This window comes from Haloferax sulfurifontis ATCC BAA-897 (genome assembly GCF_000337835.1).
GTDB lineage: Archaea > Halobacteriota > Halobacteria > Halobacteriales > Haloferacaceae > Haloferax > Haloferax denitrificans.
Map to the genome: position 1 here is coordinate 162688 of NZ_AOLM01000003.1, position 55542 is coordinate 218229.

54 protein-coding genes and 2 pseudogenes (2 of these 56 cut by a window edge) are annotated in these 55542 nt (G+C 67.4%); 28 read left to right on the forward strand and 28 right to left on the reverse strand.

Annotation, left to right across the window (positions count from 1 at the left end; translation table 11 throughout):
• The 5 genes in view from C441_RS01715 to C441_RS01735 are tightly spaced (at most 52 nt apart) and all read left to right on the forward strand, a layout consistent with a single transcriptional unit that may run on beyond the window.
• A protein-coding gene (locus C441_RS01715) for an ABC transporter substrate-binding protein (protein WP_007273499.1) crosses the window boundary here: on the forward strand, window positions 1-874 show its 3' portion. The gene continues 437 nt to the left of window position 1, outside the view; 874 of the gene's 1311 nt are visible here — the last part of the coding sequence; its start codon lies off the left edge, out of view; the stop codon is at window positions 872-874.
• A 52-nt stretch (window positions 875-926) separates the two neighbouring features.
• Complete coding sequence (locus C441_RS01720) at window positions 927-1868, forward strand: branched-chain amino acid ABC transporter permease (RefSeq protein WP_004970821.1); 942 nt, start codon at window positions 927-929, stop codon at window positions 1866-1868.
• On the forward strand, window positions 1865-2989 hold the full coding sequence (locus C441_RS01725) for a branched-chain amino acid ABC transporter permease (protein ID WP_049920362.1): 1125 nt from the start codon (window positions 1865-1867) through the stop codon (window positions 2987-2989). The genes C441_RS01720 and C441_RS01725 overlap by 4 nt, the downstream gene beginning before the upstream one ends.
• Entirely contained in the window at window positions 2986-3792 is an 807-nt protein-coding gene (locus tag C441_RS01730) for an ABC transporter ATP-binding protein (protein WP_007273501.1), read from the forward strand. The genes C441_RS01725 and C441_RS01730 overlap by 4 nt, the downstream gene beginning before the upstream one ends.
• Window positions 3789-4526: an ABC transporter ATP-binding protein gene (locus tag C441_RS01735; protein ID WP_007273502.1), complete on the forward strand. Its 738-nt coding sequence runs from the start codon at window positions 3789-3791 to the stop codon at window positions 4524-4526. The genes C441_RS01730 and C441_RS01735 overlap by 4 nt, the downstream gene beginning before the upstream one ends.
• A gap of 57 nt (window positions 4527-4583) precedes the next feature.
• On the opposite strand, the gene C441_RS01740 is transcribed toward C441_RS01735, so the two are convergent.
• Together C441_RS01740 and C441_RS01745 are read right to left on the reverse strand one after the other, a co-directional pair.
• Window positions 4584-5381: an RIO1 family regulatory kinase/ATPase domain-containing protein gene (locus C441_RS01740; protein ID WP_007273503.1), complete on the reverse strand. Its 798-nt coding sequence runs from the start codon at window positions 5379-5381 to the stop codon at window positions 4584-4586.
• A 39-nt stretch (window positions 5382-5420) separates the two neighbouring features.
• Window positions 5421-5858 (reverse strand): universal stress protein, encoded by a 438-nt coding sequence (locus C441_RS01745; RefSeq protein WP_007273504.1) that lies wholly within the window; start codon window positions 5856-5858, stop codon window positions 5421-5423.
• Between the two features lie 153 nt (window positions 5859-6011).
• Here C441_RS01745 and C441_RS01750 point away from each other — a divergent pair, with 153 nt between their 5' ends.
• Entirely contained in the window at window positions 6012-7154 is a 1143-nt protein-coding gene (locus C441_RS01750) for an acyl-CoA dehydrogenase family protein (RefSeq protein ID WP_007273505.1), read from the forward strand.
• Between the two features lie 24 nt (window positions 7155-7178).
• Here the strand turns inward: C441_RS01750 and C441_RS01755 are convergent, their stop codons facing one another.
• Window positions 7179-7634 (reverse strand): FlaD/FlaE family flagellar protein, encoded by a 456-nt coding sequence (locus C441_RS01755; RefSeq protein ID WP_004970812.1) that lies wholly within the window; start codon window positions 7632-7634, stop codon window positions 7179-7181.
• Between the two features lie 321 nt (window positions 7635-7955).
• Between C441_RS01755 and C441_RS01760 the strand changes: the two genes are divergently transcribed.
• A complete protein-coding gene (locus C441_RS01760) occupies window positions 7956-10082 on the forward strand; it encodes a histidine kinase N-terminal 7TM domain-containing protein (protein WP_007273506.1) in 2127 nt (708 codons plus the stop codon).
• Window positions 10083-10179: 97 nt separating this feature from the next.
• Here the strand turns inward: C441_RS01760 and C441_RS01765 are convergent, their stop codons facing one another.
• The 6 genes from C441_RS01765 to C441_RS01790 form a co-directional block, all read right to left on the reverse strand.
• Entirely contained in the window at window positions 10180-11268 is a 1089-nt protein-coding gene (locus C441_RS01765) for a hypothetical protein (protein WP_007273507.1), read from the reverse strand.
• A gap of 102 nt (window positions 11269-11370) precedes the next feature.
• Window positions 11371-11913: a FlaD/FlaE family flagellar protein gene (locus tag C441_RS01770; RefSeq protein WP_007273508.1), complete on the reverse strand. Its 543-nt coding sequence runs from the start codon at window positions 11911-11913 to the stop codon at window positions 11371-11373.
• A gap of 304 nt (window positions 11914-12217) precedes the next feature.
• Complete coding sequence (locus tag C441_RS01775) at window positions 12218-12727, reverse strand: chemotaxis protein CheD (protein WP_007273509.1); 510 nt, start codon at window positions 12725-12727, stop codon at window positions 12218-12220.
• A 21-nt stretch (window positions 12728-12748) separates the two neighbouring features.
• Window positions 12749-13936, reverse strand: coding sequence for a chemotaxis protein CheC (locus tag C441_RS01780; protein WP_007273510.1), 1188 nt, complete (start codon window positions 13934-13936; stop codon window positions 12749-12751).
• Entirely contained in the window at window positions 13933-14301 is a 369-nt protein-coding gene (gene cheY, locus C441_RS01785) for a chemotaxis protein CheY (RefSeq protein WP_004043735.1), read from the reverse strand. Before cheY ends, C441_RS01780 begins: the two co-directional genes overlap by 4 nt.
• Window positions 14302-14442: 141 nt before the next feature.
• Window positions 14443-15120, reverse strand: a complete 678-nt coding sequence (locus C441_RS01790) for a DUF7500 family protein (RefSeq protein ID WP_007273511.1) — start codon at window positions 15118-15120, stop codon at window positions 14443-14445.
• Window positions 15121-15252: 132 nt separating this feature from the next.
• On the opposite strand from C441_RS01790, the gene C441_RS01795 reads away from it, so the two are divergent.
• From C441_RS01795 to C441_RS01805, 3 genes are all read left to right on the forward strand, one after another.
• Window positions 15253-15591 carry an ArsR/SmtB family transcription factor gene (locus C441_RS01795; protein ID WP_004043733.1) on the forward strand — a complete coding sequence of 113 codons (339 nt, stop codon included), beginning with the start codon at window positions 15253-15255 and terminating at the stop codon, window positions 15589-15591.
• Window positions 15592-15806: 215 nt separating this feature from the next.
• Complete coding sequence (gene flgA1 / locus C441_RS01800) at window positions 15807-16448, forward strand: flagellin A1 (protein WP_007273512.1); 642 nt, start codon at window positions 15807-15809, stop codon at window positions 16446-16448.
• 9 nt (window positions 16449-16457) lie between these two features.
• Complete coding sequence (locus C441_RS01805; protein ID WP_049920363.1) at window positions 16458-17054, forward strand: archaellin/type IV pilin N-terminal domain-containing protein; 597 nt, start codon at window positions 16458-16460, stop codon at window positions 17052-17054.
• Window positions 17055-17379: 325 nt separating this feature from the next.
• Here C441_RS01805 and C441_RS01810 read toward each other — a convergent pair whose 3' ends face one another.
• Complete coding sequence (locus C441_RS01810) at window positions 17380-18120, reverse strand: RAD55 family ATPase (RefSeq protein WP_004063737.1); 741 nt, start codon at window positions 18118-18120, stop codon at window positions 17380-17382.
• A gap of 295 nt (window positions 18121-18415) precedes the next feature.
• Here C441_RS01810 and C441_RS01815 point away from each other — a divergent pair, with 295 nt between their 5' ends.
• From C441_RS01815 to C441_RS01850, 8 genes are all read left to right on the forward strand, one after another.
• Window positions 18416-19879, forward strand: coding sequence for a flagella accessory protein C (locus tag C441_RS01815; RefSeq protein ID WP_007273514.1), 1464 nt, complete (start codon window positions 18416-18418; stop codon window positions 19877-19879).
• Window positions 19863-20300, forward strand: coding sequence for a fla cluster protein FlaF (locus C441_RS01820; RefSeq protein ID WP_007273515.1), 438 nt, complete (start codon window positions 19863-19865; stop codon window positions 20298-20300). Before C441_RS01815 ends, C441_RS01820 begins: the two co-directional genes overlap by 17 nt.
• Entirely contained in the window at window positions 20301-20750 is a 450-nt protein-coding gene (locus C441_RS01825; RefSeq protein ID WP_007273516.1) for a CARDB domain-containing protein, read from the forward strand.
• On the forward strand, window positions 20747-21496 hold the full coding sequence (locus C441_RS01830; protein ID WP_004970800.1) for an ATPase domain-containing protein: 750 nt from the start codon (window positions 20747-20749) through the stop codon (window positions 21494-21496). The genes C441_RS01825 and C441_RS01830 overlap by 4 nt, the downstream gene beginning before the upstream one ends.
• Window positions 21497-23161: a type II/IV secretion system ATPase subunit gene (locus C441_RS01835; RefSeq protein WP_007273517.1), complete on the forward strand. Its 1665-nt coding sequence runs from the start codon at window positions 21497-21499 to the stop codon at window positions 23159-23161. It begins immediately after the preceding gene.
• A 4-nt stretch (window positions 23162-23165) separates the two neighbouring features.
• Complete coding sequence (gene flaJ / locus C441_RS01840; protein WP_007273518.1) at window positions 23166-24908, forward strand: archaellar assembly protein FlaJ; 1743 nt, start codon at window positions 23166-23168, stop codon at window positions 24906-24908.
• A 101-nt stretch (window positions 24909-25009) separates the two neighbouring features.
• Complete coding sequence (locus tag C441_RS01845; RefSeq protein WP_007273519.1) at window positions 25010-26023, forward strand: CheF family chemotaxis protein; 1014 nt, start codon at window positions 25010-25012, stop codon at window positions 26021-26023.
• Window positions 26024-26097: 74 nt separating this feature from the next.
• Complete coding sequence (locus C441_RS01850) at window positions 26098-26460, forward strand: hypothetical protein (RefSeq protein ID WP_007273520.1); 363 nt, start codon at window positions 26098-26100, stop codon at window positions 26458-26460.
• 57 nt (window positions 26461-26517) lie between these two features.
• On the opposite strand, the gene C441_RS01855 is transcribed toward C441_RS01850, so the two are convergent.
• From C441_RS01855 to cheB, 4 genes are read right to left on the reverse strand one after another with little or no spacing between them, the layout of a single operon-like run.
• Window positions 26518-27384, reverse strand: coding sequence for a CheF family chemotaxis protein (locus C441_RS01855; protein ID WP_007273521.1), 867 nt, complete (start codon window positions 27382-27384; stop codon window positions 26518-26520).
• Between the two features lie 3 nt (window positions 27385-27387).
• Window positions 27388-28230 carry a CheR family methyltransferase gene (locus C441_RS01860; RefSeq protein ID WP_007273522.1) on the reverse strand — a complete coding sequence of 281 codons (843 nt, stop codon included), beginning with the start codon at window positions 28228-28230 and terminating at the stop codon, window positions 27388-27390.
• Window positions 28230-30440: a chemotaxis protein CheA gene (locus C441_RS01865; RefSeq protein ID WP_007273523.1), complete on the reverse strand. Its 2211-nt coding sequence runs from the start codon at window positions 30438-30440 to the stop codon at window positions 28230-28232. The genes C441_RS01860 and C441_RS01865 overlap by 1 nt, the downstream gene beginning before the upstream one ends.
• 2 nt (window positions 30441-30442) lie before the next feature.
• On the reverse strand, window positions 30443-31543 hold the full coding sequence (gene cheB, locus C441_RS01870; protein WP_188423858.1) for a chemotaxis-specific protein-glutamate methyltransferase CheB: 1101 nt from the start codon (window positions 31541-31543) through the stop codon (window positions 30443-30445).
• Between the two features lie 248 nt (window positions 31544-31791).
• Between cheB and C441_RS01875 the strand changes: the two genes are divergently transcribed.
• Complete coding sequence (locus C441_RS01875; protein ID WP_007273525.1) at window positions 31792-32265, forward strand: chemotaxis protein CheW; 474 nt, start codon at window positions 31792-31794, stop codon at window positions 32263-32265.
• A gap of 39 nt (window positions 32266-32304) precedes the next feature.
• Here the strand turns inward: C441_RS01875 and C441_RS01880 are convergent, their stop codons facing one another.
• Window positions 32305-33654 carry an MFS transporter gene (locus C441_RS01880; RefSeq protein ID WP_007273526.1) on the reverse strand — a complete coding sequence of 450 codons (1350 nt, stop codon included), beginning with the start codon at window positions 33652-33654 and terminating at the stop codon, window positions 32305-32307.
• Between the two features lie 133 nt (window positions 33655-33787).
• Between C441_RS01880 and C441_RS01885 the strand changes: the two genes are divergently transcribed.
• Together C441_RS01885 and C441_RS01890 are read left to right on the forward strand one after the other, a co-directional pair.
• Entirely contained in the window at window positions 33788-35374 is a 1587-nt protein-coding gene (locus tag C441_RS01885) for a uracil-xanthine permease family protein (RefSeq protein ID WP_007273527.1), read from the forward strand.
• A 75-nt stretch (window positions 35375-35449) separates the two neighbouring features.
• The gene (locus tag C441_RS01890; protein WP_049920365.1) at window positions 35450-37915 is read left to right on the forward strand and encodes a DUF5059 domain-containing protein; all 2466 of its coding nucleotides are present in this window, start codon (window positions 35450-35452) and stop codon (window positions 37913-37915) included.
• Window positions 37916-37933: 18 nt separating this feature from the next.
• Here C441_RS01890 and C441_RS19775 read toward each other — a convergent pair whose 3' ends face one another.
• Both C441_RS19775 and C441_RS01895 read right to left on the reverse strand, forming a co-directional pair.
• Window positions 37934-38071, reverse strand: coding sequence for a hypothetical protein (locus C441_RS19775; protein WP_007273529.1), 138 nt, complete (start codon window positions 38069-38071; stop codon window positions 37934-37936).
• 102 nt (window positions 38072-38173) lie between these two features.
• Entirely contained in the window at window positions 38174-39382 is a 1209-nt protein-coding gene (locus C441_RS01895) for a mechanosensitive ion channel family protein (protein ID WP_007273530.1), read from the reverse strand.
• 96 nt (window positions 39383-39478) lie between these two features.
• Between C441_RS01895 and C441_RS01900 the strand changes: the two genes are divergently transcribed.
• The 3 genes from C441_RS01900 (at window position 39479) to C441_RS01910 (ending at window position 40909) form a co-directional block, all read left to right on the forward strand.
• Window positions 39479-39973, forward strand: a complete 495-nt coding sequence (locus C441_RS01900) for a metal-dependent hydrolase (protein ID WP_007273531.1) — start codon at window positions 39479-39481, stop codon at window positions 39971-39973.
• Between the two features lie 75 nt (window positions 39974-40048).
• Complete coding sequence (locus C441_RS01905) at window positions 40049-40630, forward strand: peroxidase-related enzyme (protein WP_007273532.1); 582 nt, start codon at window positions 40049-40051, stop codon at window positions 40628-40630.
• An 84-nt stretch (window positions 40631-40714) separates the two neighbouring features.
• A complete protein-coding gene (locus tag C441_RS01910; protein WP_004043709.1) occupies window positions 40715-40909 on the forward strand; it encodes a cold-shock protein in 195 nt (64 codons plus the stop codon).
• A gap of 122 nt (window positions 40910-41031) precedes the next feature.
• Here C441_RS01910 and C441_RS01915 read toward each other — a convergent pair whose 3' ends face one another.
• The 4 genes from C441_RS01915 to C441_RS01930 all read right to left on the reverse strand — a co-directional run bounded on the left by C441_RS01915 (window position 41032) and on the right by C441_RS01930 (window position 46243).
• Window positions 41032-42528: a cryptochrome/photolyase family protein gene (locus tag C441_RS01915; protein ID WP_007273533.1), complete on the reverse strand. Its 1497-nt coding sequence runs from the start codon at window positions 42526-42528 to the stop codon at window positions 41032-41034.
• Window positions 42529-42577: 49 nt separating this feature from the next.
• On the reverse strand, window positions 42578-43372 hold the full coding sequence (locus C441_RS01920; protein ID WP_007273534.1) for a creatininase family protein: 795 nt from the start codon (window positions 43370-43372) through the stop codon (window positions 42578-42580).
• 69 nt (window positions 43373-43441) lie between these two features.
• Window positions 43442-45058 (reverse strand): acyl-CoA synthetase, encoded by a 1617-nt coding sequence (locus C441_RS01925; RefSeq protein WP_007273535.1) that lies wholly within the window; start codon window positions 45056-45058, stop codon window positions 43442-43444.
• 63 nt (window positions 45059-45121) lie between these two features.
• Window positions 45122-46243, reverse strand: a complete 1122-nt coding sequence (locus C441_RS01930; protein ID WP_007273536.1) for a bactofilin family protein — start codon at window positions 46241-46243, stop codon at window positions 45122-45124.
• A 211-nt stretch (window positions 46244-46454) separates the two neighbouring features.
• Between C441_RS01930 and C441_RS01935 the strand changes: the two genes are divergently transcribed.
• Entirely contained in the window at window positions 46455-47429 is a 975-nt protein-coding gene (locus tag C441_RS01935; protein ID WP_007273537.1) for an aldo/keto reductase, read from the forward strand.
• 43 nt (window positions 47430-47472) lie between these two features.
• Window positions 47473-47967 (forward strand): hypothetical protein, encoded by a 495-nt coding sequence (locus C441_RS01940; RefSeq protein WP_007273538.1) that lies wholly within the window; start codon window positions 47473-47475, stop codon window positions 47965-47967.
• Here the strand turns inward: C441_RS01940 and C441_RS01945 are convergent.
• The 3 genes and pseudogenes from C441_RS01945 to C441_RS01955 form a co-directional block, all read right to left on the reverse strand.
• Window positions 47943-49160: an MFS transporter gene (locus C441_RS01945; RefSeq protein ID WP_007273539.1), complete on the reverse strand. Its 1218-nt coding sequence runs from the start codon at window positions 49158-49160 to the stop codon at window positions 47943-47945. The two genes, C441_RS01940 and C441_RS01945, sit on opposite strands and share 25 nt — an antisense overlap.
• Window positions 49161-49216: 56 nt before the next feature.
• A pseudogene (locus C441_RS01950) lies at window positions 49217-50279 on the reverse strand (iron transporter).
• Window positions 50276-50947: an SCO family protein gene (locus C441_RS01955; RefSeq protein WP_007273540.1), complete on the reverse strand. Its 672-nt coding sequence runs from the start codon at window positions 50945-50947 to the stop codon at window positions 50276-50278. Before C441_RS01955 ends, C441_RS01950 begins: the two are co-directional and overlap by 4 nt.
• 147 nt (window positions 50948-51094) lie before the next feature.
• Between C441_RS01955 and C441_RS01960 the strand changes: the two genes are divergently transcribed.
• Entirely contained in the window at window positions 51095-52393 is a 1299-nt protein-coding gene (locus C441_RS01960; protein WP_007273541.1) for a DUF7405 family protein, read from the forward strand.
• 39 nt (window positions 52394-52432) lie between these two features.
• Here C441_RS01960 and C441_RS01965 read toward each other — a convergent pair.
• The 3 genes and pseudogenes from C441_RS01965 to C441_RS01975 all read right to left on the reverse strand — a co-directional run bounded on the left by C441_RS01965 (window position 52433) and on the right by C441_RS01975 (window position 54542).
• Window positions 52433-53124 (reverse strand): annotated as a pseudogene (locus tag C441_RS01965) (cytochrome c biogenesis CcdA family protein).
• The gene (locus C441_RS01970; RefSeq protein WP_007273543.1) at window positions 53124-53711 is read right to left on the reverse strand and encodes a TlpA family protein disulfide reductase; all 588 of its coding nucleotides are present in this window, start codon (window positions 53709-53711) and stop codon (window positions 53124-53126) included. The pseudogene C441_RS01965 and the gene C441_RS01970 overlap by 1 nt, the downstream one beginning before the upstream one ends.
• Before the next feature lie 147 nt (window positions 53712-53858).
• Window positions 53859-54542, reverse strand: a complete 684-nt coding sequence (locus C441_RS01975) for a DsbA family protein (RefSeq protein WP_007273544.1) — start codon at window positions 54540-54542, stop codon at window positions 53859-53861.
• 179 nt (window positions 54543-54721) lie between these two features.
• On the opposite strand from C441_RS01975, the gene C441_RS01980 reads away from it, so the two are divergent.
• The gene (locus C441_RS01980) at window positions 54722-55108 is read left to right on the forward strand and encodes a 2Fe-2S iron-sulfur cluster-binding protein (protein ID WP_007273545.1); all 387 of its coding nucleotides are present in this window, start codon (window positions 54722-54724) and stop codon (window positions 55106-55108) included.
• 13 nt (window positions 55109-55121) lie between these two features.
• On the opposite strand, the gene C441_RS01985 is transcribed toward C441_RS01980, so the two are convergent.
• Window positions 55122-55542, reverse strand: partial view of an NUDIX hydrolase gene (locus tag C441_RS01985; protein WP_007273546.1) — the 3' portion only. It continues 158 nt past the right edge of the window; only the last 421 of its 579 coding nucleotides appear in the window; its start codon lies beyond the right edge, outside the window; its stop codon occupies window positions 55122-55124.

Below are 55542 nucleotides of genomic sequence, written 5' to 3' on the forward strand. Positions count from 1 at the left end.
CAGCGTCACCAACGACGCCGGCGTCGTCCAAATCAGCCAGAACAGCACGAGTCCAGAACTCACGACGCGGCCGGAACTGCTCCGCATGAGCCCCTCGGGGGCCGCGAAGGGGCAGGCGCTCGCCAGCCTCGTCAGCGACGACGGCCACGACACCGTCGCCGTCACGTGGATCAACAACGACTACGGGACGGGGCTGTCCGACGTGTTCGCCGAGACGTTCGAGTCCGAGACCGGCGGCACGGTCGCCTACAACGAGCCCCACGACCAGGGCCAGTCGTCGTATAGCGGCATCCTCACCGAGATGGCCTCGACCGACGCCTCGGCGTGGATCTTCCTCACGTACGCGAACGAGTACACCGTCATGGTCAACGAGGGCTTCGACCAGGGTTACAACACGTCCGTGGACTACTACGGCGCGGAGTCCACCGTCGCCGACTCCATCATCGAGAACACGCCCGCGGGCAGTATGGACGGGATGAAAGGCATCACCGAGAGCGCCCCGCAGGACCAGGAGAACTACCAGAACTTCGTCTCCGCGTTCGAGGAGAACTACGACGCGACGCCGACGGTCTGGTCGGCGTACGCCTACGACGCCGTGACCGTCGCGGCGCTCGCGATCGAGGCGGCCGACGAGTTCACCGGCGAGGCGCTGTCGTCCGTCGTCCGCGACGTGACTCGCCCCGAGGGCGAGGAGGTCTTCAACTTCGAGGAGGCCGCGGCCGTCCTCCGCGACGGTGGCTCACCCAGTGACATCAACTATCAGGGCGTCAGCGGTCCGGTCGACCTCGACGAGAACGGCGACCCGCCGGGCTACTACCAGATATACAGCGTCGAGGACCACGAGTACGTGTTCGGCGACTACATCACGAGCTAACCATGCACGCACGGAACGGACGACGAACGACCCTCGGGAGGGTTCCGGAGCCGTGATACCGCTCCAGATCAGCCCCTTCCAGTACGTCGCAAACGGCGTGGTGTTTTCGAGCATCATCGTCCTCGCGGCCATCGGACTGTCGCTCGTCTACAGCATCGCGGACTTCGCGAACTTCGCCCACGGCGACCTCATGACCGTCGGGGCGTTCTCCGCGCTGTTCTCGGTCGGCTTCTTCCGACCGATGCTGGGCGACGCGGGCGTGTTCGGCCTGCCGCTTTGGTTCTTCCTCGCCCTCGCGTTCGGCATGGGAACGGCGGCGGTCATCTCCGTCATCACCGACCGCGTCATCTACCAACCGGTGAAGGGGTCCGACTCCATCGGCCTGCTCATCTCCAGTATCGGGGTCGCACTCGTCTATCGCGCGCTCGTCTTCCTGTCGTTCGGCACCGAGGCCGAGCGCTACGGCGTCCCCAGACAGGGACCGATTCCGTGGGTCCGCGAGTCGCTCGGCATCGCCGTCACGCCGCGCAACCTCGTCGTCGTGACGCTCACCGTCGTGCTCGTGGCGGCGCTCCACCTGACGCTGACGCGGACGACCCTCGGCCGGAAGATGCGCGCGACCGCCGACAACGCGGACCTCGCGCGTATCAGCGGGATTCGGACCAGCGAGGTCATCATCGCGATGTGGCTCATCGGCGGCGCGCTCGCCGCGGCCGGCGGCGTCTTCCTCGGACTGGAAGAACTCGTCCGCCCGCGGATGGGCTTCGACATCCTACTCATCGTCTTCGCCGCGGTCATCCTCGGCGGCATCGGCTCCGTCTACGGCGCGATGCTCGGCGGTCTCGTCATCGGGATGGTCCACGAGCTGGTCCCGCTTTTCAACCAGTGGGGCGTCATCCCGGTCGGCTCGCGGTACGCCGCGGCCGTCGCGTTCGTCATCATGGTCGCCATCCTGCTCGTTCGCCCGAGCGGAATCGCGGGTGATAGCGGATGAGCGCCGTCTCCTCTTGGGTGAGCGAGACGCTCGTCCGCGACGCGACCGAGCGGCGCATCTTCGCGGTGCTCGGACTCATCACCGTGTTGCTCGTCGCCGGCGTCTTCGCCGGCGTCATCGGGCCGCGGTTCCTCCTGTTCCAAATCGCGCTCGTCGGGATGTACGCCCTGCTGTCGCTCGGACTCAACGTCCAGTGGGGCTACGCCGGCCTCATCAACTTCTCCGTGGCCGCGTTCTGGGGTATCGGGGCGTACTGCGCCGCGCTGTTGACCGCGCCGAACTCCCCGCTCGGACTCGGACTCCACCCGGTGTTCGGGTTCCTCGCGGCAATCGTCGTGAGCGCGTTCATCGCGGTGCTCATCGGCATCCCGACGCTCCGCCTGCGCGAGGACTACCTCGCCATCGCCAGCCTCGGGCTGGCCGAGGTCATCCGCGCCATCATCCTCAACGAGCGCCAGTGGACCGCCGGGTCGAGCGGTATCAGCGGCATCCCGAACCTCATGTCGTGGTTGCCGCTGACCGACGCCGCGACGACGGCCGCAATCGTGGTCGTCCTCATCGCTGTCGTCTACCTGTTCCTCCGGCGCGTCCACCGGTCGCCGTGGGGGCGCGTCCTCCGGACCATCCGGTCCGACGAGGACCTCGCGAAGGCGCTCGGGAAGGACACCTACCGGTTCAAGATGCAGGCGTTCGTCATCGGCTCGGTCATCATGGCCGTCGCCGGGGCGTTCTACGCCCACTTGAACCTCTACATCGACCCCTCGGACCTCGTCCCCCTGACGACGTTCTACATCTGGATCGCCGTCATCCTCGGTGGGACCGGGTCGAACCGCGGGGCGGTCGTCGGCGCGGCCGTCGTCATCGCCATCCGCGAGGGGACCCGATTCCTCAACGACATCGGGTTCATCCAGACGCTCGGAATCGACTTGGCCCCGCTTCGACTGCTGTTCGTCGGCGGGCTCATCATCCTCATCATGCGCTTCCGGCAGGACGGACTCCTTCCCCCGAAGGACGAACTCATCTGGCCGGCGGCGCGCGACGGCAGTCGTTCCGGCGGCGCGTCACCGTCGGGTGCCGCCCCGGACGGCGGCACCGCCTCGAACGGGGGTGACGACCGATGAACGACGACGCGTACGAGGGCGCGCGCCTCGACAAGGACGACGTCGTCCTGAAGACGACTGGCTTGGAGAAGGCGTTCGGCGGCCTCGTCGCCACCGACGGCGTCTCCATCGAGGTCGACCGCGGGACCATCACCGGAATGATAGGGCCGAACGGCGCGGGGAAGTCCACGCTGTTCAACCTCATCTCCGGCTTCTACGACAACGACGCCGGCCACGTCACCGTCAACGGCGAGGAGGTGACCGACCTCGAACCGCACGAGCGCGCCCGAAAGGGACTCGTTCGGACCTTCCAGACGCCCCGGCGGCTGGAGGGGATGTCCGTCCGCGAGGCGATGCTCGTCGGGCCCGGGCCGCAGAAAGGCGAGTCCATCTTCTCGCTTTTCTTCTCCGGCTCAGACGTGACCGAAGAGGAGCGGGCGAACATCGAACAGACGCGCGAGTTGCTCGAACGGTTCGAAATCGGGCACCTCATCGACCAGCCGTCGACCGACCTCTCCGGCGGGCAGATGAAGCTCGTCGAGCTGGCGCGGGCGTTCACGACGGACCCCGACATCCTGCTCCTGGACGAGCCGGTCGCCGGCGTCAATCCGACGCTCGCAAACGACATCAAGCGGTTCATCCGCGAACTCAACGAGGAGGGCCAGACCTTCCTTATCATCGAACACGACATGCCGTTTATCATGGACCTCGCAGACCCCATCATCGTTCTCGACCAAGGGAAGGTGCTCATGGAGGGCTCGCCGGACGAAGTCCGCTCTGACGACCGCGTCATCGAGGCGTATCTCGGGGGGGCCGGCCCGTGACCAACCGCGCACTCGACGTCGCCGGCGTCGACAGCGGCTACGGCGAGGTGCAGGTCCTCCGCGACCTGACGCTCCACCTCGAATCTGACGAAATCGTCTGCATCATCGGGCCGAACGGCGCGGGGAAGTCGACCGTCCTCAAGACGGTGTTCGGCCTCCTCAAGCCGTGGACCGGCTCGGTCGAACTGAGTGGGCAGGACATCACCGGCGAGGAGCCAGAGGACCTCGTCCGCGTCGGGATGGGCTACGTCCCGCAGGTGGACAACGTCTTTTCGTCGCTTACCATCGACGAGAACCTCAAGATGGGCGGGGTCGCCCGCTCCGAGGGCCTGCAGGCCCGAATCGACGAGCTGTACGACCAGTTCACGATTCTCGACGAGAAGCGCTCGGCGAAGGCGCGGACGCTCTCTGGCGGCCAGCGGCAGGTGCTCGCGTTCGCCCGCGCGCTCGTGATGGAGCCCGAGGTGCTCCTCATCGACGAGCCCTCTGCGGGCCTCGCGCCCAACATCGTCCAGTCGGTGTTCGAGGACGTGAAGAAGGTGAACGAACTCGGGACGGCGGTCCTGATGGTCGAGCAGAACGCCCGCGAGGGGCTCGGAATCTCCGACCGCGGCTACGTCCTCGACCAGGGGACCGTCGCCTACGAGGGCGACGCGGCCGGCCTCCTCGACGACCCCGAAGTCTCGCGGCTCTACATGGGCGGCGCGGACTACGAGGGCGTCGAGGGCGAGTAGCGCGGTTCGCGCCCCGCATCCCGGCGTTTTTCGTTCTGTTTTCGCGGGCCCCGACGACTACGCCGCGTGCTTTTCTATCTCGCCTTTGAGCGACGCGGCGTCGAAGTCGTGGTCGGGCCGGATGTTGACGAAGTCGAGGAAGTCGACGGCGTCCAACAGCGCGTCCGCGTCGTAGGCGTCGAGCGCCGCGGCGACCGCGCGCTTGGGACCGACGAGCGGTTCGAGCGCGGCCAGCCCGCAGGCGAGGTCGTACGCGCGGGCGTCGCGCATCCCCTCGTCGTTGACGTTCGTCGCGTCGATGAAGTAGATGCCGTCCTCGCGGACGAGGACGTTCTCGGCTCTGAGGTCGCCGTGAGCGAGGTGGTTGTCGTGCATCTCCGCGAGCGCCGCGAACAGCTCGGGCGCGAGCCGCGAAACCTCCTCCCGCGGGGCGGTGTCGAGGGTGTGGAAGTTCGGCAGGTATTCGAGGACGAGGACGCCGAGGCCGTCCACCTCGAACGCCTCGACCGGCGCGGGCGCTTGCAGGCCGATGTCGCGGAGTCGCTTCGTCGCGTCGAGTTCGTGTTCGGCCATCTCCAGCGGCGTTCCGAAATGTCCGAAAAAGCCCTCCGTCCCGCTGGAGAACGCGCCGAGGTTCCGCCCGGTCGTGAACACGGCGTGGACGAGCGAGTTCTGTTTGGAGATGACTTTCACGAACCACTCGTCGTCGACGACCATCGGGGTCGAAAGCCAGTTGTCCGCCTCGAGAAATCGGATGTGGAGGGTGTCGCGGTCGTATCGCCGGGCGAGTTCGCGGGCGACCGTCTCCAGACGCGGCCACCCGAGGCGGCCGCGGACGAGCCGACGGAGGTCCATGCACCCCCGTAAGACGAGGGGCGGCTTAACCTCGTGGGCCTACGACGACTCCTGTCGGACGGTCAACACGGGCGCGTCGGAGCCGCGGACGACCCGCTCGGCGACGCTCCCGATGAGGTAGCGGTCGATGCCGCTCCGGCCGTGTGTCCCCATCACCACGAGGTCGGCCTCCTGCTCGTCGGCGTGGCGGATAATCTCGCTCGCGGGCGTGCCCTCGGTGACGACTGTCTCGACCTCGACGTCGGCCTCGCGGGCCCGCTCGGCGACGCGGCCTAACACCTGTTCGCCGCTTTCGAGGAGCGCCTCGCGGACCCGTTCGAGCGAGAGCGCGGGCGCGGCGTAGCCGACCTCGCGCACGTCCGCGACGTAGAGCGCCACGAGCGTCGCGTCGTAGGTTCGGGCGTGTTCGAGCGCGTGGTCCAAGGCGGCGTCCGCGCAGTCGCTTCCGTCGGTCGGAAAGAGGATGTGAGAGTACATACGAGCGTCTCGGAGCGCGGCGCAAAAAGACCCGGCCGGCCATTCCCACGCGGTGGGAGCGTCCCGGAGCGGGCCGCCGCTTTCGCCCCCCGCGACGCACATCCTTCATGGTCGTTCGATTGGTTTATGTTCGGCACGGCGATAGTTTGCCGCATGGACTTCGACATCCCGGCCGAACACCGGATGATTCGGGACACCGTCCGCGAGTTCTGCGAGGAGGAAATCGCGCCCATCGCGCAGGACATCGAGGACGAACACCGGTTCCCCGCGGAGATATTCGACCAGTTGGCCGAGTTGGACGTCATGGGCGTCCCCATCGACGAGGCGTACGGCGGCCTCGGCGGCGACCAGTTGATGTACGCCCTCGTCGTGGAGGAACTCGGCCGCGTCTCGGGCGGTATCGGCCTGTCGTACGCCGCCCACGTCAGCCTCGGGTCGAAGCCGATCGAGCTGTTCGGCACCGACGAGCAGAAGGAACGCTGGCTCACGCCGCTGGCGACCGGCGAGCACCTCGGCGGGTGGGCGCTCACCGAACCCGGCTCGGGAAGCGACGCCAGCGACATGGACACGGTCGCGAGAAAGGACGGCGACGGCTACGTCATCGACGGCACGAAGCAGTTCATCACGAACGCGAGCGTCGCCGGCTCGATTCTCGTGAAGGCCGTGACGGACCCCGGCGCGGGCTACGACGGTATCTCGACGTTCATCGTCGACCCCGAGAACGACGACGGCTTCGAGGTGACGACCGAGTGGGACAAGATGGGACTCAACTCCTCGCCGACCTGCGAGCTCTCCTTCGACGACTGCTGGGTGCCGGAAGACCGCCTGCTCGGCGAGGAAGGCGAGGGCTGGACGCAGACGATGAAGACGCTCGACGGCGGCCGCATCTCCATCGCGGCGCTCTCGGTCGGCCTCGCCGAGGGCGCGTACGGCCACGCCAAATCGTACGCCCGAGAGCGCGAGCAGTTCGACCGGCCGATTGCGAAGTTCGACGCCATCCGCGACAAGCTCGTCTCGATGCACCGCAAGACCGAGCGGGCGCGACTGCTCACCCACAAGGCCGCGACGCGGTACGACGCCGGCGAGCGGGTCAGTCGGGAGTCCGCGCTGGCGAAACTCGACGCCTCGGAGGCCGCCCGCGAGGTCGCCGAAGACGCGGTGCAGGTGCTCGGCGGCTACGGTTACACGACCGACTTCGCCCCACAGCGGTTCTACCGCGACGCGAAACTCATGGAAATCGGCGAGGGGACGAGCGAGATTCAACACCTCATCATCGGCCGCGAACTCGGCCTCTGAGGGGCGCTCGGAGTGGGCTGAGGCTCAGTCCGACTCGGCCATCGCCGACAGCCGGGCGACGTACGAGAAACTGCGGACGTGGTCTTCTTCGGTCGGCGCGTCTTCGAAGTCCGCGGGAACCGTAAACGAGACGACGCGCTCGCGAATCGCGTCGTGGGCCCCGTCGCCGATCCAGCCGATGTCGCGGTAGTACGACACCATCTCCAGCGCGCCGCGCCCGCCGAGTCGCTCGACGAGGTGGACACACCAGTCGAGGAGCACGCGCTCGGCCCGCGGCGTCCGCGGAACGTCGTCGAGGAACGGTTCGCCGTCCGAGGTGACCGCCGCGGTCGTCGCGAGGAGGCGCTCGTGGGCCACGTCGCGCCACGTCCGGTTCGTCGGCGGGTCCGCCCAGTCGAACGTTCGGTCGCCGGTCCCGCGGCGGGGCCTCGACCCGGTCGGGTCGTCGGCGTCGGCGGGGTGACGTGACTCGCGCGGCATCTATCCCTGCGTGTGCGTCCAGCCGAATTAAGCGTTCGGGCGTACGTCCGACGCGTGACAGGTCCGTGGTCAGGCGAGCCGATGGAGTCGTCCGAACTGGTCGATTGATAACCGGCTGACGGGGCGAGTAGACGATGGAAATACAGCACGCGACTGGGGCGTGTAGGGCCGCATCGACGGGAATCGTGCCGGTATCATCGTTGATAGACAGAGCGAACTGCTTAAGTTCCGAACCAGCTACACGTTTGATATCGATCCGATGTGACACTCATCGGAAAGAACAGTTCCAAGAGAGTCACAGATGCGAGCCACGACCTACTCATGACCAGCGTCGGGCAGTCCCCGCACGCGTACGCGCTGTTCGCCGCGGGCATCCTCGCGGGTGCCGTGACGCTCGTCGTTCTCGGTCGGTTCCGGCTCTACTCCCGGCGCGTCCGTCTCCCCTTCGCGCTCTTGACGCTCTCCGGGAGCATCTGGGCGACCGCGTACGGCTTCGTCTTCCTCGCGGTGACGCCGGCCAGCGAGCTGTTCTACGCGCAGTTGGCGTGGGTCGGCGCGGCCGTGCTCCCCACGATATGGCTCGTCTTCACGCTCGTCTATGCCGGCGAGGACCAACTGCTCTCCTCGCAGATGCTCGGCTTTCTGGCCGTCGAACCCGCCGTCGCTATCGCCCTCAAGTTGACGAACGCTTCCCACGGACTGCTCGGGTCGCCGCTCGACCTCTGGCGGGCCGCGAAACCGAACCGATTCGCCGTCTCCGGCGCGGACTTCCTCGGTCCGTTCGGTCCGGACCTCGTTCTCGCCGCACACGCCGTGTACGGGTTCGGTGTCGCCATCACCGGCGTGAGTGTCATCGCGCGGACCTACCTGAAGAGTTCGAACATCCACCGGCGACAGGCCGGGTTTCTCTTCGTCGCCGGCGCGATTCCGCTCGCCGCGCTCGGCGGCGAGTTCTTCTTCCCGTTCCGAATCAACCCCGTCCCCGTCTCGATCGGCGTCAGCTCGGTCGTCGTGCTCTGGGCGCTCTTCAGACACCAGCTGTTCGACATCACGCCCATCGCCCGCGACGCGATTCTCTCGGAGATGCGCGACGCCGTCGTCGTCCTCGACGAACAGGACCGAATCGTCGAATCGAACGGTGCCGCCTCGGAACTGCTGGCTCGACCGGTCGCCGACTGCATCGGCGAGTCCGTCCTCGAAAGCGTCCGCGTCCCGGCCGAGGTTCGGACGGTGTTGGAGGGCGACGACAGAGCCGAGGCGGTCGTCGAGGACGGCGACAGCTGTCGGTATTTCGAGGTCCGCGCCGAATCGCTCGGCGACCGGACGCGCGACCGGGCGCGCTTGCTCCTCTTCTACGACGTGACGGAGCGCCGCCGCACCGAAGAGGAGTTCCGCGCGCTCATCGAGAACTCGCGGGACGTCATCACCGTCCTCGACGCGGACGGCGAGCGGACCTACACGAGTCCCTCGATGACGGAGGTGCTCGGCTATCGGACCGAGGCGCTCGTCGGCGAGTCGGTGCTCGACCTCGTCCACCCCAAGGACAGAGACCGGGTCGCCGACTCTCTCGACGAAGTCGTCACCGGCGACTCGCCCATGCTCGCGGAGTTCAGAATCCGCCACAAGAACGGCACGTGGCGGCGGTTCGAGACGGTGGGCGTGAACCTCCTCGACGACCCCGCCGTCGGCGGCGTCGTGTTGAACTCGCGGGACGTGACGAGTCGGCACCGCTACGAACAGCGCCTCCGGGTGTTGAACCGCGTCCTTCGGCACGACCTCAGAAACGATATGAACGTCATCCTCGGCCACGCCGACCTCCTCCTCGACGAACGCATCCCCGCCGAGTCGAAAGACCACGCCCGGACGATAAAGCGGAAGGCGTCGTCGCTGGTCGAACTCGGCGAGCAGACCCGGCACATCGACACGACGCTCACCCGCGAGTCGTCCGGCCTCGAACCCGTCGAGGTGGTCGAGCGCATCGAGACGCAGTTGGACGACGTCGAGTCCGACTACCCCGAGGCCATCGTCCATCGGAACCTCCCCGACGAGATGTGGGTCTCCGCGGACGACCTCATCGAGTCGGCGCTCAAGCACCTCATCGACAACGCACTCGAACACAACGACCGCGTCATCCCGGAGGTCGCGGTCACCGTCGAGCGGAGTCAGACCTCGACCGACTACGTCGAGATTCGAATCTCCGACAACGGACCGGGCGTCCCCGACGCCGAACTGTCCGTCCTCGAATCGGGGACCGAGACGCCGCTCCAGCACATAAGCGGGCTCGGCCTCTGGCTGGTCCAGTGGATAATCGACCGCTCGAACGGCCGGCTCCGGTTCGCTGAAAACGAGCCACGGGGGACCGTCGCAGTCGTCGGCCTCCGGAGCGCCGACCGAGCGGTCTCCGTCAGCGACGGCGGCACGGTGACGAGCGGGTCAGAGACGGATTGATTGGCAGGCGAAGTCACTCAGTAACGCGGAGCCGGCGTACGAACGGGGAAAACGGGAACCGAGGCCGAGAGAACGAGACGCCCAGAGCACCGAGCGTTCAGGCCGCGTCCCGGAGTCGCACCGCGAGTCTGTGTGCGCCCTCGGCCGCGGCGGTCGTCGGGTCGTCGGGAGCGACCACGTCGACGGGGCGGTCGAGTTCCGCGGCGAGACGAGATTCGAGCTCTCCGACCAGCCCGGGGATGCACGCCATCCCGCCGGAGACGACGAGCGGGCGGGCGCGAGCGAGCTGATAGGTCTTCATGTGCGAGTTCGCCAACCGCGAGAAGAAGTCGCCGAGCTCGGCGACCGCGTCGTCGAGGTAGTCGTCCAGCGGTTCCATCACACCCCGTTCGACGGTGAACTCGTGGACGCCTTCGCTCCCCTGTTCGACCGCGTCGGTGAAGGGTTCGAACCCGCCGAAGTCGGCGTGAATTTCCTTGTACTCGCGGGCGGTTGCGGGGTCGATAGTCACTCGCCCGTCGGTCTCGGCTTCGACCGCCTCGGCGATGCGCCGGTCGACGCGGTCGCCGGACACCTCTGCGGAGACGAACGGGAGTAGCCGCGTTCCGTGTCGGTACGCGCACGCTTCGAGGTTCCTCGCACCGAGGTTGACGGCGACGAAGACCTCGTCGACCGCCTCGATACCGTCGCCGAGCGGCGGAATCGACGCGCACAGCGATTCGGGGACCCCGCGCGTGAGCGCCGCACCGAGACCGCACTCGCCGACCGCGGTCCCGAAGTTCGCGAGGCCGACTCGGTCGTCGACAGTCGGCATCGCGTACACGACGGCGCTCTCCGCGGGGAGGTCGTGTCGCTCGCAGAGTTCGCGGACGAACCGCTCGAACCGCTCGGCGTCGCGGGCGGTCGCGGGCACGCCCGACCGGAGCATGAACTCGCCTCGTTCGGGAGACCGCCCGGCCGCTCTTTCGCCGTTGGGGCCGCTCCCGTCGCCGACGAGCGCGCCGTCGCCGTCGTCGTCATCGGCCAGACACGAGGGGAGGCAAACCGTCGTCTCCGCGTCGCAGTCGTCGAAGACGAGCGCCGTCCGGCAACTCCCGAACTTGACGCCGATGGCCCTCGGCACGTCGCGCTCGGCGGACTCGCGCGTCGCGCCGGCGCGGTTGGCCGCGGCCGCGTCGTTCGTCATACGGTATCAACTCGATTCGGACTCGGCGGGGTGGTTCGCGCAGTCATGGAATTCACTCGGTTGTCGCAAGGAGAGACCGTGTTCGAGACCCGGCGGTCGGCGTCACACCATCGAGGAGAGACGGGCGACGTAGACCAGGCTCAGCAGGTGGTCGTCGACGTCGAGGTCGGTCGGTTCGTCGACGTCGGCGGAGAAGCCGAGGAGGTAGTCACGGAGCGTCTCCTCGACGCCTGGCGTGACCCAGTCGACCGTCTGGTAGTACCGGAGGGCGTCCATCGCCCGCTTGAACCCGCCTTTGAGGACGAGGAACTCCAGCCAGTCGAAGACGACGCGCTCCGCGCCGTACTTGTCCGGTAGCGAGCGGAGATACGGCTTTTCGACGCCGTCTTCCTCCCCGCGGGACTGGTGGACCAGCAGGTGTTCGAGCTGGCTCGACCGGAGCGCCTCGGACGCCTCCTGTCGGCTCCGGTCGAAAAGCGGGTTGTCGAACCGGAACGGTCCCCGGTCGTCGAACCGACCGTCGTCGTACCGGCTATCGTCGAATCTATCGTCGAATCGGCCGTCGCCGTTCCGTCTGGGCCGTGGAGCGTCACGCGCGATACGTCGGAGTTCGTCTGGGTCGTATTCGTCCGGGTCCAAGTACATAGGTCACCTCGTTCAAGACGGCACGACCCCCGAGTCCCCCTGACTCCGGGCGGCGGAGAGCGCAGGGCGCTGTCCGGTGTGTCACACGCGTTGTCGTACCGTTTCGGTGAAAGCATTCGAAGGAGGCGACATAAATCTATTCGAGCCATTATCAACAGTGATACCGCACTGTCTCGGAGGTCGAAACCCGTCGTCCTCGCCCACCTCAATATCTCCGGTCACCTACGCGGATGCGAGGCGCGGTTTCGACGCGACCTGCGGGGTACGGTTTCGACACAACCGCGTCGAGAAGAGAGAAACCCGCTCAGAGCACGTGGGTGCCGCTTTTCGCGCTCCGCACGCGGAGGTCGCCGGTCTCGCTTTCGAGCTCCAACGAGCGGCCGTGGGAGCCGCCGACGTCCTCGGCGACGACGTCGATACCGAACCCGGCGAGCGCCGTTCGCGTCGCCGCGACGTTTCGGTCGCCGATACTGCCGTCGCCGTCGGCCGAGGTGAAGTCGAACATGGTGCTTCCCCCGGCGATTTTGGCGACGATTCGGTCGGTGTCCGCGCCGACCGCCCGCATCTCTTCTAGCAGGAGTTCGACGCTGGTGTCGACGAACTTCGCCGGCTCGCTGTCGTCGTCCCCGTTCGGGAGCATAGCGTGTGCGAGACCCGAGATGCCCGTCTCGGGGTCGTACAGCGCGACGCCGATACAGGAGCCGAGACCGCTCGTCGTCAGCGTGCTCTCGTCGCTGGAGACGGCGAAATCGGCGATTCCGACCTTGATCCGACCGGAGCGGGCCGCGGGCGTGTCCGTTGTGTAAACTTGCATTGAGATACCTCTACGGGGGGTTCACGCGGCGGGTGAGAGTTGCTTGAGCGCCTTGCGCAGTTCCGTCTCGTCGGGGAGCGCGTAGATGTCGCAGGTGAACTCGTCGTCGTCCGTTCGGATGGTCGAGTCGATGAGGAACGCGTACTCTTGAGACTGCGCGAGGTCCGTCGCGAGCGGGTCGATGATGGCCGACCCGATGTCGTGGACGTGCTTTGGCGGCGAGATGTCGATAGTCGTTTCGAGCGCGTTGGCCCAACCGTCGAGGAAGCCGGAAGTCGTGATGTTTCCGATCTCCTGAATCGCGCTCTGGCGCATCGCCTCGTCGCCCTCCATGCCCGGCAGGAGACTGCTGGCGATGTTCTCGGCCGACGGCTCGTCGAAGAGGATGGCGATGTAGCCGCTCGGCGTTCCGCTGAACTCCAAGACGACGCCGCGACGGACCGCATCTGTCAACGACATCGGCACTCCCTCGATGGGGACGAAGCTCAGCCGACTCACCTCGACGGTCGTGTCGATGCCCGTCATCGCCGTGATGTCCTCCGAGGCCTGATTCGCGCCGTCGTTTATCATCTCGGAGAAGGCGGCGAACGACTCGACCGGGAGCGCGCCGTCGTCGCCGCTCGCCTCGACGATGGTCCCGATAGACGAGGCGGTCGGCACCATGTACAGGTCGAACTCGATGGCGTTGTCCGCGGCCTCCAGCTGGTTGCGGAAGACGAGGACGTGCTCGTCGTCGCCGCCGTTTTCGAACCCCTCGGCCTCGATGTGGTCGAGCGGCCCGTCGTTCTCGTCGTCGACGTAGGTCGGCGTCGTGATGTCGACGGTGGTGTCGAGGTAGTCGGCCCAGCCGTCGATGAAACCGCCGAGCATGATGTTCGCGACCTCCTTGAGGCTACTCTCGGCGAGTTCGCCCTCGGCGTCGGTGGCGTCGATGCCCGGCATCAACGCGTCGACCAACCGCTCTGCGGACTCGGGCGAGAACGCCAACACGGTGTGGCCGTCCAAGCCACCCGAAAAGCCGATGTGGACGCTCACGAGGTCGCGTTCGGCGAACTCGTTTTCCACGTCCGACTTCGTCCCGAGCTCGACCTTGGTGACGTTGACGTACGTGTCGATGCCCGCGAGCGTGGTCAGCGAACCCGCGGCTTTCTCCGCGCCCGAGTGAGCGAGCCGACTGAACGTGCGTAGCGACCGGACGTCGAGATTCATGCCTCTGCCTGAATCACGTCGGCGATGGCCTGGAGCACGTTCGGCTTCTGGAACGGTTTCGTGATGTAGCCGTCGGCCCCCGCCTCGACCGCTTCGCGCATCTTCTCTTCCTGTCCGACCGACGTGCACATGATGACCGATGCGCCGGCGTCGAGCGACTTGATCTCGGACGTCGCTTCGATGCCGTTGCGAATCGGCATCACGACGTCCATCGTGACGACATCGGGTTCGAGTTCGCGGTAGAGTTCCACCGCTTCGACCCCGTTTTCGGCTTCGCCGACGACTTCGTGTTCACCCTCGAGGAGCTGTTTGAGGAGATTCCGCATGAACGCGGAGTCGTCTACGACCAGTACCTTGCTTGCCATACCTCCAGATTTCCGAAAATCACACCATAAACCCTTCCTCCCCATTATCAAGGCTGATACGGGATATGAAGCGTCAATCGCCCACGTCACGCCGTGTCGACGCCGATTCTCGGAGAGCGCTCGCAGAGCGTGTCACCCTCGTCAGCGTTGACGTGGTGGGAACGAAGCCCCCGTCTCTTCGACGGCGTCGAGAAGGTCGCCGATGCTGTCGTCGCGGCCGAGTCCGTTCGCGGCCGCGAGCGCCTCGACGGCCCGACTGGGGTAGGTGACCTGAACCTCCGAGGCTAAAAGCAGGATACCGAGCACCTCGTCGGGCGGCGTGTCGGCGCTACCGACGGCCTCGGCGTACCACGTGAGAAACGAGTGGACGACGTCGGTCACGTCGTCGGAGACGGTCTCGTGTCGGGCGACCTCGCCGTCGACGAGCGCGGTCGTGACGAGCGCGTGGTCCGCGCGGACCGCCCCGACGCGCTCCGCGAGCAGGCGGCGGGCGAGCACGGCCCGTTTTTTCGGGTCTTTCGGGAGGACGAGCTCGGGTGCGCTGGTGCTCGTGTCTCTCTCGTCGTCTTCACCGGCCGCCTCCGTACCGGGGCGGGTGGCCCCGTCGGAATCGGAGTCGGAGTTGGAGTCGGAGGGTCCACTCTCGCCACCGGCCTCGTCGTCGACCGGTGTTGGCGGCCTGTTTTCCCCCGTCGAGATGACGTACCGACCCGTGTCGAGCGCCGCGACGTGCTCGTCGCGGCTGATATCGAGTTCGTCCGTCCCGACGACCCCCTGCTCCTCTGGGTGAGCGGGGGGACGTTCGTCCTCGTCGTCCATCGGCGGATGCTCGGTGCCGTGGCATATAATCCCATCGTCACCGCGCGTGGCGACCTCACTACTACGACTGAGAACGTGGCAGATAGACAACCAACACATTGACAAGCGGCGCGTCCTGATGAATCTCTATCTATGGAGTCTGACAGGACCCTCTCAGCGCTGGGGAACGAATACAACCCGGATATCCTCCGTGCCGCGGACGAGCCTCACTCGGCACAGGAGTTCAGCGAGATGTTGGATATCCCCATCGCCACCTGTTATCGCCGGATCGAGGAACTGACGGCCGCGGGCCTCCTCGAACTACACGACCGGGTTCTCTCCGACGAACACCGACGGACGAACGTCTATCGCCGCGAAGTCGACGAGATCGTCGTCCGCTTCGAGGGCGACGATTACACCGTCAGTGTGACTGAGCGCCCGGAGGTGAAGAACAAACTCGACGACGTGTGGCGGAAGATTACGCAGGACTGAACCTGCTCCGGCTCCGGTCTTTTCCCCTACGTTTTCTGAGACGAGCGCCGATTCAGCTTCCCGCGTGAGCGTGCGAAGAACCTTATTTATCGACGCACCCACCCACCGATATCAGTCTTGATATTGAGGGCCGTAGCGTTATGTAGGACCTCTCCAAGTTGACGAGTGACGGTTCCCCGCTCTCCACAGAGTGTGGGACCAAACCCACGAAACCTATGTTCGAAAACATCAACGAAGACCGGGGTCAGGTCGGTATCGGGACCCTCATCGTCTTCATCGCGATGGTTCTGGTCGCCGCAATCGCGGCGGGCGTCCTCGTGAACACGGCTGGCTTCCTGCAAGCCACCGCCGAGGACGCCGGACAGCAATCTGTGAACAAGGTCACCAACCGCGTCGACGTCGTCAACGCCCACGGCTTGGTCAATCAGACCGGTGAGGAACGCACCGTCGACCAGGTTTTCCTGACGGTTCGCCTCGCGGCCGGCTCCGGGAGTGTCTCTCTCGAAGACACGACGGTCAAGTACCTGAGTGAGACGACCGCACGGACCCTCACGTACAACGACACTAATGACGCTAACGACCAAGCGGACCCGGTCAACCTGACGACTGGGAATAACTTCACCGCGGGCGTTCTCGAAGACGGCGACGGCTCCTTCGAAGTCCTGAACGAACAGTCCGACCGCGCGGAGATCGTCATCAACACCTCCACGGTCGAAGGCTCCACAGCCAACGGGACGGCCACGGGTCAGACCGTCAAGCTCGACATCACTAGCCGCAACGGTGGCACGACGCAGGTCATCCTGACGATGCCCCAGCAGCTCGCCGGCAAGGACAACAACGACCCCATCGCACTCTAGGTGACTCACATGTTCGACAACATTACTGACGACGACCGCGGTCAGGTCGGTATTGGCACGCTCATCGTCTTCATCGCGATGGTTCTGGTCGCCGCAATCGCGGCGGGCGTCCTCGTGAACACGGCCGGCTTCCTGCAGGCGACCGCCGAAGACGCCGGAGAGCAGTCCGTGAACAAGGTCACCAACCGCGTCGAAGTCCTCAACACGCACGGCACGGTCGGCGATGGAGACCACATCGACAACATGACACTTACTGTCCGTCTCGCAGCTGGTTCGGACGCGGTGGACATGAACGAAACGTCGATTAAATACCTCAGTGGCGATAACGTGGTCACCCTTACGAACAGTACGTCTGCAACGGCGACTGCTACGGAGTTCAACCTCTCGAGGGTGACTGATAATGATGATTCCTTCGGCGTGCTTAACAGCATGAACGACCGCTACGAGGTCGAAATCAACACGGATGCAATCGAGGGAACTGGCCTCGAAACGGGTGAGCAGGTCACCCTCGAAATCACCTCCCGCACGGGTGGTACGACGCAGGTCATCCTGACGATGCCCCAGCAGCTCGCCGGCAAGACGCAGGGCGAACCCGTCGAACTGTAACCCGGTTCCGCGGCTTTCCTTCTATTTTACCGACGCCGACTCCCGAGCGGCGGCGCTGTCGTTTGTTCGGAGTACACGGCTTACGGCGCAACTCGGTCGGAGTGACGCTATCGGAGGCCGCGCTCACTCGACAGGTAACCGCCGTAGGTGAGTTGCGGGGATGAGAAGAGACGAACTGAAAGGAGACGGTAACCGGCGAGACGAACACGAACGATGTCGACGAGTGCGGCGCGTTCCCGTGTGCGGGGGAGCCGGAACGGTCTGACGGCGAAGACAGAAAAAGAGCCGCCGGGATGGAGCCACGCCGGTCTTCGAGGCCGACCCGTTACTCGGTCTCTTCGCCGAACCACGGCGGGGATTCGCCGACCATCGAGAACCCGGCCGCCTGCTCGTATATCTTGATGCCGCCCTGTGCGATTTCTAGCGGGAACATCGAGTTCTTGATGCTCTGCTTGCGCATCTTCGCCACCCAGATGTAGCGGTTGCTCGTCGCGCCCGCGGGACTCTGGATGAGGTAGATGTTCCCGTCGGTCAGGAAGTTTTCGAGGCCGATGTCGGTCTCGGGGAAGATGGCCGACTGCTCGGTGGTCAGAAGCGAGGTGAGACCGCTGTCCTTCAGGATGTCGATGAACTTCAGGAGGTACTGGCGCTGTTCTTTCTCGTCGTCGAAAAACAGCTGGAACATCGTCAGCGAGTCGAGGACGAGCCGGTCGTAGTTGGTGTCCTGAAGATCGCCGAGGATGCGGTCGAGCGTCGTCGAAAAGTCACCGTCGCGGAGGAGCGTTCGCTTGTCGTAGACCTTGATCTCGCCGGACTCGACGTACTCGTGCCAGCGGTCGAACCCGATGGACTCGGCCGCCTCGCGGATGTCGTCTTCCGTCTCTTCGAAGGTGAGATACAGGCCGCCTTCGTCGAACTGGTCGACGCCGTTGTAGAGATACTGGAGTCCGAGGATACTCTTCCCCGTCCCGGGATTGCCGCTTATGAGTACCGCGGCGTTCTTGACGATACCGCCGTTCAGGATGGAATCGAGCCCTTCGACACCGGTCTTGACTAGTTCTGTCATGATTGTGTTAAACCGTGTGTTGACTGTCGGACGAACGTCCGTGCCGACGCCGGATAATTCTTCTTACCGCCGCTACGGCGTCGTCTGACTTTTATTACACGTTCGTGGGAGAGAAACCCAGAGCCGTTCGAATATCGGGACTGATAACGGGACGGGAACTTTCTTGTACCGACTTACGTACCTTTGCATCAATGTTACCTGCTCCCCCGAGTCCGTCGGACCGCCCCGGCCGGTCCGCCGCTCGGCCGGGTGACAGGCCGTCGCTCCAACGAGCACCCCCGCAGACGGTGGGGAGGTGCTCGCTGCGAGCATGATGGAGTGGCAGAACGACGAAGACGCGGCCGACGCCGGGGACGAAACGACGGAAGGACAACACATGTCATCAGACGATGGACTTGGATTCGAGGAGGGGATCGACGACCTCTCGGACGAGTTTGGTGACTTCGGCGACGACCTCGACGACGGATTCGACGACGACGATTTCGGCGGATTCGGCGACGACAACAGCGAGGAACTCGCAGAGCTCGAAGATCGCATCGGCGAACTCGAGAACGAAGTAAGCGCCATCTCGTCGGGGATGAACACCGTCCGCGAAGAGAACAAACAGATCGGAGAGACCGTCGAAGAGCTCGACGACACGATTCGCAAACTACTCGACATCTACGAGATGGTCACCCGCGGCATCAACCCGTTCGTCGACGACGCCCGCGAGATGGGCGGCCTCGACGGCGGCGGCGCGTTCGGGCTCTTCGAGGCGGAAGCCGAGGACGAAGAGCATCTCGACCCCGAGGTGGCGAACGCCGACGCCGAGTCGTTCTTCGACGACGACTTCGGCGAGCTCGACGCCGAGGAGGGCGCGAAAGAAGCGGAGCTCGCCGCCGAGGACGAACTCGTGGAAGCGGAGCGCGAAAGCCCCGCTGACGCCCTCGACGACGGCGACGACGAGGCCGACGAGACCGACGAGGCTGACGACTCGGGCGGCGCGGGCGGCGCGAGCTTCGACGACCTCAAAGAACAGTACGAGGAGGGCGGCGGCTGGGACGACGAGGACGACGCGGAGGCGGATGACGCGGGGACCGACCTCGACGACGACCTCGACGCTGAGACGGACCTCGACGACGAATCGGCCGACCTCGAAGACGAGAGCGAAGACGAGGCGCTCGACGACGTCGACCCGGTCGAGGCCGAGACCGACGACGACGAGGAAGCGGACGTCGAAGCGGTCGACGACCTCGATGACGCCTTCGACGACGAACCGCTCGACCCCGAAGCCGAGGTCGAAGACGCCGACGGCGACGTCCGCAAGACGCTCGACGAACTGGAGGCCGAGTACGCCACCGCGGCGGCCAACGACGAGCCCTCGGGCGACGACGAGGCGGCCGCCGAACCCGAGCCGTCCGCGTCGGTCGAAGCGTCGGACGCCTACCTGACGGGACTCCCGTCGAACTACGTCTCCGAGGTGCTCGTGCTCGAATGGGCCGAACACCTCGTCTCCGTCGGCGGCGCGCTCGGCGCGTCGCGCGCGCTCCGCCAGTATCGGGAGCAGGACTGGATATCGCGCGCCGTCGAGAGCGAGCTGAACGCCCACATCGGGCAGATAGCGCCGTCGGTCGAGGACGCCGACGACCACGAACTCCGCATCGACGACCACCAGACGAGCCTCGCGTACGTCTGCCGACTCGCGGAGGACGTTCCGCGGGGACAGCTGTACGAGGAGCTGGTCGCCTACGGGGGGAGATTCGATGGGATTCGGTGTTAGCGGCTCGACCGCCATCATCTTCCTCGGCGTCCTCGTCGCCACGGGGTCGCTGTACACAGCGACGTCCAACGCGTCGGAGAACGTGCTCGAAGCGCAGGACGCCGACGCGGAGCGGGCGCTCGAACGGACGAACACGGACATCGCGGTCACGAACGCGACCTACGACGCGAACAACACGACCCTCACGGTGAACCTGACGAACGTCGGCTCGGAGACGCTGTCAGTGAGCGAGACAACTCTGCTCGTCGACAACGCCTACGTCGACGTGCCGCCGGCCAACGCGACCGTCGACGGCGACGCCGCGACCGACCTCTGGTACGCCGGCGAGAATCTCAGCCTCGTGGTCGACGCCGATCCCACGCCCGCACGGGTGAAAGTCGTCACCGGAAGCGGCGTCGCCGCGACGGAGGTGGTGAGCTAGATGGCCGACATCTCCGTTCCGAGCCTCATCCTGTTCATCGCCAGCATCGTCGTCGCCGCCGGCGTTTCGGGTGTCCTCATCGACACCGTGACCGGAATCAGCAATTCGGTCGACGAGCGCGGCGGCGACGTGAGCACGGAGATCAGAACCGACATCGAAGTCATAAGCGACCCGGAGGCGGGCGTCTACGACGGCGCGAGCGACAACCTCTCGATATACGTCAAGAACACCGGCCTCAGGACGCTCCCGGCGACCAGCGGCGGCTTCGACATCATCGTCGGTGGACAGTATCAGACCAACGTCACGGTGAACGTCGTCGACGGCACCGAGTGGCGGCCGAGCAACGTCATCGAACTCACGGTGACGGACATCGCGTTGACCTCGGGCGACTACCGGATGACCGTCGTCGTCGACGGTGACGAAGAGGTGTTCGAATTCCGCGTATCATGAGCAGTCAATTCTCTCTCGGGCTATCCGGGCACGACCGTCTCGAAAAGGAACTCGGCGGCGGCATCCCAAAGGGTGCAATCGTCCTCATCGAAGGGGACTACGGCGCCGGCAAAAGCGTGCTGTCGCAGCGGTTCAGCTACGGCTTCTGCGACGAGGAAACGGTGGTGACGCTCGTCTCGACCGAGCTGGGCGTCCGCGGCTTCCTCGACCAGATGCACTCGCTTTCGTACGACATCGTCAAGCATCTGCTCGACGAGCGAATCCTGTTCCTCCAGGCCGAAATCGACAGTAGCGGCGCGCTCTCCGGGGGGAGCAGTCAGAAGGAGCGCAAACAGCTCCTCCGGCGACTGATGGACGCCGAGACGCTCTGGGACGCCGACGTCATCATCATCGACACGTTCGACGCCATCCTGCGCAACGACCCGCAGTTCGAGGCGCTGGTCCGGCAGAACGACGAGCGGCAGGCCGCCCTCGAAATCATCTCGTTTTTCCGTGAGCTGACGACGAAGGGCAAGACCATCATCATCACCGTCGACCCGTCGTCGGTCGACGAGGGCTCCATCGGTCCGTTCCGCTCTATCGCCGACGTCTACTTCGAACTGGAGATGGTGGAGGTCGGAAACGACGTTCGCCGGAACATCTTCGTGAAGCGCTTTGCGGGGATGGGCCAGCAGGTCGGCGACCGCGTCGGCTTTTCGGTCCGGTCGGGTATCGGACTCGTCATCGAGTCGAGGAGCGTGGCGTAGATGGCGACCGAACACGGCTCCGCCAGGCTGTCGGACGACCTCAAGCGCCTCGCAATGCAGTGGCCGCATCTCCGGGACCACCTCAAGCGGTTCCGGCAGATCACCGGGGAGTTCCCGATGCTCGTCGACGAGCCGGGCGACTACGAGTCCCGGCGTCCGAACATCATCTACCCGCTGGGCGGTCCCGTGTTCTGCCAGATATACGGCAACTTCGGCGAGACGACGAAGTACTACACCATCGAACCCGAGATGGACGACGACGAACTCGAGGTGTTCGCTCGGGTCAAGGACAAACTGCTCGAACGGAGCGTCTCGAAGCCGGCGCCCGAAGAGAGCGCCGACTACGAGGAGCGCATCGAGGAGTTGCTCTCCGAAATCGTCCACATCGAGGGCGACGACCGCGGGCCGCTCGGCTCGGTGGCGAAACGCCTCGACGTGGCCGGCATCGAGGTCTCGCAGACGACCTACGACAAGATTCAGTACCGACTCGTCCGCGACATCGTCGGCCTCGGCCCGCTCGAACCCATCATGCGCGACCCGGAGAACGAGGACATTCACGTCATCGGTCCCAGTCAGGTCGACGTCGACCACGGGACCTTCGGGCTGTTGGAGACGAGCGTCGAGTTCGACAACACCGAGCAGTTCGACAACTGGCTCCGCAACATGGGTGAACGCATCGGTGACCCCGTCTCCGACGCCCACCCCATCGTCGACTCCACGCTCCCCGACGGCTCGCGTATCAACATCATCTACTCCGACGACGTGTCGCTGAAGGGGTCGTCGCTCACCATCCGTCAGGGCGACGACGTGCCGCTTTCGGTGTTCCAGATCGCCAAGTGGGGGACGCTGTCGCCCGAGTTGGCCGCGTACCTCTGGATCGCGCTGGAGAACGAACGCACCATCTTCGTGGTCGGGGAGACGGCGTCGGGCAAGACGACGACGCTCAACGCCATCCTCTCGTTCATCCCGCAGGACTCGAAGATATACACGGCGGAGGACACCGCCGAGGTGCTCCCGCCGCACGACACGTGGCAACAACTGCTCACCCGCGAGGGCCGCGGCTCCGACTCCGAAGTCGACATGTTCGACCTCGTCGCGGCCGCGCTCCGCTCTCGCCCCGACTACATCATCGTCGGGGAGGTCCGTGGCGAGGAGGGACGCATGGCGTTCCAGGCGGCCCAGACCGGTCACCCGGTGATGCTCACGTTCCACGCCTCCGACATCGTCTCGATGATTCAGCGCTTCACCGGCGACCCCATCAACGTCCCCGAGACGTTCATGGACAACTGCGACATCGCGCTGTTCCAAAACCGCGTCCGGAGGGGCAACGACATCCTCCGCCGGGTGACGAGCGTGCAGGAAATCGAGGGCTACTCGAAGGAGATGGGCGGCGTCGTCACCCGCGAGGCGTTCTACTGGGACCCCGTCCAAGACGAGATCGTCTTCCAGGGGATGAACAACTCCTTCATCATGGAACAGAAGGTCGCGACGCTCCTCGGCTACGACGACACGCGGAAGATATACGACGACATCCAGTTCCGCGCCGAACTCGTCCGCCGGGCGATTCAGGAGAACGTCCTCGGCTACCACGAGGTGAACGAACTCATCGAGGACTTCCAGCGCGACGGCGTCGAGGGACTGCCGTTCGACATGGCGAGGGTGTAGCGAGATGGCAGGGGAACAGAGCGCGTCGATGCAGGCGGTGCAGGTCCGGGACTTCATCAGCGACATCATCGAGTCGTACGAGCAGATGCCGATGGAGCTTTCGCGCTACCTGCTCGCGGTGCTCGGCCCCGCCATCGTGTTTTTCGTCCTCTCCCTGGCCGGAGCTATCGCGCTTCCGTTCCCCCTCCTCGTCCGCATCCCCGTGTTCCTCCTCGGCGTGTTGCTCTTGGGCGGGGCCGTCCTCTACCCGCGGCTCCTCGTCGAGCAGACCCGCCGCAGTCTGGAGAACCAGCTCCATCTCCTCATCACGCACATGACCGTGCTCTCGACGACGAACATCGACCGCGTCGCCGTGTTCCGAACGCTCGCGCGCGAGGAGGAATACGGCGAGTTGGCGACCGAGATGAACCGCATCGTCCAACTGGTCGACGCGTGGAACCAGTCGCTCGACGACGCCTGTCAGCGGCGCGCGCGGGAGGTGCCGTCGAAGCCCCTCGCGGACTTCCTCGACAGGCTCGCGTACTCCATCAACGCCGGCCAGAGCATCGACGACTTCCTCCTCGGCGAGCAGAACGCGATGATTCAGAAGTACATCACCGTCTACGAGAGCGCGCTGGGGAACCTGGAGGTCATGAAGGACCTCTACCTCTCGATGATTCTGTCGATGACGTTCGCCATCATCAACGCCATCGTGCTCCCCATCCTGACGGGGACCGACGCGACGATGACCATCGGCGCGGTCATCGTGCTTTTCGTCTTCGTGCAGTTGGGCTTTTACTTCGTCATCCGGACGATGTCGCCGTACGACCCGCTTTGGTTCCACCAGCCCGAGTACCGGACGAAGGCGAACCGGCAGATAGACATCACGCTGTACGGCGCGGTCGGCCTCTCTATCACGATGGTGCTCGTGCTCGCGTTGGGCACGTTCGACCTGACCCCCGTCGGCGCGACGGTCCGGCCAATCATGATTGAACTCCCGATTCCGCTTCTCATCTCGACGCCGCTGACGCCGCTTGCGGTTCCCGGCATCGTCGCGCGTCGCCACGAAAAGCGCATCGGCGAGCGCGACGAGGAGTACCCCGGCTTCATCCGCGCGCTCGGGGCCTCGGAGACGGCGAAACAGAGCACGACCACGGCCGTCCTGAAGACGCTCAAGACCAAGGACTTCGGCGTCCTCTCGCGTGAAATCTCCCGGCTGTACACCCGGCTTCGGATGCGGCTCGACCCCGACCGTTCGTGGTTCTTTTTCACCGCGGAGACGAACTCCTACCTCGTCCAGAAGTTCTCCGAGATGTACAACGTCGGCCGGTCGATGGGTGGCAAGCCGAAGCTCCTCGGCGAACTCATCAGCCGCAACATGAACGAGATTATCAAACTCCGCCGACAGCGAAAGCAGTCGACTGTCACCCTCATCGGCGTCCTCTACGGCATCACGGCCTCCGCGTCGTTCGCCTTCTTCATCGGGCTGGAAGTCGTCGAGATTCTCGCGTCGTTTTCGACGCAGATGAACCTCGACAGCCTCCAGTTCGGGACGCTCATCTACGCAGGCGTCTACGACGTGCCCTTCATCGAGTACATGCTGACGCTCATCATCCTGTTTAACGCCCTGCTGTCGTCGCTCATGATTCGGATGGTCGACGGCGGGCACAAGGCGAACGCCTACCTCCACTTCGTGATGCTCGTCTGGGTGGGCTCGCTGATGGCGGTCGCCACCTCGTCGCTCGCAGGAGCGCTGATTAGTGTATGACTGACGACGGACCACAGAGACAGACCCGAGATACGATGCCAGACACAGGAGGCGAACAGACCGCACAGGAGGCTCGTTCCCGCGCGCCCGAGGGGGGCGACGTGGCGAAAAGCGACCTCCTGCAGGCGTACCGTCGGAAGAAGTCCGAACCGTCGGACGAACGCGAGGAACAAGAGCGGGAGCGCTCGAAGAAGCAGACGGAAAAACGGACCAGCGACGGCGAGTCCATCGTCGTCGACTTCGTCGCCAACTTCGTCGCCGGCGGCAACGCCTCGTTCGAACCCGTCAAGGGCCGCGTCCTGATGAGCCAACGGCGGCTCATCCTCGCCACGTCGAAGGCGAAGACCGTCATCCCCATCACCTCCATCTTCGACATCGCCGTCGGGCAGGTCCCTCCGGAGGTCGAGGAGTTCTTCGACTACACGGTGATGGTGGGCTACATCATCGGCCGCCAGCGCCGGACGACCGTCATCGGCGGCGACCGCGAGACCATCGAGAAGTTCTCGCTGTTGCTGTTCCGCGCGGCGCTCAACGGCTCGCGCGCGCAGGTCACTCACCCGGCCCGCATCGGCGGGCGCGTCCTCGACACGGAGCGCCGCCCCTCGGGCCTGCATCTCGACTACGAGGCCGTCACGTTCCCCGACGACGACGGCCCGCTCACCGAGAACGGCGAGCCGTTCCACATCGACCTCGCGAGCGTCATCTTCTTCGAGGTGCTCGAACGGACCGTCGACGGCGAAAAGCGACTGGTGCTTTCGGTCCAGCACGTCAAGCAGGGCCAGACGGTCACCTCCGAGATAACGCTCGACTCCCGGCGGAAGATGAACATCCTCGGGCGCTACCTCAGACTCGTCTACCACTGGATAAAGTCGGGCGTCCGCAACGTCGAGGTCACAGAACAGGGCCTCGAAGTCCTCGTCGGGCTGTACTCCGCCGGCGAGATGGCCGCCGAGGTCGACTTCAGCGAACTCCTCGGCGTCGAAGAGGCGGTCCTCGACGCGGAACTGGAGAAGCTCCACGAGGAGGAACTCATCGGCGACGACGAGCTTCCGACCTCGCTGACGCCGCAGGGGCGGTTCGTCGTCAACGAGGAAATCGAAGACGTGAACGTCTGAAGCTGTTTTCCGGCGGAACCGGTGCCGTCCGGTAGTTGCGAAGAACTATCAGCCCTTCAACCAATTCTGTCACTATGCGGACGCGGACTTCGGCGCTCGTCGGACTGGGAATCGGAAGTGCGGTCAGCTACTCCTTCGGCTTCCGACACGGCAGCGCCTTGGTCGGCGTCACCCTGCTTCTCACGTACACAATCGCTGGCTTCGGGTTCGTTGCCTTTCCCGCGTACCGCTGGCGGTGGTCCGGGCCGAACGACCACTTCTGGTACACGATAATCGGGGTCTTGAGCGCTCTGTTACCGATTCTTGCGATTCACGGTCTAGGCTTCGAACCCGGCGAGCGCGTGCGGGGCATCGTTCTCTTAGCCGGGGTCTGGTTGGGAGGCGTCTACGCCGGAATCGCGCTCGAACGCGCCTCGCGGCGCGCGAGCGACGACTGACGAGCGCGACGCGTCGCTCTCCGTCCGGTGACTGCGCCGCGAAAAACCGAGTGCCGACTACTGTTCGTTGATGGCGTCCGAGGCGATGCTACGGCCGCGGGCGTTGAGTTGCACCTCGTGGCGCACGCGAATCTCCTCGACGACGTTGTGGTCGATGAGTCGCTGAAAGAGCTCTTCGACCTCGTCCACGTCGAGGCCGAGGAAGCTCGGGATGTCGAACGGCGAGACGCCGGAGTACAGCGCCGTGAGGACCTGCTTGTCCGTCTCGCTCAGGTCGATAGAGGTCTCCGAAAGCTCCTCGCCCTCCCGGAGGAGCGTGTAGAGGAAACTGACGGCGCGGTCGGAGCCGGAGATGTACGTCTGGAGGCTCGTCCCCTCGTCGTCGGAGTGTTCGACCTCGATGACGCTCCGGTGTTCGTCGACGATGGTCCGCTCGCCGGTCTTCACGTCGCCGATGTCGTCGAGGCGGATTTCGACGAACTTGCCGCCGACGGTCGCCATGCTCACGGCCTCCGTCTCGACTTTGAGCCGGGATTTCTCCCACTCGGTGTTCTGGACGACGCCGCCGGCGACCGCGGGGTGTCGCGCGAGGAACTGCTCGGTGTTGAGGAGCGCGCCGAAGAAGTCCGTCTCGAACTCGTCGTAGTCGACGGGCGCGAGCAGGACGACGCCCGACGGGATGTGGACGCTGAAGTAGTCGGAGACGGTCGCGATGCGCTGGTTCACGTCGTATCGGCCGCCGAACTCCCGTATCTTCGAGAGCTGAATCGTCCGCTTGCCGCCGGTGCCAGCGAGGATGAGCCGCCTGTTCGAAAGCAGGATGCGACCGCTCGTCCAGTCCACGTCGTGCATCTCCCGGCCGTTCTTGACGACCTGGAGGAACCGCCCGCGGGTGTCTCCGAGCTTTTGCTCACCGGGCTTCATCGCTCACCTCCCGACCGCGGTGTCGCTCGCGCGGTAGATGCGGAGTCGTTTCTCGACGGGGTCGAACTGCTGTCGACACGTCGGTGGGATGGTTTCGGTCATGCCGATGGTGAGGTAGCCGTCCGGCTTCAGCGCGGAGCCGAGCGTCTCGAAGACGGCCCGTTTCGACTCGGTGTTGATGTAGATGAACAGGTTCCGGCAGACGACGAGGTCGAACGTCCCCGGCGGCTCCTCGCGGATGAGGTCTCGCCGCTCGAAGCTGACCATGTCGGTGACGGCGTCTTTCACTTGGAAGCTGTCGCCGTCGCGGTCGACAAAGCGCTCCCACCGGCCGATGGGGTCGAGCTGTTCGGCCACGTCGTTGGTCTCAGACGCGCGGTACTCCCCCGCTCTGGCGGCGCGAAGAATCTCGCGTTTGATGTCCGTGCCGACGATTTCGATGCGGCGCTCGTCGACGCGGTCGTCGTCGTGGGCGAGCATCGCCAGCGAGTAGGCCTCGCGGCCGTCGGAGCAGGCGGCGCTCCACACCTTGATGGGGTCGTGGCGGCTCCCCCGCGAACTCAGGTCGCGGAGCACCTCGCGGAGCGCCTCCCACACCTCGGGGTTCCGGAAGAAGCTCGTCACGTTGACCGAAAGCGCGTCGAGGAGCGCCTGCTGTTCCTCCTCGTCGTCGGTGAGCAGGTCGTGGTACGTCCCGTAGTCGTCGACGCGCCGCCGCCGCATCCGGGCGGAGATTCGGCGGTCGAGATAGGCGTCGTTGTACGAGCTCGTCTGGAACCGCAGGGCGTCTTCGATGTAGTCCAAGAGCCGGCCGAACGCCGGGTCGTCGGTCGCCGACGAGGGCATCAGTCGGCCGCCTCCTCGGTGGTCCCGGGGAGCTGGCTCGGGTCGAACTCGCGCATCGCCTGCTCGCTTTCGGCCGGGAGCGCGAGCGTCGACACGTCCAGAATCGGGATGACGTTCCCGTCGCCGATGACGGCCGTTCCCGACAGCCCGCCGACGCCCGAAAGCGGCCCCTGCAGGGGCGTCACGACGACTTCCTCCTGTTTCGTCACGCCGTCGCAGTGGAGCGCGACCTGCCTGTCGTCGGGGCGGATGCGGACCACCATGCCGTCGTCGGGCTCGGGCGAGTCGATTTCGAGCGCCTCGCGGAGCCGAATCAAGGGGAAGATGGTCTCCTCGTGGACGATGACCTCCGCGCCGTTGACCGTCTGGACGCGGTCGCGGCGGCTAATCTCGTCGATGTACTTGATGGGGACGCCGAACTCGCGGTCTTCGACCTGGACGAAAAGCACCTTGATGATGGCGACCGACACCGGAAGCCGGATGTTGAACGTGCTTCCCTCGCCGGGTTCGCTGTCGACCGACACCGAGCCGTCGAGCGACTCGACGGTCGTCTTCACCACGTCCATGCCGACGCCGCGGCCGGAGACGTCCGTGATTTCGTCGTTGGTCGAGAAGCCGGGGTGGAAGATGTAGTCGTACACCTCGCTGTCGGGCATCTGGTCCAGTTCCTCGCGGGTCGCCACGCCCTTGTCGACCGCCTTGTCGCGGACGGCGTCGGCGTCGATACCGCTCCCGTCGTCCTCGACGGTCACGATGACGGTGTCGTGTTGGCGGCGCGCGGAGAGCCGGATGGTCCCCGTTCGGGACTTGCCGTTCGCCTCGCGCACGTCGGGTTCCTCGATGCCGTGGTCGACGGCGTTCCGGAGGACGTGCATCAGCGGGTCGGAAATCTCGTCGAGGATGGTGCGGTCGAGTTCGATGTCCGCGCCCTCGACTTTGAACGAGACGCGCTTGTCCTGCTCGCGGGCGAGGTCGCGCACGAGCCGGGGGAACTTGTCGAACACCTTCTTCAGCGGGATGAGCCGCATGTCCATCACGGTGTTCTGGAGGTTCGACGATATCTTGTCCAGCTCGTCGAGCGTGTCGAGCGCGGTCGTCTGCCCCACGTCGATAGCGTTTCTGAGCTTGATGCGGCTCGTCACCAACTGCTCGACGAGCTCGTGGAGTTCGTCGAGCTGGTCGACGTCCACGCGGACGGACTTGACCGCCGAGATGGAACGGGCCTCCTTTTTCTTCTCGTTGCCGGACTCCGGTTCTTCGTCGCTCTCGGTCGACTCGGCCTCGTCGGCGTCTCCTTCGCTCCCGTCGTCAACGCTGGGAGCGTCGTCGGACGCCGCGTCGCTGTCACTGTCGACAGCGCCGTCAGCGTCGGCGGACTGGCCGGAGCCGTCCGATGCCGGGGCGTCAACCTCCGACTCGGCCGCCGGGGTGTCGCCGGCGTCGGCGACCTGTTTGTCCCCGGCGGCGAGCGCGTCGGACACGTCGGTCGTCTCGACCGTCGAAACCTTCCAGAGGCCGTCGAGTTCGCTCTCGACGACCGCGGCGTCGCGCTCGGCGACGAACAGGTCGAAGCCGTCGCCGAACTCGCCGTCCTCGATGGCGTCGCGGCTCGGGTTCGCCCCGACCACGTCGAGGTCCTCGGGGATGCTACTGAGGAAGATACCGGCGTCGACGCCCTTCATCTGGCCCGCGTCGAGTTCGACGTGGGCGTGGGTGAGCGTGGTCGCGTCGAGGGTGTCCGCGTCGACGCAGTTGGCGGCGAGCGTGTCGAGGTCGACCGACTCGCGGTCGGCCTCGTCAGACGCCGCCGTGTTCGAGTTTCCCGCGTCACCGCCGTCCTCGACGGCCGCGCGAATCTCCTCGACCGTGTCGGTCGGGTCGATGGTGGACTCGCCGTTCTCCTCGATGTCGTGGAGGATTTCCACGATGAGGTCCATCCCGTCGAAGACGAGGTCCATCCGCTCGGCCGTGACGTCGAGTCGCCCGTGGCGAATCTCGTCGAGGAGGTCCTCGACGGCGTGGGCGACCGTCGCGGCGTTGTCGAAGCCCATCGCGCCGAAGTTGCCCTTCAGCGTGTGGGCCTGCCGGAAGATGTCGTCGATTGCCTCGGTGTCGTCCGGGTTCGACTCCAAAGACAGAAGCGAGTTGTTCAACTGCGTGATGCTCTCTTCGCTCTCGGTGATGAATGCTTGGTAGAGTTCTTCGTCCATGGTCAGGTAGTGAGCCCGCTGAGTGCTTCGTCTGCGATTCGCTCGTCGGCGGAGACGGTGTCGACACAGCCGGCCTCGATGGCCCGCTTCGGCATCCCGAAGATTGCGGACGTCTCCTCGTCCTGTGCGACCGTGTGGCCGCCCGCCCGCTTGATTCGGGTCATCCCCTCGACGCCGTCGCGGCCCATGCCCGTCAGCAGGACGCCGGCCAGCGGCGCGTCGACCGCCTCCGCGGCCGACGCCATCGTGAGGTCGATGGCCGGTTTGACGCCGTGGAGCGGCTCGTCGTCGGAGAGTTCGAGCCGGAGGCGTCCGGCGCGGTCGCCGGTCACGAGGAGGTGCGAGCCGCCGGGTGCGATTCGAATCTGTCCGGGGCCGATTCGCTCGCCGTCTTCGGCCTCGCGGACCTCGTAGTCACAGCGGCCGTCGAGCCGCGCCGCGAAGCGCTTCGTGAACCCGGCCGGCATGTGCTGGACGACGAGCACGCGGAGCCCGGCCTCCTCGGGGAGCGCCGCGAGCAACCGCTCGACGACGTTCGGTCCGCCCGTGGACGCGCCGATAATCAGCGTCGAACCCTCGGTCGGAAGCGACTCGGCGGCCGCCGCGGTCGAGGTCGTCGCCGCCGCGGTCGCCGCCGGCTTCTGTCCCGTCTTCGGCGGGCGAGCCCCCCGGCGCGTCGCCGAGAGGTCGACCGCCGCGGCGGACTGAATCTTCTCGACCAGTTCCCGCTTGACGCGGGGCATCTCCGAGGTGACTTCGCCGCCCGGCTTCGTCACGAAGTCGACCGCCCCGCGGTCGAGCGCCTCGAACGTCACGTCGGCGTCCTCCTCGGCGTGCGCCGAGAGCATGAGGACGGGCGTCGGACACTCCTCCATGATGGCCTCGACCGCGTCGAGCCCGTTCATCTCGGGCATCTCGATGTCCATCGTCACCACGTCCGGTCGGTTCGCCTCGACCACCGATACCGCCTCGCGGCCGTCTGCCGCCTCAGCGACGACCTCGACGTCGGCGTCTTCGAGGAGCGTGCGAATCAGCGTCCGCATGAACCGCGAGTCGTCGACGACGACCGCTCGCGTCGAGTCCGCGCCGGCGGCCGAACTCATCGCCCCCACCTCCCGGTGCGGGAACGACGGGCGCGACGGGTCGCCGAGCGGGCCCCCCGTCGAGGGGTCGGTGGATTGTTTCGTGTGCCGTTTCGTAGACCGCTCATCTACCCCGAGGTTCGGAAATCGGGTATATAAACACTCGGCGAGGATAATCACGGCTGATAATCGGGTACGTACCTTTATACGCTGAATCTGACCACTCTGAAGCGATCAGGTGGCGGCGTCTGTCGCCGCCGGGGTTGACCATGCGACAAGATGCAATCACGACCGAGGTGAGCGCGGACGAGACCGACGCGGAGGACTCCGCCGAAGAAGTACAGGTGCTGGAATTCCAACTCGGCCCGGAGACGTACTGCGTCGACATCGAGTACGTGAGCGAAATCGTCGACAAGGGCCAGCTCACGGCGGTGCCGAACGCGCCGGACTACGTCGAGGGCGTGATGGACCTCCGCGGCCGGACCACGTCCATCATCAACCCGAAGTCGCTTCTCAACATCGACGCCGAGGGCGAGTCGAAGCGCATCGTCATCTTCGACCCCAACAAGTTCGAAGACGAGGCGGCGACCGGCTGGCTCGTCGACGAGGTGTATCAGGTCGTGCGCGTCTCGATGGACGACGTGGAGGACCCGCCGCTCGAAAAGGACGACTCCATCGAGGGCGTCATCAAACGCGACGGCGACCTCGTCGTCTGGATTTCGCCGGTGCACGCCATCGAGTAAGGCGGTTCGACGACCGGCCCCGCATTCGTTTTCGAGACCCTAGTCGGCGAGCGACTGCTCTCCCGCCGCGACGCCCCGACCGCTTGTGAGCAACACGACGACGAGCGCACAGCCCACGACGACCCCCGCGAGCCCGAACGCCGCGACGTAGCCGGCGGCGTCGGCGACGAAGCCGCCGAGCGCCGAGCCGACCCCGCCGCCGAGGCTCGAAAGCGCCGTGTACGCGCCGAGGGCCTCCCCGCGAATCCGATCGGGCGCGAGCCGCGTCACCATCCCCGTCGCCGTCACCGCGATGATAGCCCACGTGACGCCGATGACGAGGAACGTCGCGCCGAGGGTGACGAGCGCGGCGAGCGCGGCGAACTGTGTACCGACCACGGCGACAGCCGGGAAGGCGAATCCGCGGGTCGCCAACGCGCCGACCTGCAGGCGACGGGGGTCGTGTCGCGCCGCGAACGCGCCGACCTTCGCGTAGCTCACCGCCGACCCGAGACTCGAAAGCACGAACAGGGCGAACACCTCGTCGGCGGTCCGCCCGGAACCGACGAGGTACGCCGGGAGCGGCCCGAAGAAGACAGAGAAGCCGACGAAAAACAGCGTCGCGGCCGCGAGGTACCGGAGGAGCTCGGGTGTCATCCGCTTCCGGAAGTCGTCGAGGTCGAAGCTATGGAGCGCCCAGTAGAGCCGCGAGGGGCCGTACGGGACCGCGCGGACCGAGCGCCCGACGAGACCGCTCCGCCGGCGGATGCCCGCCGAGACGCGGGCGAACCGCCGCGCCGACACCGTCGAGCGCTCGGGGTACCAGACGCGGACGAGGACGGCCCCGAGGGCGGCGGCGACCGCGGCGGCGACGAGGAACCGCCGTTGCACGGCGAGCGCGTCGAGGCCGAACAGCCGCGGGGCCAGCGCCGACCAGACCGCGCCGACGACGAGGCCGCCGAGCCAGCCGTAGCCCTGATAGTGGTTGAGGACGCCGAACCGGCGGTTCCAGTCCTTCGAGGGGACGCCCTCGACGACGATGAGGTTCAACACCGGCGCGGCCGCCGCGACGACGAACCACAGGAGGGCGTTGGCGACGAGGACCGCGGCCGGCGACGACACGGCGGCGGTGAGAGAGAGCGCGCCCGCGGTCGCCGCGAGCGCGACGAGGATGAACGGCCGTCTGCGCTTCGCGCGGGCCGCCAGTCGGCCCCAGAGCACCGCGCCCGGCGCGCCGGCGAAGGCGGCGGTCGCGGCGATGAGGCCGACGAACAGCGCGTTCGCACCCAGTTCGATGGCGTACAGCGGGACGACGAGCGACGACGCGCCCACCGCGGCGTAGCCCAGCGCCCAGCCGAACAGCCATCGGTCGCGGTTCCTCGCCTCCGAACGCCCGTGTCGGTCGGTCACACGTCACGAATGAGACCGGTGAAACAAAGTCGTTACTCCCCGAAGGCGCGCGAAAAGCAGGACATATATAGTCTGAACAAAATCCTCGGACAACCATGCTCGGGAGCGAACCACCACATACGGGGGGACGGTCGTGACGGACGACTCCTCTCCCTCCTCGTTCGTGCAGTACGGTATCGACGACAAACCACCCCTTCCGACCGCTCTCCTTCTCGGCGCCCAACACTACCTCACCATGGTGGGCGCGAACATCGCCGTCCCCCTCATCCTCGCCGGAGCCCTCGGCATGCCCGCCGACGTGGTGCCGCGGTTCGTCGGGACGTTCTTCGTCGTCTCCGGCATCGCGACGCTGATGCAGACGACGTTCGGGAACCGCTACCCCATCGTGCAGGGCGCGCCCTTCTCGATGCTCGCGCCGGCGCTCGCCGTCGTCGGCGTGGCGACGGCGGCCGACCAGTCGGGGGTCGCGTGGCAGAGCGCGCTGTTACAACTGCAGGGCGCGATTATCGTCGCGGCCGTCGTCGAGGTGTTCGTCGGCTACTTCGGCCTGCTCGGACGCCTCCGGAAGTTCATCTCGCCGGTCGTCATCGCGCCGACCATCGCGCTCATCGGGCTGTCGCTTTTCAACGCCCCGCAGGTCGCGTCCGCCACGAACAACTGGTGGCTCCTCGGCCTGACGCTCGCGCTCATCGTCCTGTTCTCGCAGTACCTCGACACCGCCCATCCGGCGTTCAAGCTGTTTCCGGTGTTGCTCGGCGTCATCGTCTCGTACGTCGTCGCCGCCGGCCTCTCGGTCGCGGGCGTCATCGCCCCCGGCGCGGCGGGCTACGTGAACCTCCAGACGGTCATCGAGGCCCCGGCGCTCATGCCCATCTACCCCCTGCAGTGGGGCTTCGCGGGCGGCCCGGGGGCGACGACCGTTTCGCTCCCCGTCGTGGGCTCGGTCGCGTTCGGCGTCCCGCAGTTCACGACCTCCTTCATCATCGGGATGCTCGCGGGCGTCGCGGCCTCGATGGTCGAATCGTTCGGCGACTACCACGCCGTCGCCCGGCTCTCGGGCGTCGGCGCGCCCTCCGAGCGCCGCATCAACCACGGCATCGGCATGGAGGGCCTGATGAACGTCTTCTCGGCCGTCATGGGCGGGAGCGGCTCGACCTCCTACTCCGAGAACATCGGCGCAATCGGCCTCACGGGCGTGGCCTCCCGCTACGTCGTCCAAATCGGTGCCGCCGTGATGCTCGTCATGGGCTTCGTCGGCTACTTCGGCCAGCTCATCGCGACGATTCCCGACCCCATCGTCGGCGGCCTCTACGTCGCCATGTTCGGCCAAATCGTCGCCGTCGGCCTCTCGAACCTGAAGTACGTCGACCTCGACTCTTCACGGAACGTGTTCATCGTCGGCGTCGCCATGTTCACCGGCCTCGCCGTCCCCGCCTACATGGGGAACGTCGGGAGCGCGGCGGCGTTCCGCGAGGGGATGCGGCAGGTCGCGCTCGTCGGCCCCGTCCTCGGGACGCAACTCGTCGCCGACACGGTGTTCGTCATCGGCTCGACCGGCATGGCCGTCGGCGGCCTCATCGCCTTCTTCTTCGACAACACCATCGCGGGCACCCGCGCCGAGCGCGGCCTCGAAGAGTGGGAAGACACCGTCGAAGACGACAGCGACTTCGAGTCGGCGCTTGACCGCTTCCGCGGCGACGAGTCGGCGACGGCCGACTGAGCCGACCGACGCGCGGATTTTTTCGGGTCGCCTAAAAACCGATGCGTTTTTCTATAGTTAGGCGCGCCTAAAACCATGAACTACAGCAGACGGCGTCTCTTGCAGACGACGGGACTCGCAGTCGCGACCGCCGGACTCGCGGGCTGTAACGGCCAATCGAGCGATGAATCGACCACCGCCGCCGAGACCGATTCGGAGACGGAGACCGCGGACGGAACGACCACCGAGGACGCCGAGTCGTCGGTGAGCGTCGACGCCACCGTCTCCGTCGCGGCCGAGTGGAACGCCATGCGCGCTCGGCTCTACGACACCGTCGCGCTGGCCGACGCGGGGCGACTGGGCACCGCCGCCCGCGTCACCGGCGACGTGTTCACCCGGTTCGAACAGTCGTCGGGCGAGTGGGGCGCACACGAGCAGTTGGAGGCGACGAACGAACAGAACTACGAGACGTTCGAATCGCACCTCGGCGGCGCGCGAGAGGCGTACGCCGCCGGCGACGCCGAGCGCGGTGCGGACCTCGCGGTGCAGGCGGCCGACAACCTGCTGGCGGCCCAGCGCGGCCGGGTCGACGCCGCCGTGGTCGACGCGCTGGACGTCCTGCTGTTCGGCGCTCGCGCCCGCGACGCCGGTCTGCTCGCCGCGGCCGGCGAGGTCGACGCCGCGGCCGAACTGGCGAACGCGGTGTACGAGGGCTTCGAGGACGCGCCCGCCCACTCGGCGCTCGAGTCCGCCTCGGGCGAACTGTACGAGACCTTCGAGGCGGCCGTCGAGGGTGCGGCCGACGCCGGCGACGCCGAGACGCTCGCCGCCTCGGCCCGGACCGCCGCCGCGGCGACGGTCGACGCGAGCTACGAACTCGCCCCCGAGACGGTCGCGGGCGCGGGCCACCTCGCGCTCATGCAGGCGGTCGGCTTCGACGCCGAGGTGCTGGCCGGGCTCGGCGGTCCCGGCGACGAGTTCGCCCACGCGGCCGCGCTGTCGCTCTACCGCGCCCGCGCCGCCGACGTGCCCCGGTTGGTCGCCGCGGGCGAGGCCGACTTCGCCGCGACGGTGGCGAGCGACGTGTTCGCCCACTTCGAGGGCGCTCGGGCGCACGAGGCGTTAGAGGAGGCCGACCACGACGCCTACGAGGGCTTCGAGGGCGGACTTGAGTCGCTGACTGAAGCCGCCGAGTCGGGCGACGTCGCGGCGGCCGAGGAGGCGGTGGCGACGGTCGACGAGAACCTGCTCGCGGGAATCTCGGCGCTCGTCGGCGGCGAGGCCGCGACCGTCCTCGAAGCGGCGTTCTTCCGCGCCCGCCTCGGCGACGCCCGCGAGCTGGTCGCGGTCGGCGAGACGGACCGCGCCGCCGCGGTCGGCGAGGACCTCTTTTCCCGCTTCGAGGAGAACGAGGCGGACCTCCACGAGTCCGTCGAGGAGGAGTCCGAAGAGCTGTACCACCGCTTCGAGGAGGAGCACCTCGCGGGGCTCGTCGAGGACGCGGCCGCCGGGAACGCCGGCGCCGCCGCGGCCCACGCCGAGGGCGCGACGGACGCGCTGTTCGAGTTCGAGGCGGCCGTCGGCGCGACCGCCGAGGTGTCGGCCGCCGAGGCCGCGTTCTTCGGTGCTCGCGGGTTCGACGCCGCGGCGCTCGCGCAGGTCGGTGCGTCGGCCCGTGCCGCGACGGTCGTCCAGTCCACGTTCGCCTTCTTCGAGGCCGGCGCGGGCGGCTACCACGAGACCTTGGAGGAGGCCGACCACGACCTCTACGAGTCGTTCGAGGGCGCGCTCGGCTCGGTCCGAACCGCGGCCGAGGAGGGCGGCGACACCTACGGCGCGGCCAAGACCTACGGCCAGCGAGCGGTCGATTCGATGTACGCCGTCGTCGCCACCGCGGCCGCGGACGCCGGTCTCGGAGCCGCCGCGTCGGAGCGCATGACCGGCGTCTTCCAGACCTTCGAGGAGGCCCGCGTCCACGAGGCGTTAGAGGAGGCCGACCACGACGCCTACGAGGGCTTCGAGGCGGCCCTGTCGGACTACGTCGCCGCGCTGGAGGACGGAAGCGAGGTCGACGCCGCCGCGGAGACGTACGCGACGGCGACGGCTCGCGCCCAGTTCGCGGTCGTCGGCGAAGTCGGGAAGGCCCCCGAGGCCGGGAGTACCGATGAAAGCGGCTCCGCGGACACGTCACTCACCGGCGGTCCGAACGTCGTCGAGGGCGTTCCCGAGGAGGCAGACCACGTGGTGAAGATGAACGCCGTCGCGTTCGAACCGGCGGAACTGACCGTCTCCGTCGGCGACACGGTCGCCTTCGAGCACACCGCCGGCGAGGCGCACTCGGTCACGGCCTACGGCGACGACCTCCCCGAGGGCGCGGCGTACTGGGCCTCCGGCGGCTTCGAGTCCCAAGAGTCGGCCGAGACCGGATGGGGCGAGGGGAAGGGTGCGGTCCAGTCGGGCCAGTCCTACGTCCACACCTTCGAGACGGCCGGCGAGCACGCGTACTTCTGCGTGCCCCACGAGGCCGCGGGCATGACCGGAACCGTCGTCGCCGAGGAGTAGCGTCGTCGAGAAGCGGACTTAGTCCCCGTCGCGCCCGGTCCGCCCGAGCGCGACGAGCACGAGGTAACCGACGAACCCGGCGGCGAACAGCAAGACGGGAATCGCGAAGGGGCCGAACGTCTCGATGAGCCCGTCCACGGGACCGAGTTGAAGCATATCCGAGCCACGGCCGCGCCGCGGATAACGTTCCCGGCGGCGGCCGGTGCGGGCGACCGAACCGGTTCGCGGCGGGCGCACCCACCGAGCGACGCCGGGCGCTCACTCGTCGTAGGCGCTGTCGTCCACGTCCGGGTCTGCCGCCGCGTCCGCGACGTCGTCGGCCACCGTCCCGTCGGCCGCGTCGCGGGTGCGAGCCGGTCGCCGAACGCCGCCGTTCGAGAGTCCGGCCGCGGGCGATTGCCGGGTCGCCTCGGCGTCCGCCGAGTGGACGTGCACGTCCCGCTGGGGGAACGGAATCCCGATGCCCGCGTCGTTCAGGCGCTTGTATATCTCGCGGTTGAGGTTGTGCGTCGCCTTCCCGCGTTTGAGCGGGCTGTTGACCCAACAGACGAGTTCGTACTCCAGCGCGTCGGGACCGAACCGACGGAGCCGCGGCCGCGGGCGGGGGCTGTCGAGGACCAGCGGCTCGTCGAGGGCGATGTCGGTCAGGAGTTCTTCGAACTCGTCGACGTCGGTGCCGTAGGCGACGCCGACCGGGACTTTCAGCCGGCGGCGGCGGTTCGGCGCGGACTCGTTGATGATTTTGGCGGCGTTGAGCACCGAGTTCGGCACCGTCACGAGCAGTTCGTCGCGGGTGAGAAGCGTGGTCGAGCGGATGCCGACCTTGACGACGGTGCCCGCCTCGCCGGAGTCGAGGACGACGTAGTCGCCGATTTTGTAGGTGTCGTCGAAGTACAGCGCGATGCCGCCGAAGAAGTTGGCGACAGTGTCCTTGGCGGCGAAGCCGACGGCGATGCCGGCGATGCCCGCACCGGCGAAAAGCGGCGTGATTTCGATGCCCCAGATGTACAACAGCACGCCGATGGTGCCGACCGAGACGACGATGGTCCAGACGTTCGAGAAGACGGGCGCGAAGTCGTAGCGACTGCCCTTGTCCTTGACCGCGTCGACGAGGCGGTTGACGAGGCGGTTGAGCGCCCACGCCCAGATGACGATGCCGACAGACAGCGACGGCAGGCCGAAGAAGTCGTTGAGCGTCGCCGCGTCGACGACGAGCGCCTCGGCGACCGCGGGCGCTCTGGAGAACAGGAAGACGCCGGTCAGCGAGACGGTGACGACGATTGGCCACCGAAGCTCTTGGACGACGATGTTGTCCAGAGAGGTCTCGGTCCGGCTGGTGTACCGAAACAGGAGTCGGATGACCACCGTCTCCATGACGAACGCGCCGCCGACGGAGATGAGAAGCACGAGGGCCGTCACCTCAAGCGCCGACAGGCCCGAGAGGAACGACGAGAGGTGTTGGCTCATGCCGCGGAAATCGCGGCCACCGGGGATAACGATTGCTCCGCTGACGGTCGCGGCGGCCGAAAGGTTTTGTTCGCCGGGGGCGCGAGGGCACACCAGATGTACCGATTCGGTCACTGGGGCGTCTCGCTCCTCGTGTTCGCCCCGCTCGGCTTCGCGCTCGTGCAGGCCGGCCGCCCGGAACTCGCCTTCGCCGCCGGCGCGGCGATGTGCTGGCTGGCGATGCTCCCCGACTACGACATGCGCGTCCCCGGCATCTCCCACCGCGGGCCGACCCACACCGTCCTCTTCGCCGCCCTCGTCGGCGGCGTCGGCGGCGGCGGCGCGTACCTCCTCGCCAGCAACGCGGGCCAACCCGAGACCGTGGCGACGACGCTCGGCGCGTTCGGCTTCGCCGTGGGCGCGCTCACCGTCCTCGCACATCTCCTGGCCGACGTGCTCACGCCGGCCGGCATCCGCCCCCTCTGGCCGCTTTCGTCCCGGAAGTTCACGCTCTCGCTTTGGACCGCGGACAACACCGTCGCCAACTACGGCCTGTTCGCCGTCGGCGTGTTCGCGGTGGCCGCCTCGGCGTACCTCTCGGTCGCGCTCTGAGCCCCGGAACTCGGGACGGCGAGCGCCCCTCGAACCTGAGGAATCGTTAAGGTCTGTCCGGGAGAGCGGAGACGCATGGACGACGACGCCATGCGCCGCTTCCCCGTTCCCGACCGCGACGACCTCCCCGAAGACCTCCGCGAGCGCATCGACGACGAGACCGAGCGCGCCGGCTTCACCCCGAACGTCTTCGCCGCGTTCGCGTACAAGCCCTCGCACTTCCGGCCGTTTTTCGAGTACCACGACGCCCTCGTCGAGGACACCGACCTCGAACGCCACGAGGTGGAGATGATAATCGTGGCCGTCTCCGGCGTCAACCACTGTTACTACTGCAACGTCGCCCACGGCGCGCTGGTCCGCATCTACGCGAAAGACCCGCTCCTCGCGGACCAGCTGGTCGCCAACTACCGCACCGCCGACATCCCCGAGAAACACAAGACGATGCTCGACGTGGCGGTCAAACTCACCGAATCCCCCGTCGAGGTCGGCGAGGACGACCTCCAGCGACTCCGCGACGCCGGCTTCTCCGAGGAGGCGGTCTGGGACATCGGCGCGGTCACGGCCTTCTTCAACCTCAGCAACCGCATGGCGATGTTCGCCGACATGCGGCCGAACGAGGAATTCCACACACTCGGCCGCCAACCGCGCGACGACTGACTCTCGGGAGCAGAACCAATACCACGGTCATTGGTGTCAATTGCCGGAATCCTTATGCCACCGACCGGCGAGGTTCGACACGCAATGGCGAAAGGTAAGGTTGCATTCTTCAAGTCCTCCGGGGGCTACGGCTTCATCGAGACCGACGACCACGACGACGACGTGTTCTTCCACATGGAGGACATCGAGGGTCCCGACCTCGAAGAGGGTCAGGAAGTGGAGTTCGACATCGAGGAGGCCGACAAAGGTCCGCGGGCGACGAACGTCACCCGACTCTGAGGCCGGCGCGTTCCGCCCGACGACGACTCGACAGCGAATCAGAGTTCTGCATTTTCAGCCCGTCAGCCGCGGCGCTCGCGCGTCGGCGGCCGCCAACTTCGGACGGCCGGTCGTCGCCCGCCTCAGAGCGTCCCCGCCCGCCCCATCCGCCGAATCTCGTCGGCCCGCGTCCGGATGGCCTCCCACTCCTCGTCGTCCTTGCGGTCGACGTGGGAGTACATGAGCCCCATCCGGCCCGTTCCGCGGAGGCGCTGTTCGTTCTCCTTCAGGAAGTCCCAGTACAGCGCGTTGAACGGGCAGGCGTCCTCGCCGATCGTCTTCGACACCGCGTAGGGACACGACGAGCAGTAGTCGGACATCTCGTTGACGTAGTTGCCCGACGAGGCGTAGGGCTTCGACGAGAGCACGTCGGTGGCGAACGACCCCATCGCGACCACGTTCGGCGTCGTCACCCAGTGGAACGCGTCGACGAAGCCGAGGTGGAACCACCGGTCGAGTTCCGCCGGGTCGACGCCGTAGACGAGCGCGAAGTTCGAAAGCACCATCAGGCGCTCGATGTGGTGGGCGTAGCCGCGGTCCCGAACGTGGCCCACGGCCTCCGAGAGACAGCGCATGTCCGTCTCGCCGGTCCAGTACGCCTCGGGAAGCGATTCGGTCTGGTCGAGTTGGTTCGCCTCGGCCAGTTCGGGCATCGACCGCCGGTAGACGTGCCGCACGAACTCCCGCCAGCCGAGGACCTGCCGGACGAACCCCTCGACGCTGTTGAGCGGGGCGTCGCCCGCCTCGTAGGCATCTTCGACGGCCTCGACCGCCTCGCGCGGGTGAAGCAGACCGAGGTTGATGGCCGCCGAGAGCAGGGAGTGACAGAGCGCCCACTCGCCGTCGACCATCGCGTCCTGATACGGGCCGAACTCGGGGAGGCGGACCTCGACGAAGTGCGCCAGCGCCTGTCTCGCCTCTTCGCGCGTCACCGGCCAGACGAACGGCTCGGGCGACCCCCACGCGTCGGGGTAGCGCTCGCGGACGAACGCGATGACCTCGCGCGTCGTCTCGTCCGGGTCGAACCGCGGTGCCTCCGGCGGCGTCCACCCCTCCGGTGGCGTCTCTCGGTTCTGGTCGTCGTAGTTCCACTCGCCGCCGACGGGGCCGTCGCCGTCCATCAGGACGCCCGTCTCCCGGCGGGCGTGCCGGTACCACTGTTCCTGTCGGTAGCTGTCGGCGTCGCCGGCCCAGTCGTCGAAGCCGGCGGGCGTCGTGAGAAACAGGTCGTTCTCGACGAGCGTGAGCGACCCGCCGCGGGCGGAAACGAGCTCCCGAAGCCGCTCGCCCGCCCCGTGGCTCGGCGGGTCGAGCACGACGAGGTCGTCGCCGGGCGCGGCGTCGAAGTAGCGGTCGAGGCCCTCGCCGAACGTCTCGACTTGGAGGTAGGTCACCTCGTAGCCGCGCTCGCGGAGGTCGTCGCGGAAGTGCCGCATCGCCGAGAAGACGAGCGCGAGCTTCTGGGGGTGGTACGGCAGTCGATCGCCGAAGGCGTACGCCTCTATCATCAGCACGCGGTCGTCGGACTGGAGCGGCGCGGCCGACGGGTCGAGTTGGTCGCCGAGGACCCAGACGGTCATAGGCGTCCCTTCGGCGGTGGAGAAAAGAGCGTGTCGGCCAGTCGAGGGGTCAGCGACGCGACCCCGGCTGGGGGTCGACGTGGGCGGGCGCGAGCAGGTCGTCTATCGGCTGGTCGTCGAGCCACGACAGCAGGCGAACGAGCTGGTCGGTCGCGGCCTCGAACAGCTCCTCGCCGGCCTCGGGCGACGCGTCGGTCTGGTCGCCGAAGACGCCGTTTCCGGAGTTCTCGACGGCGTCGTAGAACGTCCGCGCACCGTGCTCGCGGAGGTGGTCGTCGCTCAGGTCCGGGACGCCGCCGTCGCGGGCGGATTCGAGTTCGCCCTCGCGGACGAGGTCGCGGGCGATGTGCATAATCATCGAGGTCTCCTTCGGCCCGCCGTGGGGGCCGGGGTGGTCGAACAGGTCGGTCACGAGGTCCGGAATCGACTCGTCCCACATCCACTCGATGGCGTACATGGTGCCGTCGTCGCGGAGGCGGCGGCCGACCTCCCGGAGGTGCTGGACGTTGCCGCCGTGGGCGTTGACGAACACGACCCGGTCGACGCCGTGGTACGCGAGGTTGCGCGTCATCGACTCCACGTAGTCGCGGAACTGCGGCGGGTCGACCCACATCGTCCCGTGGAACTGGCGGTGGTGGGGGCTGACGCCGACGTTGACGGTCGGCGTGCAGAGGAAGCCGGTCCGGTCGGCCGCCTCGCGGGCCAACGCCTCCGCGATGAGGTGGTCGGTTGCGAGCGGGAGGTGCGGGCCGTGCTGTTCCGTCGAGCCGAGGGGGACGACCGCGAGCGACGACTCGGCCACGTAGTCGCCGAGTTCGGGCCACGTCTGGTCCGCGATGTACATGGGCGTCACCAGGCGACGACGCCTAAAGAAAGGTGCCAAAGGGGAAATGGACTCCCGGAGCGCGCCGGCTCAGTCCCGCTCTTGGGACCGCAGTTCGATGCGCCGAATCTTCCCCGAGGAGGTCTTCGGCAGTTCCGCGACGAACTCGATTTCGCGCGGGTACTTGTACGGGGCCGTCTGCTCTTTCATGAACGCCTGTAACTCCTCGACGAGGTCGTCGGAGCCCTCGTAGCCGTCGATGAGGACGACGAACGCCTTGACGATACTGCCGCGCTCCTCGTGGGGGCTGGCGACCGCGGCGGCCTCGGCGACCGCCTCGTGGGAGACCAGCGCGTCTTCGACCTCGAAGGGGCCGATGCGGTAGCCCGCCGAGATGATGATGTCGTCGGCGCGGCCCTCGAAGAAGAAGTAGCCGTCCTCGTCGCGGGAGGCGAGGTCGCCGGTGCGGTAGTAGTCGCCCGAGAACGTCTTCTCGTCGAGGTTCGGCTTCTCGTAGTAGCCGTCGAAGATGCCGGGACAGCCGACCGGGACGGCGATTTCGCCGATTTCGTCGACGCCGACCACCTCCTCGTTCTCGTCGATGATGGTCGTGCCGAGGCCGGGCGTCGGCTTGCCCATACTGCCGGGCTTCACGTCGATGCCGGGGTAGTTCGTGAGGAGCGCGACCGTCTCGGTCTGGCCGTAGCCGTCTCGCGGGATGACGCCGAACGCCTCGCGGAACGCCTCTATCGGCTCGCGGTTGAGCGGTTCGCCCGCCGACAGCGCCTCGGTCAGTTGCAGGTCGTACGAGCCGAGGTCGCGCTGGGCGAACATCCGGTACTGGGTCGGGACGGCGCAGAGGCGGGTGACGCCCTCTTCTTCCATGATGTCGAGGAACGTGTCGGGTTCGAAGTCGCCGCGGTAGACGAACTGGGTCGCGCCGGTCGTCAGGCCGACGCCGACGGGGCTCCAGAACCACTTGGCCCAGCCGGTGCCGGTCGTCGCCCAGAGCAGTTCCTCCGAAAGGTCGTCGTCGGCCGTGACGCCCCACCAGTAGGGGGCGTTGACGAGTTCGAAACACCGCATCCAGCGGTGGCGGTGGCGGACCGGCTTGGGCTGGCCGGTCGTCCCCGACGTGTAGTTGATGGACATCGGGTCTTCGGCCCGGAGGTCGGGGCCGTCGTGTTCGGCGGACGCGTCGGCGACGAGGTCGGAAAAGGAGGTCCAGCCGTCGGCGTCGTCGGCGTCGCCGCCGAGGACGACGAAGTTCGAAAGCGGCGTCTCGTCGCGCACCTCGTCGACCATGCCGACGAGCGACTCGTGGACGACGGCGGTCGTCGCCTTACAGTCGTTCGCGCGGAACGCGATGTCCTTGGGCTTGAGCATCGAGGAACTGGGGACGAGAAGCGCGCCGCGCTTGAGCGCGCCGAGTTGGACGGCGAACACGTCGGGGTCGCGGGGGAGGAGGTGGATGACCCGGTCGCCCTTCCCGACGCCCATGGATTCGAGCGCGTTGGCGAAGCGGTTCATGTCGTCGCGGAGGTCGCCGTAGGTCCGCTCCTCGCGGCCGCCGTCGGCGTCGCGGAACTTCAGGGCGACGCGGTCGCCGAAGGCGTCGGCGTGCGATTCGATGACCGCGGGGATGTTGTACCCCTCGGGGATGTCCCACTCGAACGATTCCGACTCGGCCGCGTAGTCGACTGCCATGGCTCGACAGACAGAACAGACCATAATAATTGTTCGTCCGGGTTGTGCGAGGGAGCCGCGCCGTCAGGCCATCGGCGAGCCCTCTTGTGGGCCCTCGTCCGGCGCGCTCACGCTCTCGTCGCCGTCGTCGCCGGACTCCCCGCGGAGCGCCAGCGCGAACGCGCCGAGCCCGACGAGGAGGACGACGAATTCGAGGACGCCCCCGAGCGGGACGAAATCGAGGACGGCCAGCACGAACAGGCCGGCGAACAGCGCGACCCAGCGGTTGTCGTAGTCGGCGAGCGACAGGAGCCACGTCCCGAGGACGAGCGCGCCGTAGATGCCCGCGACCCAGAGGACGAGCAGGAAGCCGACCCCGCCGGCCAGCGAGAGCGGGATGCCCACGATGGTCAAAAGCAGGAGCAGGAGGACGATGGGCACCGCGACGATGGCGAGCAGGCCGACGCCGCCGCTCCGCACGGCCTTCTTCGTTCCGAGACCCGTCACGCGGCGGGCGAAGTCGGGGGCGACGAGGACGATAATCGCGCCGACGACGAAGTTGGCGAGGAGCCAGTAGCCCGAGACCACCCAACCGGGGATGACCGGGCCTTCGAACTGGCCGACCTGGAACGGCGTCCCGGCGACGACGGGCGCGGCGACCGCGAGGTCGTCGACCTGTCGCACGCCGCCGTCGACGACGGCCGCGGCGTCGACGGTCGCGGTCGCGGCGTCGTATTCGAGCGACCCGCCGACCCGAGCGGTCGGGCCGACCGCGAGCTCTTCGGCCCCGACGCGGACGTTTCCGTCGACCGCGCCGTCGAGTCGGACGGTGCCGCCGGCGGCGTCTAACGACCCGTCGATGACGGCGGTGTCGCGGACGAACACCGCGCCGCCAGCGAGGCTCACGTCGCCGTTGACGGTGCCTTCGAGGGTCGCGGAGCCCGCGACTGCGTCGAGGTTCCCGTTGATGACGCCCGTCTCCGTCACGAGGACGGTCCCGGCCGTCGCGGACACGTCGCCGGTTACCGTCCCGGCGACGACGACCGTGCCGCCGACCGCGTCGAGGTCGCCGTCGAAGGTCTCGCCTTCGTCGACGACGACGGCACCGCCGGCTGACGGTCCCTGTTGTGCGGCCGCGACGCCCGCGAGCGACCCCACCACGAGGAGGCTCACGAGGAGCGCGACCAGTTGTTTCGCTGTGAACATCGGAATCACCGAGGCTACGCCTCGGATTAATGATACGACGCCGGAGAGCATAAACCGAGACAGACGGTTTCAGACGCCGGGAAACGGCCTGTTCGCCTGACTGTCAGCAATCGCCGCTCGGGCGCGCGGGCGCGCTCCGGCTGTCGGCCCGGTTCCCCACCGAAGCTACCGCTTGGTCCACCTTTTTGCCGACTCGCGAAGATGTTCGAGCATGGAGTACACGACGCTCGGAGACACCGGCATGGAGGTCTCCCGAATCTGTCTCGGCTGTATGAGCTTCGGCACGCCGGAGTGGCGCGAGTGGGTCTTAGACGAGGAGGCGGGGCTCGAACTGGTCGACCGCGCCATCGAACTCGGTATCAACTTCTTCGACACGGCGAACATGTACTCGAACGGCGAGTCCGAGCGCGTCCTCGGGAAGGCGCTTGAGGGCCGCCGCGACGAGGCGGTCGTCGCCTCGAAGGTCTACTTCCAGATGGACGACGAGGACCCGAACTCCGGCGGTCTCTCGCGGAAGGCCATCGAGCAGGAACTCGACAACTCGCTTTCCCGCCTCGGGATGGACAGCCTCGACCTGCTCCAGATTCACCGCTACGATTACGACACGCCCATCGAGACGACGATGCGCGCGCTCGACGACGCGGTTCGGCGCGGCAAGACGCGCTACGTCGGCGCGTCGTCGATGTGGGCCCACCAGTTCGCGGAGGCGCAGTACACCGCCGACTCGCTCGGACTCGACCGCTTCGCCACGATGCAGAACCACTACAACCTGCTGTACCGCGAGGAGGAACGCGAGATGCTCCCGCTCTGCGAGAAGCAGGGCGTCGGCGTCATGCCGTGGTCGCCGCTCGCCCGCGGCTATCTCACCCGCCCCCACGAGGAGTTCGAGGCGACGACCCGCGGTCGGACCGACGAACACGCCAAGGGCCACCCGTACTTCGAGGGCGGCGGCCGCGAGGTGAACGAGCGCGTCGAGGAACTCGCCGACGAGAAGGGCGTCAAGATGGCGCAACTCGCCCTTTCGTGGGTTCTCCACAAGGACTGGGTGGACGCGCCCATCGTCGGCACGAGCAGTATCGAACACCTCGAAGACGCGGTCGAGGGGCTCGACATCAAGCTCTCGGACTCCGACATCGACTACCTCGAAGAACCCTACCAGCCGGTCCGCGTCTCCGGCCACGACTAAGGCTAAGGGAAACAGCCTTCAGCGCCCGTCGAGAGAGTCGGTTGTGTACGGGACACTCGCTCGAATCGCCCGCGACGAGCCGGAGACGGCGATTCTCGGCGTCGAGTCGCTCCTCGCGGCCGGCGTCCTCCTCGGCGTCGCGCTGACGCTCGTCTCGCCGCTCGCGTCGGCGCTCCCGCTCGCCCACGTCGGCTTCACGCTCGCGGCCGCGGCGACGCTCCTTCTCACGGTCGTCTCGCTTCTGGCCGCGTCGCGGCGAATCGCCCTCCTCCTCACCGGCCGCGGCGACCTGCGAATCGAGACGTTCTGGCGGCTCCTCGAACTGATGCTCGCGTTCCTCGTCGCCGGTATCGTCGCCTTCGCGGTTCAACTCGGCGAGTTCGCGGCGGCCGTCCCCGACCCGCGGGGCGGCGGCGTCTTCGTCGGTCTGTTCTTGGCGTTCGTCCTCGCGGGCGTCGGCCTCGCCGTCGTCGTCTGCCTCCGCGGGATGTGGCTCGTCGTGAACGCCGAGCTTCAGTCGGCGCTCGACGGCGTCTGAGCCGCGTCGATACCGTCGAGCCGCTTCACCGCCCGGAGCGCGACGACGGCGATGGCGACCTCGGCGAAGCCGACGACGAGGAACGACGGGAGGTAGCCGACCGCGTCGGCGACGACGCCCCCGATGAGGAAGCCGGCGAGGAAGCCGAGGCTCCCGAAGACGTTGAAGCCGCCGAGGGCCGCCCCGCGCTCGCCCGAGTCGGCGAGGTCGGTCACGAGCGCCATCGTCGCGGGGGCGACGAGCGCGCCGAAGACGCCGACGACGACCATGAGGGCGGCCGCGAGTTCGAAGGCCGGAGCGACGCCGACGGCGACGATTGCGACGCCGTAGAGCATCGACCCCGCGACGACGGGGACGAACCGGCCGACGCGGTCCGAAAGCGATCCCAGCGGGTACTGCAAGAGCGCGAAGGGGACGAAAAAGAGCGCGAGCACTCCACCCGCAACAGCGGCGTCCACGCCGAACGCCTCGCGGAAGTAGTACACCCCGACGAGGGCGAAGAAGCCGGCGGTCATGCGGTCGATGAAGCCGAAGGCGTAGGGCACCGCGAACGCCGGGCGGGCGGCCAGTTTCTTGAGGACGACGCCGACGCCGACGCGGGTCGAGTCGGGCGTCCGGTCGGTGACGGTCGTGACGAGCAGGGCGACAGCGGTGAGCGACGCGGCGGACGCGTACAGCGGCGCGAGCGGGTCGATAGTGGTGAGTTGGCCGCCGACGACCGAGCCGAGCGCCGCGCCGAGGCCGATGGCGATACCCGCCGCGCCCATGTTCCGGCCGTTGCCCCCCGAGAGGTCCGCGAGCATCGTAATCGACAGCGAGAACGCGCCGATGGTCATCGCGCCGCCGACGAGGCGAACCGCGAGGACCGCGCCGAACGTGGCGTCGAGCCACGGGAGCGTGGCGAGCGCGAGGAGCGCGACGTAGCTGGCCGCGCCGCCGAGCGCGCCCGCGACGATGAGCCGCGTCCGCCGGCCGAGCGCGTCCGAGAGCGCGCCCCAGACGCTGGAGAAGGCGACGAACGAGGCGAACTCGGCGACGAGAAACAGCATCCCGGCAGAGAGGTCGTACTCCCCCCGCCCGCCGCCGAGGGCGGTCACGAGGTCGGAGACGCCGGGATAGAGGAGCACCTGCGAGACGAGGACGCCCCAGACGGCGAGCGCGAGCGTCGCGCGTTCGCGGCGCGTCGAGTCCATACGGGTTCGGTCGGTCCCGACGAAAATAGCCCTGTCCTTGTTCGATTCGGTTGCCGTTACCCGAGGCGGACGGGGTCGAAGTCGAGGAAAGCCGTCTCGTAGCCCTCGTGGCGAGCGACCTGCGGCGGCACGTCAACCGCGAGGTCGACGGTCGCGTCGCCGCCGGCGAGCCCCGGCACCGACGCGCCGTAGTGGAACCCGAGGTCGGCGTCGAGGCCGGGTTCGAGGCGGCCATCGAAGCGGGTCGAGCCGCCGGACGCGACGGTCGCGGTGAGGCCCAGCCGCGGGACGAGAAGGCGGTTATAGGGCGTCGAGCGGGAAGACGGCGAGGTACGGGTCGTCGCCGAAGCGGTCGGCGTCGAGGGCGGTGCCGACGAGTCGGAGGCCCCCAGTCGCCGCGGCCCCCAGCGCCGTCCCCGGAAGCGTCGCGGGGCCGAGGCCGAGGGGGAGACCGTCCATCTCCATCGGCCTGACCGCGCCGGGGTCGCCCTGCTGGTCGTCGAACGTCGTGTACGGGATGTCGTCGCGGTCGCCGGAACTGTACTCGAAGTCGAGCGTCGCGCTCGCGGGGGAATCGAACCGGCCGGCGAGGTCGCCGAACAGGCGCAGGGAGGGCGCGCCCACGTCCACCGTCACCTCGTAGGTGCCGTCGCCGTCGAGGCCGAAGTTCGAGCCGTAGTGGAAGCCCATCCGCTGGGAGAGCATCGCGTAGACGACCTCCTCGCTCACGAGGTCCCCGTCGCGGGCGATTTCGATAGAGAGGCCGGTGTCGGGGACGACGACGCCCGTCTCGGGGTCCCAGACGGACGCCATGAGATGCACGTCGTCGCCGGCCTCGACCGAGATTTTCGACGTGCCGAAGCCGTCGCCCTCGTCGGCCATCACCCAGAATCGGTGGGGGTAGCTGTAGAAGACGCCCACGCGGAGGTCGCCGGCGTCGGCGCTTCCGACCATGCGCATCCCCTCGGTGTGGGTCGGGACGTACACCCCGTCGGGACGGTTCGAGACGACCGGCGGCTCGTTCGACGTGTAGAGCCGGCCGAGCTCGGCGAGACAGCCGGAGAGCCCGGCGGCTCCGACGGTCCCGCTCGCCGCGAGGAATCGACGCCGACTCGTCATGCCTCCCGGAGCGCAGTGAGGTCGTCGATGAGCGCCTGTTCGTCCGGCTGGTTGCCGCGGTAGGTCCGCTCGACGTAGCCGTCGCCGTTGACGAGCGAGACGAGACCGAGGTGGGTGAACATGTAGTTGCCCTCGTCGTTCGGCTCGTTCTTCTGGAAGAAGACGCCGAACTGGTCTTCGACGACGGACTTCGCCTCGGCCTCGTCGGCGGGCCGGAGGAAGTGCCAGTTACCCGCGTCCATGTCGACGTTCATCTGGTCGGCCTCCGCGCGGAAGGCGTCGGCGTCGTCGCGGGCGGGGTCGAACGTGATGGGGTAGAACGACACGCCATCGGCGTAGCCCTCGGAAATCGAGTGAATCTGGACCTCGCGGAGCGCGCTGATGAGGACCGGACAGACGGTCATGCAGTTGGTGAAAAAGTACGTGTGGAAGTGCGGCCCGTCGATGTCGCGGACCGACACCTCGCTCCCCGCGATGGGGTCCGAAAGCGTCACGTCGGGGACCCGCTGGCCCCACGCCGGATACGGGAGGTCCTCGCTGGACACGTCGTTCTCGCGGTCTGGCTTCGACAGCGACACGTTCGGGTTGGCGTCGCCGCCACCGAGACAGCCCGCCAGCCCGACGGCCGCGCCCGCCCCGGCGGCGCGGAGATACGTTCGTCGTTTCATTGCTCCTCGCTAGAGCCCCGGTACTGAAATGCCGTTTGGTGTGCGTTTCGAACGCCAGCGCGCGTGTTCTCGTCTCGCACGACCGTGGATGAAAGCTTCGACGCACACACCAGAACGGACTTCCCCGCGAGGTGCCTAGCCGGGCGTATGTTCGACGGGCCTCCGTCCCGCCGGGAGTTCCTGAAGGCCGCGGTCGCCGCCGGCGGCGCGGCGGCGCTGTCCGCCTGCCTCGACAGGGCACCGGACGCCCCCGTCCCGGCGGGGACCGACGCGTTCGAGACGCTCCCGAGCCGACAGCACGCATGGAACGAGTTCTGCCGTGAGGACGACCACGGCAACGCCGAGATGCCCAGACATCAGGTGCTCCTCTACCTCGACCTCGACGGCGAGGGCCCGCCCGACGAGGCCGACCGCGAGACCGTCGAGCGCGCCTTCCGCGTCCTCGACCGCGCCTACGAGCGGAGCCACGAGGGCGTCGTCTGGTCGGCCGCCTACTCCCCGCGGTATTTCGACCGCTTCGACGACCCGCTTCCCGACAGCGTGGACCTGCCCGAACCGCGGGCGCTGTCGCCGTTCGAGACGCCCGAGTTCGACCGGCAGGACGCGCTGGTCCACCTCGCGTCGGACCGCGCCGACGCGGTTCTCGAAGCGGAACAAGCCCTCCTCGGCGAGGCGGACGAGGCCAACGGCGTCGCCGTCGACGCCGACCTCTCGGGCGTCTTCTCGGTCGCCTCCCGGCGGACGGGCTTCGTCGGGGCCGGACTCCCCGCGGAGCACCAGTCCGACCTGAACGGCATCCCGGACGGGAACCCCGTTCCCGAGGAATCGCCGCTTTTCATGGGGTTCAAAGCGGGCTTCGCCGGGAATCAGGCCACCGAGGAGTACGTCACCATCGACGAGGGGCCGTTCGCGGGCGCGACCACGAAGCACGTGGCGAACATCCGCCAGCGCCTCTCAGACTGGTACGACGAGGAAGACCGCTACCACCGGGTCATGAAGCTGTTTTCGCCCGCGCACGCCGAGCAGGACCTCGTCGACGGCGTCGGCGACAACCTCGGCGACGACAGCGGTATCGACGCGATGCTGGACGGCCTCCGCGACGACGCCTTCGAGTTCGGCCACGTCGGCCACGCCCAGAAGGCCGCCCGCGCCAACCGCGACGAGGAGGGGAACGTCAGACTCCTCCGCAGGCACTTCGAGTCGGCCGACGACGGCGTGGCGAGCCTGCACTTCCCGTCGCTCCAGCGCGGTATCTCGGCGTTCGAGGAGGTCCGCGAGGCGATGAACGGCACCGACCTGACCGACGTGCCGACCGTCCGCCAGCGCGTCAACAACGGGATTTTAGAGTACATCTTCGTCAAGCGCCGCGGCAACTTCCTCGTGCCGCCGCGGGAGATTCGCGCGTTGCCGACGCCGACGGGCGAAGCGCCGGGACTGGACGGCTGAATCGAGCGCCTCCCGTTACGTCTCTGGTCGGCCGCGCCCTCAGACGTGTCCCAAGAACGACAGCGCCAGCCAAATCTGCCAGAGGCCGGCCAGCACCATCACGACCGCGGCGACTTTCTGAATCGACCCGACGTAGCCCGACAGCGACCGAATCCGGTCGCCGCCGAGCGCGGCCGCGACGGTGACGACCGCTAGCGGGAGCGCCGCGGCGGCGGCGTAGGCTCCGAGCGAGACGACCGCCTGCGCGGTCGGGAGCGCGAGCGACTGGGTGACGACGCCGAGGAAATCGGGACGACACAGCCGGCGGCGGCGAGGCCGTACACCCCGCCGAAGACGGCGAAGCCGGTGACTGACGACCGGTACTCCGGGAGGACGACGTGGAGGCTCGGCGCGCGACCGGTGAACATGAGGACGCCGAAGCCGACGAGCGCCGCTCCGACGAGCGGTTCGAGGAGCGCGAGGTGCGAGGCGATGCGGCCGCCGACGACCGCGAGGGCGCTCCCGATAGCGCCGAGAACGACCAAGGCGGCGAGCGACGCGACCGCCCCGCGGACGACCGCGCCGCCGAGGTCGGCCTCCTCGCTGGAGAGGTAGTAGCCGACGTAGCCGGGCAAAAGCGGGTAGGCGCAGGGCGCGAAGAAGGTGGCGACGCCGGCGCTGACGGCGAACGCGAGCGTGCCGGCGAACGCGGAGTCGAACCCCAAGGCGGGGCCGAGACCGAACCCGGGCATCAGGCGACGTCCTCGACGGCCGCCCGGAGGTTCTCCTCGCTGGCGAGGCCGCGGTGGGTCCACGCTATCGACCCGTCGGCGTCGAAGACGACGAGATACGGGAGACCGTTCGCGCGGACCGCGCGCATCAGGTCGCTGTCGGGGTCGTGGCCGACCGTCCAGTTCCCGTCGTGTTCGGTCCACCAGTCGCGGATATCGTCCATCGTGAGGCCGCCGCCGAGGCGCTCGTTCGTCACCGAGACGAACGCCACGTCGTCGCCGAACTCATCGTGGAGCGCCCGGAGCGACTCCATCTGGGCGACGCAGGGCGCACACCACGTCGCGAAGAGGTCGAGGACGGTCGGCGTCCCCTCGGCGGGGATTCGGACCTCGCCGGCCGACGATCCTTGCGCGTCGACGGTGTCGATGACGAGCGGGAGGTCGCCGGCCTCGGACGACGCCGTCGCTGAGGCGGTCTCGGTGCTCTCGTCCGCGGCTCCGGCCGTCGTCTCGGTCGCGTCCGCGGGTGCGGACCCGTCGCCGAGACAGCCCGCGACGCCGGCGACACCCGCGCCCGCGAGAAGAGAGAGGAGGGCGCGTCGTCTCACGGGTCGTCACCTCGGCGGAGTCGGGAGCGCGGTCGCGTCGTGTGCATACTCGTGGCTAGTGAATCCCATCGTAAAGCGTCGCTGGTGTCGTGCGCGAATCCCGCGTGAGAGATGGTGTGGGCGTCGAATCGTGGGACTCGCGTCCGATTATCGGGCGTTCTCGACGGCGCTCCGGAGGTCGGACCACCGCGGAGCGACCTGCTCGCCGTCGACGAGGACGGTCGGCGTGCCCTGAAAGCCGCGCTCGTCGACGGCCTCGGTCCGCTCGGCTTCGACGAGCGGGCGGTAACGCTCGCGGGAGGCGGCCGCGGCGACAGAACAGCCGTCGAGGTCGGCGTCGTTCGCGAGAGACTGGAGCGTCGACAGCGAGCCCTCGGCGTCGCCGCCGCTGAACTCCGACTGGTTCTCGTAGAGCGTGTGGGCGAAGTCGAAGAAGGTCTCGTCGTCGGCCTCGTCCTGAGCGGCGCGGGCCGCCGAAGCGCCCTTCCACGACCACCAGTCGTCGACCGGAATCGGGAAGTCGTGGTGGCGGTAGCGGACGACGCCCTCGGAGACGTACTCGGACCGGAGTTGCGGGGCGACGTCGACCGCGAACGTCGCGCAGTGGGGACAGGCGAAGTCCTCCCAGACGTCGACGACGACGCTCGCGTCCTCGGACCCGATGACCGGCGTGGGGAGGGAGCTGACCGTGTCGCGCTCGGGGACTTCGCAACCGATGGCGGCGACGGCGTCGTTTCCGGAACCGCCGCTTCCGCCGCCGAGACACCCGGCGGTGCCCAGCGTCAGCGCACCCGCCGTCGCGGCGAGATACGCGCGTCGTGTGTTGCGCATGGTCGGGTTCGGGGGCGAACGAACTTAGATTCTCCGAGGCGAATCGGGGGTTTCGGAGGGCGTTGCCGCTTTTCGTGGTTCGGTTCGGGAACCGCGATATCGGCGGCCGCCGACGTCGCCGCGATTTCCGTCGTCCCCCAAACGACACTGATTAACCCCCCTGCGGCGTCCCCTCACACGTGCCAACCGTCCACTTCCGCGGCCGGGAAATCGAGTGCGACCGCGGGGACGTCCTCCGCGACGTGCTCCGCGCGGCCGGTGAGTCGCCGCACAACGGTCACTCGTCGTGGTTCAACTGCCGCGGCGGCGGCTCGTGCGGGACCTGCGCCGTCGAGGTCCGCGGCCCCGTGACCTACCGGACGAAAAAGGAGCGCCGCCGGCTCCGGTTCCCCCCGCACGACCCCGACTCGGGGCTCCGACTGGCGTGCCAGACGGTCGTCCTCGGCGACCTCTGGGTGGAGAAGTACCCCGGCTTTTGGGGCCAACACGCCGACGGCGACGACGGCGACGAAGCTGAGGTGCGCGACGGTGCCGACGCGCGCGGAACGCCGAAACGGGCCGACTGAGTCGGCGACCCGGTCAGTCGCCGGCGACGTGGTCGTACCACGAAAGCAGGTCGTCGCGGTCGCGGGTGTCCGCCGGGAGCTCCGAGACGCGGAACCACCGCGCGGCCGATATCTCCTCGTCGGGGTCGTTCACGCTGAGTTCGGCGGCCACGTCGGCGCGGGCGCGGTAGACGGGCATCACGCCCCACGTCTGGTGGCCGTCACAGCGGATGTCGATTCTGGTGGCCATCGCGAGGCCCCCGTAGTCGGCGCTGATACCGGCCTCCTCGGCGAGTTCGCGCCGGGCGGCCTCGGTGAAGCCCTCGTCGTCGCCGTCGACGCCGCCGCCGGGGAGGACCCAGAGGTCGACGCCCTCGTGGCGGACGAGCAGTATCTCGTCGTCGCGGCGGCGGACGACGGTGTGGACGCCGTAGGGCGTCCCCGTGGACTTCACG

What these genes read in the sequence shown, in the direction of transcription:
- C441_RS01725 (WP_049920362.1), top strand. Translation starts at nt 1,865, where the DNA reads ATGAGCGCCGTCTCCTCTTGGGTGAGCGAGACGCTCGTCCGCGACGCG.
- C441_RS01730 (WP_007273501.1), top strand. Translation starts at nt 2,986, where the DNA reads ATGAACGACGACGCGTACGAGGGCGCGCGCCTCGACAAGGACGACGTC.
- C441_RS01740 (WP_007273503.1), bottom strand. Translation starts at nt 5,381, where the DNA reads ATGGACCTCCGTCGGCTCGTCCGCGGCCGCCTCGGGTGGCCGCGTCTG.
- C441_RS01745 (WP_007273504.1), bottom strand. Translation starts at nt 5,858, where the DNA reads ATGTACTCTCACATCCTCTTTCCGACCGACGGAAGCGACTGCGCGGAC.
- C441_RS01750 (WP_007273505.1), top strand. Translation starts at nt 6,012, where the DNA reads ATGGACTTCGACATCCCGGCCGAACACCGGATGATTCGGGACACCGTC.
- C441_RS01755 (WP_004970812.1), bottom strand. Translation starts at nt 7,634, where the DNA reads ATGCCGCGCGAGTCACGTCACCCCGCCGACGCCGACGACCCGACCGGG.
- C441_RS01760 (WP_007273506.1), top strand. Translation starts at nt 7,956, where the DNA reads ATGACCAGCGTCGGGCAGTCCCCGCACGCGTACGCGCTGTTCGCCGCG.
- C441_RS01765 (WP_007273507.1), bottom strand. Translation starts at nt 11,268, where the DNA reads ATGACGAACGACGCGGCCGCGGCCAACCGCGCCGGCGCGACGCGCGAG.
- C441_RS01770 (WP_007273508.1), bottom strand. Translation starts at nt 11,913, where the DNA reads ATGTACTTGGACCCGGACGAATACGACCCAGACGAACTCCGACGTATC.
- C441_RS01775 (WP_007273509.1), bottom strand. Translation starts at nt 12,727, where the DNA reads ATGCAAGTTTACACAACGGACACGCCCGCGGCCCGCTCCGGTCGGATC.
- C441_RS01780 (WP_007273510.1), bottom strand. Translation starts at nt 13,936, where the DNA reads ATGAATCTCGACGTCCGGTCGCTACGCACGTTCAGTCGGCTCGCTCAC.
- cheY (WP_004043735.1), bottom strand. Translation starts at nt 14,301, where the DNA reads ATGGCAAGCAAGGTACTGGTCGTAGACGACTCCGCGTTCATGCGGAAT.
- C441_RS01790 (WP_007273511.1), bottom strand. Translation starts at nt 15,120, where the DNA reads ATGGACGACGAGGACGAACGTCCCCCCGCTCACCCAGAGGAGCAGGGG.
- C441_RS01795 (WP_004043733.1), top strand. Translation starts at nt 15,253, where the DNA reads ATGGAGTCTGACAGGACCCTCTCAGCGCTGGGGAACGAATACAACCCG.
- flgA1 (WP_007273512.1), top strand. Translation starts at nt 15,807, where the DNA reads ATGTTCGAAAACATCAACGAAGACCGGGGTCAGGTCGGTATCGGGACC.
- C441_RS01805 (WP_049920363.1), top strand. Translation starts at nt 16,458, where the DNA reads ATGTTCGACAACATTACTGACGACGACCGCGGTCAGGTCGGTATTGGC.
- C441_RS01810 (WP_004063737.1), bottom strand. Translation starts at nt 18,120, where the DNA reads ATGACAGAACTAGTCAAGACCGGTGTCGAAGGGCTCGATTCCATCCTG.
- C441_RS01820 (WP_007273515.1), top strand. Translation starts at nt 19,863, where the DNA reads ATGGGATTCGGTGTTAGCGGCTCGACCGCCATCATCTTCCTCGGCGTC.
- C441_RS01825 (WP_007273516.1), top strand. Translation starts at nt 20,301, where the DNA reads ATGGCCGACATCTCCGTTCCGAGCCTCATCCTGTTCATCGCCAGCATC.
- C441_RS01830 (WP_004970800.1), top strand. Translation starts at nt 20,747, where the DNA reads ATGAGCAGTCAATTCTCTCTCGGGCTATCCGGGCACGACCGTCTCGAA.
- C441_RS01835 (WP_007273517.1), top strand. Translation starts at nt 21,497, where the DNA reads ATGGCGACCGAACACGGCTCCGCCAGGCTGTCGGACGACCTCAAGCGC.
- flaJ (WP_007273518.1), top strand. Translation starts at nt 23,166, where the DNA reads ATGGCAGGGGAACAGAGCGCGTCGATGCAGGCGGTGCAGGTCCGGGAC.
- C441_RS01850 (WP_007273520.1), top strand. Translation starts at nt 26,098, where the DNA reads ATGCGGACGCGGACTTCGGCGCTCGTCGGACTGGGAATCGGAAGTGCG.
- C441_RS01855 (WP_007273521.1), bottom strand. Translation starts at nt 27,384, where the DNA reads ATGAAGCCCGGTGAGCAAAAGCTCGGAGACACCCGCGGGCGGTTCCTC.
- C441_RS01860 (WP_007273522.1), bottom strand. Translation starts at nt 28,230, where the DNA reads ATGCCCTCGTCGGCGACCGACGACCCGGCGTTCGGCCGGCTCTTGGAC.
- C441_RS01865 (WP_007273523.1), bottom strand. Translation starts at nt 30,440, where the DNA reads ATGGACGAAGAACTCTACCAAGCATTCATCACCGAGAGCGAAGAGAGC.
- cheB (WP_188423858.1), bottom strand. Translation starts at nt 31,543, where the DNA reads ATGAGTTCGGCCGCCGGCGCGGACTCGACGCGAGCGGTCGTCGTCGAC.
- C441_RS01875 (WP_007273525.1), top strand. Translation starts at nt 31,792, where the DNA reads ATGCGACAAGATGCAATCACGACCGAGGTGAGCGCGGACGAGACCGAC.
- C441_RS01890 (WP_049920365.1), top strand. Translation starts at nt 35,450, where the DNA reads ATGAACTACAGCAGACGGCGTCTCTTGCAGACGACGGGACTCGCAGTC.
- C441_RS19775 (WP_007273529.1), bottom strand. Translation starts at nt 38,071, where the DNA reads ATGCTTCAACTCGGTCCCGTGGACGGGCTCATCGAGACGTTCGGCCCC.
- C441_RS01895 (WP_007273530.1), bottom strand. Translation starts at nt 39,382, where the DNA reads ATGAGCCAACACCTCTCGTCGTTCCTCTCGGGCCTGTCGGCGCTTGAG.
- C441_RS01900 (WP_007273531.1), top strand. Translation starts at nt 39,479, where the DNA reads ATGTACCGATTCGGTCACTGGGGCGTCTCGCTCCTCGTGTTCGCCCCG.
- C441_RS01905 (WP_007273532.1), top strand. Translation starts at nt 40,049, where the DNA reads ATGGACGACGACGCCATGCGCCGCTTCCCCGTTCCCGACCGCGACGAC.
- C441_RS01910 (WP_004043709.1), top strand. Translation starts at nt 40,715, where the DNA reads ATGGCGAAAGGTAAGGTTGCATTCTTCAAGTCCTCCGGGGGCTACGGC.
- C441_RS01915 (WP_007273533.1), bottom strand. Translation starts at nt 42,528, where the DNA reads ATGACCGTCTGGGTCCTCGGCGACCAACTCGACCCGTCGGCCGCGCCG.
- C441_RS01920 (WP_007273534.1), bottom strand. Translation starts at nt 43,372, where the DNA reads ATGTACATCGCGGACCAGACGTGGCCCGAACTCGGCGACTACGTGGCC.
- C441_RS01925 (WP_007273535.1), bottom strand. Translation starts at nt 45,058, where the DNA reads ATGGCAGTCGACTACGCGGCCGAGTCGGAATCGTTCGAGTGGGACATC.
- C441_RS01930 (WP_007273536.1), bottom strand. Translation starts at nt 46,243, where the DNA reads ATGTTCACAGCGAAACAACTGGTCGCGCTCCTCGTGAGCCTCCTCGTG.
- C441_RS01935 (WP_007273537.1), top strand. Translation starts at nt 46,455, where the DNA reads ATGGAGTACACGACGCTCGGAGACACCGGCATGGAGGTCTCCCGAATC.
- C441_RS01945 (WP_007273539.1), bottom strand. Translation starts at nt 49,160, where the DNA reads ATGGACTCGACGCGCCGCGAACGCGCGACGCTCGCGCTCGCCGTCTGG.
- C441_RS01955 (WP_007273540.1), bottom strand. Translation starts at nt 50,947, where the DNA reads ATGAAACGACGAACGTATCTCCGCGCCGCCGGGGCGGGCGCGGCCGTC.
- C441_RS01960 (WP_007273541.1), top strand. Translation starts at nt 51,095, where the DNA reads ATGTTCGACGGGCCTCCGTCCCGCCGGGAGTTCCTGAAGGCCGCGGTC.
- C441_RS01975 (WP_007273544.1), bottom strand. Translation starts at nt 54,542, where the DNA reads ATGCGCAACACACGACGCGCGTATCTCGCCGCGACGGCGGGTGCGCTG.